General features: G+C 63.3%; 54 protein-coding genes (1 of these 54 only partly in view). 15 read left to right on the top strand and 39 right to left on the bottom strand.

What is annotated here, in order from left to right; genetic code table 11:
• Together PMO31116_RS11750 and PMO31116_RS11745 are read right to left on the bottom strand one after the other, a co-directional pair.
• Positions 1-127 carry the beginning of a flavin reductase family protein gene (locus tag PMO31116_RS11750; RefSeq protein WP_150566883.1) on the bottom strand. The gene continues 494 nt to the left of window position 1, outside the view, so the window shows 127 of its 621 coding nt (coding positions 1-127); the start codon lies at positions 125-127; its stop codon lies beyond the left edge, outside the window.
• Positions 128-199: 72 nt separating this feature from the next.
• The gene (locus PMO31116_RS11745) at positions 200-730 is read right to left on the bottom strand and encodes a cupin domain-containing protein (protein ID WP_150567068.1); all 531 of its coding nucleotides are present in this window, start codon (positions 728-730) and stop codon (positions 200-202) included.
• A gap of 298 nt (positions 731-1,028) precedes the next feature.
• Here PMO31116_RS11745 and PMO31116_RS11740 point away from each other — a divergent pair, with 298 nt between their 5' ends.
• The 4 genes from PMO31116_RS11740 to PMO31116_RS11725 all read left to right on the top strand — a co-directional run bounded on the left by PMO31116_RS11740 (position 1,029) and on the right by PMO31116_RS11725 (position 4,090).
• On the top strand, positions 1,029-1,682 hold the full coding sequence (locus PMO31116_RS11740) for a DsbA family oxidoreductase (RefSeq protein ID WP_150566882.1): 654 nt from the start codon (positions 1,029-1,031) through the stop codon (positions 1,680-1,682).
• Positions 1,683-1,688: 6 nt separating this feature from the next.
• Complete coding sequence (locus tag PMO31116_RS11735) at positions 1,689-3,095, top strand: MFS transporter (protein ID WP_150566881.1); 1,407 nt, start codon at positions 1,689-1,691, stop codon at positions 3,093-3,095.
• Between the two features lie 199 nt (positions 3,096-3,294).
• Positions 3,295-3,699: a DUF3224 domain-containing protein gene (locus PMO31116_RS11730; protein WP_150566880.1), complete on the top strand. Its 405-nt coding sequence runs from the start codon at positions 3,295-3,297 to the stop codon at positions 3,697-3,699.
• A 34-nt stretch (positions 3,700-3,733) separates the two neighbouring features.
• On the top strand, positions 3,734-4,090 hold the full coding sequence (locus PMO31116_RS11725) for a VOC family protein (RefSeq protein ID WP_150566879.1): 357 nt from the start codon (positions 3,734-3,736) through the stop codon (positions 4,088-4,090).
• A 109-nt stretch (positions 4,091-4,199) separates the two neighbouring features.
• Here the strand turns inward: PMO31116_RS11725 and PMO31116_RS11720 are convergent, their stop codons facing one another.
• Genes PMO31116_RS11720 through dsdA form a run of 3 tightly spaced genes read right to left on the bottom strand, consistent with a single transcriptional unit; the run spans position 4,200 to position 8,448 of the window.
• A complete protein-coding gene (locus PMO31116_RS11720; protein ID WP_150566878.1) occupies positions 4,200-5,708 on the bottom strand; it encodes a M81 family metallopeptidase in 1,509 nt (502 codons plus the stop codon).
• 32 nt (positions 5,709-5,740) lie between these two features.
• Positions 5,741-7,060, bottom strand: a complete 1,320-nt coding sequence (locus tag PMO31116_RS11715) for an MFS transporter (protein WP_174971216.1) — start codon at positions 7,058-7,060, stop codon at positions 5,741-5,743.
• Positions 7,061-7,098: 38 nt separating this feature from the next.
• Complete coding sequence (gene dsdA, locus PMO31116_RS11710) at positions 7,099-8,448, bottom strand: D-serine ammonia-lyase (RefSeq protein ID WP_150566877.1); 1,350 nt, start codon at positions 8,446-8,448, stop codon at positions 7,099-7,101.
• 98 nt (positions 8,449-8,546) lie between these two features.
• On the opposite strand from dsdA, the gene PMO31116_RS11705 reads away from it, so the two are divergent.
• A complete protein-coding gene (locus tag PMO31116_RS11705; protein WP_150566876.1) occupies positions 8,547-9,479 on the top strand; it encodes a LysR substrate-binding domain-containing protein in 933 nt (310 codons plus the stop codon).
• An 11-nt stretch (positions 9,480-9,490) separates the two neighbouring features.
• Here PMO31116_RS11705 and glmS read toward each other — a convergent pair whose 3' ends face one another.
• Positions 9,491-11,320: a glutamine--fructose-6-phosphate transaminase (isomerizing) gene (gene glmS / locus PMO31116_RS11700; protein WP_150566875.1), complete on the bottom strand. Its 1,830-nt coding sequence runs from the start codon at positions 11,318-11,320 to the stop codon at positions 9,491-9,493.
• A gap of 157 nt (positions 11,321-11,477) precedes the next feature.
• Between glmS and PMO31116_RS11695 the strand changes: the two genes are divergently transcribed.
• The 5 genes from PMO31116_RS11695 to PMO31116_RS11675 all read left to right on the top strand — a co-directional run bounded on the left by PMO31116_RS11695 (position 11,478) and on the right by PMO31116_RS11675 (position 15,848).
• Positions 11,478-11,963 (top strand): Lrp/AsnC family transcriptional regulator, encoded by a 486-nt coding sequence (locus PMO31116_RS11695; RefSeq protein WP_150566874.1) that lies wholly within the window; start codon positions 11,478-11,480, stop codon positions 11,961-11,963.
• Positions 11,964-12,065: 102 nt separating this feature from the next.
• Positions 12,066-12,416: an IPT/TIG domain-containing protein gene (locus tag PMO31116_RS11690; protein WP_150566873.1), complete on the top strand. Its 351-nt coding sequence runs from the start codon at positions 12,066-12,068 to the stop codon at positions 12,414-12,416.
• 177 nt (positions 12,417-12,593) lie between these two features.
• Entirely contained in the window at positions 12,594-13,364 is a 771-nt protein-coding gene (locus PMO31116_RS11685) for a DeoR/GlpR family DNA-binding transcription regulator (RefSeq protein ID WP_150566872.1), read from the top strand.
• A 61-nt stretch (positions 13,365-13,425) separates the two neighbouring features.
• The gene (locus PMO31116_RS11680; protein WP_150566871.1) at positions 13,426-14,421 is read left to right on the top strand and encodes a glycerophosphodiester phosphodiesterase family protein; all 996 of its coding nucleotides are present in this window, start codon (positions 13,426-13,428) and stop codon (positions 14,419-14,421) included.
• A 191-nt stretch (positions 14,422-14,612) separates the two neighbouring features.
• A complete protein-coding gene (locus PMO31116_RS11675) occupies positions 14,613-15,848 on the top strand; it encodes a porin (RefSeq protein WP_150566870.1) in 1,236 nt (411 codons plus the stop codon).
• Between the two features lie 57 nt (positions 15,849-15,905).
• Here PMO31116_RS11675 and PMO31116_RS11670 read toward each other — a convergent pair whose 3' ends face one another.
• From PMO31116_RS11670 to PMO31116_RS11615, 12 genes are all read right to left on the bottom strand, one after another.
• Positions 15,906-16,796: an AraC family transcriptional regulator gene (locus tag PMO31116_RS11670; protein WP_150566869.1), complete on the bottom strand. Its 891-nt coding sequence runs from the start codon at positions 16,794-16,796 to the stop codon at positions 15,906-15,908.
• A gap of 97 nt (positions 16,797-16,893) precedes the next feature.
• The gene (locus PMO31116_RS23665; RefSeq protein WP_174971212.1) at positions 16,894-17,190 is read right to left on the bottom strand and encodes a DUF4148 domain-containing protein; all 297 of its coding nucleotides are present in this window, start codon (positions 17,188-17,190) and stop codon (positions 16,894-16,896) included.
• Positions 17,191-17,460: 270 nt separating this feature from the next.
• The gene (locus tag PMO31116_RS11660; RefSeq protein ID WP_150566867.1) at positions 17,461-17,952 is read right to left on the bottom strand and encodes an Rrf2 family transcriptional regulator; all 492 of its coding nucleotides are present in this window, start codon (positions 17,950-17,952) and stop codon (positions 17,461-17,463) included.
• A gap of 249 nt (positions 17,953-18,201) precedes the next feature.
• Positions 18,202-19,224 (bottom strand): branched-chain amino acid ABC transporter permease, encoded by a 1,023-nt coding sequence (locus PMO31116_RS11655; RefSeq protein ID WP_150566866.1) that lies wholly within the window; start codon positions 19,222-19,224, stop codon positions 18,202-18,204.
• A 7-nt stretch (positions 19,225-19,231) separates the two neighbouring features.
• Entirely contained in the window at positions 19,232-20,122 is an 891-nt protein-coding gene (locus PMO31116_RS11650; RefSeq protein ID WP_150566865.1) for a branched-chain amino acid ABC transporter permease, read from the bottom strand.
• Between the two features lie 21 nt (positions 20,123-20,143).
• On the bottom strand, positions 20,144-20,899 hold the full coding sequence (locus tag PMO31116_RS11645; RefSeq protein WP_023596857.1) for an ABC transporter ATP-binding protein: 756 nt from the start codon (positions 20,897-20,899) through the stop codon (positions 20,144-20,146).
• Positions 20,896-21,675, bottom strand: coding sequence for an ABC transporter ATP-binding protein (locus PMO31116_RS11640; RefSeq protein WP_063599115.1), 780 nt, complete (start codon positions 21,673-21,675; stop codon positions 20,896-20,898). The genes PMO31116_RS11645 and PMO31116_RS11640 overlap by 4 nt, the downstream gene beginning before the upstream one ends.
• Before the next feature lie 4 nt (positions 21,676-21,679).
• Positions 21,680-22,369 carry a DUF2848 domain-containing protein gene (locus PMO31116_RS11635; protein WP_023873616.1) on the bottom strand — a complete coding sequence of 230 codons (690 nt, stop codon included), beginning with the start codon at positions 22,367-22,369 and terminating at the stop codon, positions 21,680-21,682.
• 47 nt (positions 22,370-22,416) lie between these two features.
• Positions 22,417-23,661: an ABC transporter substrate-binding protein gene (locus PMO31116_RS11630; protein WP_023596860.1), complete on the bottom strand. Its 1,245-nt coding sequence runs from the start codon at positions 23,659-23,661 to the stop codon at positions 22,417-22,419.
• 112 nt (positions 23,662-23,773) lie between these two features.
• Positions 23,774-24,154 (bottom strand): cupin domain-containing protein, encoded by a 381-nt coding sequence (locus tag PMO31116_RS11625; RefSeq protein ID WP_023596861.1) that lies wholly within the window; start codon positions 24,152-24,154, stop codon positions 23,774-23,776.
• A gap of 64 nt (positions 24,155-24,218) precedes the next feature.
• The gene (locus tag PMO31116_RS11620) at positions 24,219-25,700 is read right to left on the bottom strand and encodes a 4-hydroxyphenylacetate 3-hydroxylase family protein (RefSeq protein WP_150566864.1); all 1,482 of its coding nucleotides are present in this window, start codon (positions 25,698-25,700) and stop codon (positions 24,219-24,221) included.
• 27 nt (positions 25,701-25,727) lie between these two features.
• A complete protein-coding gene (locus PMO31116_RS11615) occupies positions 25,728-26,246 on the bottom strand; it encodes a flavin reductase family protein (protein ID WP_023596863.1) in 519 nt (172 codons plus the stop codon).
• A 436-nt stretch (positions 26,247-26,682) separates the two neighbouring features.
• Here PMO31116_RS11615 and PMO31116_RS11610 point away from each other — a divergent pair, with 436 nt between their 5' ends.
• Positions 26,683-27,915, top strand: a complete 1,233-nt coding sequence (locus PMO31116_RS11610; protein WP_023873612.1) for an IscS subfamily cysteine desulfurase — start codon at positions 26,683-26,685, stop codon at positions 27,913-27,915.
• Positions 27,916-27,990: 75 nt separating this feature from the next.
• Here the strand turns inward: PMO31116_RS11610 and PMO31116_RS11605 are convergent, their stop codons facing one another.
• From PMO31116_RS11605 to PMO31116_RS11580, 6 genes are all read right to left on the bottom strand, one after another.
• Complete coding sequence (locus PMO31116_RS11605) at positions 27,991-28,533, bottom strand: MarR family winged helix-turn-helix transcriptional regulator (RefSeq protein ID WP_023596866.1); 543 nt, start codon at positions 28,531-28,533, stop codon at positions 27,991-27,993.
• Positions 28,534-28,716: 183 nt separating this feature from the next.
• Complete coding sequence (locus tag PMO31116_RS11600; protein WP_150566863.1) at positions 28,717-29,451, bottom strand: transporter family protein; 735 nt, start codon at positions 29,449-29,451, stop codon at positions 28,717-28,719.
• A 112-nt stretch (positions 29,452-29,563) separates the two neighbouring features.
• Positions 29,564-32,341 carry a magnesium-translocating P-type ATPase gene (mgtA, locus tag PMO31116_RS11595; RefSeq protein WP_150566862.1) on the bottom strand — a complete coding sequence of 926 codons (2,778 nt, stop codon included), beginning with the start codon at positions 32,339-32,341 and terminating at the stop codon, positions 29,564-29,566.
• A 312-nt stretch (positions 32,342-32,653) separates the two neighbouring features.
• Positions 32,654-33,001 carry a hypothetical protein gene (locus PMO31116_RS11590; protein WP_145863309.1) on the bottom strand — a complete coding sequence of 116 codons (348 nt, stop codon included), beginning with the start codon at positions 32,999-33,001 and terminating at the stop codon, positions 32,654-32,656.
• A gap of 435 nt (positions 33,002-33,436) precedes the next feature.
• Positions 33,437-34,084, bottom strand: coding sequence for a GTP cyclohydrolase II (gene ribA / locus PMO31116_RS11585; protein ID WP_150566861.1), 648 nt, complete (start codon positions 34,082-34,084; stop codon positions 33,437-33,439).
• A 195-nt stretch (positions 34,085-34,279) separates the two neighbouring features.
• Positions 34,280-36,442 (bottom strand): TonB-dependent siderophore receptor, encoded by a 2,163-nt coding sequence (locus PMO31116_RS11580; RefSeq protein ID WP_174971209.1) that lies wholly within the window; start codon positions 36,440-36,442, stop codon positions 34,280-34,282.
• Between the two features lie 339 nt (positions 36,443-36,781).
• Here PMO31116_RS11580 and PMO31116_RS11575 point away from each other — a divergent pair, with 339 nt between their 5' ends.
• Complete coding sequence (locus tag PMO31116_RS11575) at positions 36,782-37,567, top strand: AraC family transcriptional regulator (RefSeq protein ID WP_150566859.1); 786 nt, start codon at positions 36,782-36,784, stop codon at positions 37,565-37,567.
• A 29-nt stretch (positions 37,568-37,596) separates the two neighbouring features.
• On the opposite strand, the gene PMO31116_RS11570 is transcribed toward PMO31116_RS11575, so the two are convergent.
• From PMO31116_RS11570 to PMO31116_RS11555, 4 genes are read right to left on the bottom strand one after another with little or no spacing between them, the layout of a single operon-like run.
• Complete coding sequence (locus PMO31116_RS11570; protein WP_246185259.1) at positions 37,597-38,379, bottom strand: ABC transporter ATP-binding protein; 783 nt, start codon at positions 38,377-38,379, stop codon at positions 37,597-37,599.
• Positions 38,372-40,030 carry a cyclic peptide export ABC transporter gene (locus PMO31116_RS11565; protein ID WP_150566858.1) on the bottom strand — a complete coding sequence of 553 codons (1,659 nt, stop codon included), beginning with the start codon at positions 40,028-40,030 and terminating at the stop codon, positions 38,372-38,374. The genes PMO31116_RS11570 and PMO31116_RS11565 overlap by 8 nt, the downstream gene beginning before the upstream one ends.
• Before the next feature lie 41 nt (positions 40,031-40,071).
• Entirely contained in the window at positions 40,072-42,126 is a 2,055-nt protein-coding gene (gene fhuB, locus PMO31116_RS11560; RefSeq protein WP_217424745.1) for a Fe(3+)-hydroxamate ABC transporter permease FhuB, read from the bottom strand.
• Positions 42,127-42,149: 23 nt separating this feature from the next.
• On the bottom strand, positions 42,150-43,055 hold the full coding sequence (locus tag PMO31116_RS11555; protein WP_174971203.1) for an ABC transporter substrate-binding protein: 906 nt from the start codon (positions 43,053-43,055) through the stop codon (positions 42,150-42,152).
• 369 nt (positions 43,056-43,424) lie between these two features.
• On the opposite strand from PMO31116_RS11555, the gene PMO31116_RS11550 reads away from it, so the two are divergent.
• On the top strand, positions 43,425-44,216 hold the full coding sequence (locus tag PMO31116_RS11550; protein WP_150566855.1) for an AraC family transcriptional regulator: 792 nt from the start codon (positions 43,425-43,427) through the stop codon (positions 44,214-44,216).
• 58 nt (positions 44,217-44,274) lie between these two features.
• Here PMO31116_RS11550 and PMO31116_RS11545 read toward each other — a convergent pair whose 3' ends face one another.
• Positions 44,275-45,225: a phosphatase PAP2 family protein gene (locus PMO31116_RS11545; protein WP_150566854.1), complete on the bottom strand. Its 951-nt coding sequence runs from the start codon at positions 45,223-45,225 to the stop codon at positions 44,275-44,277.
• Between the two features lie 712 nt (positions 45,226-45,937).
• Here PMO31116_RS11545 and PMO31116_RS11540 point away from each other — a divergent pair.
• Both PMO31116_RS11540 and PMO31116_RS11535 read left to right on the top strand, forming a co-directional pair.
• Positions 45,938-46,150 (top strand): cold-shock protein, encoded by a 213-nt coding sequence (locus PMO31116_RS11540; protein WP_150566853.1) that lies wholly within the window; start codon positions 45,938-45,940, stop codon positions 46,148-46,150.
• 1,012 nt (positions 46,151-47,162) lie between these two features.
• Positions 47,163-47,495, top strand: a complete 333-nt coding sequence (locus PMO31116_RS11535) for a hypothetical protein (protein ID WP_150566852.1) — start codon at positions 47,163-47,165, stop codon at positions 47,493-47,495.
• An 89-nt stretch (positions 47,496-47,584) separates the two neighbouring features.
• Here the strand turns inward: PMO31116_RS11535 and PMO31116_RS11530 are convergent, their stop codons facing one another.
• The 10 genes from PMO31116_RS11530 to PMO31116_RS11485 form a co-directional block, all read right to left on the bottom strand.
• Entirely contained in the window at positions 47,585-48,127 is a 543-nt protein-coding gene (locus PMO31116_RS11530) for a DUF2514 family protein (protein WP_150566851.1), read from the bottom strand.
• Positions 48,124-48,600 (bottom strand): glycoside hydrolase family 24 protein, encoded by a 477-nt coding sequence (locus PMO31116_RS11525; protein WP_150566850.1) that lies wholly within the window; start codon positions 48,598-48,600, stop codon positions 48,124-48,126. The genes PMO31116_RS11530 and PMO31116_RS11525 overlap by 4 nt, the downstream gene beginning before the upstream one ends.
• Positions 48,587-48,868 (bottom strand): holin, encoded by a 282-nt coding sequence (locus tag PMO31116_RS11520; RefSeq protein ID WP_246185258.1) that lies wholly within the window; start codon positions 48,866-48,868, stop codon positions 48,587-48,589. The genes PMO31116_RS11525 and PMO31116_RS11520 overlap by 14 nt, the downstream gene beginning before the upstream one ends.
• Entirely contained in the window at positions 48,865-49,206 is a 342-nt protein-coding gene (locus PMO31116_RS11515; RefSeq protein ID WP_063598141.1) for a hypothetical protein, read from the bottom strand. The genes PMO31116_RS11520 and PMO31116_RS11515 overlap by 4 nt, the downstream gene beginning before the upstream one ends.
• Before the next feature lie 69 nt (positions 49,207-49,275).
• On the bottom strand, positions 49,276-50,031 hold the full coding sequence (locus PMO31116_RS11510) for a hypothetical protein (protein WP_150566849.1): 756 nt from the start codon (positions 50,029-50,031) through the stop codon (positions 49,276-49,278).
• Complete coding sequence (locus PMO31116_RS11505; protein ID WP_063598180.1) at positions 50,031-50,333, bottom strand: hypothetical protein; 303 nt, start codon at positions 50,331-50,333, stop codon at positions 50,031-50,033. Before PMO31116_RS11505 ends, PMO31116_RS11510 begins: the two co-directional genes overlap by 1 nt.
• The gene (locus tag PMO31116_RS11500) at positions 50,333-53,497 is read right to left on the bottom strand and encodes a TipJ family phage tail tip protein (protein ID WP_150566848.1); all 3,165 of its coding nucleotides are present in this window, start codon (positions 53,495-53,497) and stop codon (positions 50,333-50,335) included. Before PMO31116_RS11500 ends, PMO31116_RS11505 begins: the two co-directional genes overlap by 1 nt.
• A 58-nt stretch (positions 53,498-53,555) precedes the next feature.
• Complete coding sequence (locus PMO31116_RS11495) at positions 53,556-54,158, bottom strand: tail assembly protein (RefSeq protein WP_150566847.1); 603 nt, start codon at positions 54,156-54,158, stop codon at positions 53,556-53,558.
• A gap of 380 nt (positions 54,159-54,538) precedes the next feature.
• On the bottom strand, positions 54,539-55,252 hold the full coding sequence (locus PMO31116_RS11490; RefSeq protein WP_150566846.1) for a C40 family peptidase: 714 nt from the start codon (positions 55,250-55,252) through the stop codon (positions 54,539-54,541).
• A complete protein-coding gene (locus PMO31116_RS11485) occupies positions 55,252-55,956 on the bottom strand; it encodes a phage minor tail protein L (RefSeq protein ID WP_150566845.1) in 705 nt (234 codons plus the stop codon). Before PMO31116_RS11485 ends, PMO31116_RS11490 begins: the two co-directional genes overlap by 1 nt.
• Positions 55,957-56,613 lie beyond the last annotated feature (657 nt).

Here is a 56,613-nt window from a genome sequence, read left to right as displayed (position 1 = left end):
TGACGCGGCCTTGCGCGTCGTGGCTGGAAATCCAGCCGATCACGCGCGGCGCGACAATCGCCTTGAACGGATCGTGAGACAGGCCGTGGCCCTTGGCGGGGTCGTAGAAATGAACGTCGTTGGACATGAGGCGACAAAACCGGGAAGGAAGCGTTACCGGAGATGCTAGCGCACTCCGTCGACTCGCGTGACACGGCGATCAGTCCGCTCCATACCGGACGCCGGGCGCCGTACGCCCGAGCCGCCTGAGCAGTTCGCGATGCATGGGCCATCGCGCGGCGAGCGCCGCCGCGTCGGCCATCTCGAAGTCCTCGAAGGCAAAGCCCGGCGCCACGGTGCAACCAACGAGCGCAAATCCGGTCGACGGCGCAGGCTCCGCGGCGAACCAATGGCCGGCGGGCACCACATGCTGGACCCGCTCCCCGCCCGCGACGTCATGCCCGAGCCGGGTTGTAGCGAGCATGCCGCTTGCGTCGATCTCGTGAATCAACAACGTGCCGCCGAGATGAAAATGCCAGACCTCGTCGCTGCGGATGCGATGAAACGCGGAGAAATCCCCGGCTTCGAGCAGATAGAGAATCGCCGTGGAAATGTTGCGTGCCCCGGCAAAACCTGGCGCAAGGACTGTTTGCGGCAGGATGTCCGCGGCGCGATATGTCTCGCGATAATGGCCACCTTCGGGGTGGGGCTGCAGCCCTAGCGACGTGACGAGTTCGGCGGCTGACGGCATATCGGGTTCCTGATCGACGGGGCGGACGAATGCCTCACACGATACCGCATCGGCGCGCGCCCCCCCCGCCGTGCAGATACCAAAAGAATTACCAAGCAAAACAATCATTCCGACAGGCAAAACGACCTTGCTTCCCCATGGGGAATCGCTCCCGTCCGCAAAGCGCCGTGGATCCTCGCGTGTGGCGTGACGACATGGGCCGCCGACGAGGATTCGTGATTTGTGCGACGATTGCCGTGTTGCGTCGCGCAAGGCGGCGCGTTTTTCATTGCAGGCGCCGCGACGGCGCCGTCATCACATGCCAGCTACGCTCAAGATCGATTTTGTCTCCGATGTCGCCTGCCCCTGGTGCGCGATCGGCCTTGCCTCGCTGAAGACCGCGCTCGGCCGCGTGGGAAGCGAGGTCGAAGCCGACCTGCACTTCAGCCCGTTCGAACTCAACCCGGACATGCCCGCCGAGGGCGTGCCGCTCGCCGACTACATGTCGCGCAAATATGGCCTGTCGCCGGAGCAACTCGCCCAGAATCAGGCGAACATCAGTGCACGCGCCGCAGCGGAGGGTTTCCCGATGCACATGGAGTTGCGCACGCATGCGTACAACACGTTCGACGCACACCGCCTGCTGCATTGGGCGCAAACGCTGGGCAACGACAAGCAGCTCGCGCTGAAGGAAGCGCTGTTTCGTGCGTACTTCGTTGACGGCAAGCGCACGAGCGACCCCGATGTGCTCGCCGACGCAGCGGCGCAAGCGGGGCTCGATACAACGCGGGCGCGGGAAATTCTCTCCTCGGACGAATACGCCGAACAGGTCCGCGCGCTGGAGCGTCATTACCAGAACCTGGGCATTCGCTCGGTGCCGGCAATCATCTTCAACAACCGCCACCTCGTGAGCGGCGGCCAACCGCCGGAAGTGTTCGAACAGGCCATCCGCCAGATTCTGGCCGAGGGCTGATCGACGATGTCGTCGCTCCCCCCGACCACTGACGTCGCGGCGGTCAATCCGCCTTCGCAGACGCAATTGCACGAGCCTCCCGCGACCGGACGCGGCCTTGCCATGACGGCGATTCTGCTCGCCGTCTCGCTCGCCAGTCTCGACACCGCCATCGCGAACACCGCCCTGCCCCAGATGGCCATCGACCTGCACACCACGCCGTCGGCATCCGTGTGGATCGTGAACGCCTACCAGCTCGCGATGGTGGCCACACTCCTGCCGTTTGCGTCGCTGGGCGAGCGCGTGGGTCACAAGCGCGTGTTCATGACCGGCGTGGCGGTCTTCCTCGTCGCCTCGCTGCTGTGCGCGCTGTCGCCGACGCTCGGCTTTCTCGCGGGCGCGCGGGTGCTGCAGGGCGTTGGGGCCGCCGCAGTCATGAGTGTCAATATCGCTCTTATCCGCTTTCTGTATCCGGCGCATCAACTGGGGCGCGGCGTGGGACTCAATGCCCTCATCGTCGGCATCTCGTTCGCCATCGGGCCGACGATTGCCTCGCTGGTGCTGGCGTTCGCGAGCTGGCCCTGGCTATTCCTGATCAACGTGCCGACAGCGTTGCTGGCGCTCGCGTTCTCGCGGCGCAACCTGCCCGACACACCGCGCAGCGAGCACAAGCCGGATATGGTGGCCGCGCTGCTCAATGTTGCGACATTCGCGCTGCTGATCTTCGCGCTGAGCCAAAGCGCCCAACAGGCCGACTGGCATCTCACACTGGCATGCTTCGTGGGCGCGCTCGTCTTCGGATGGGCGCTCATTCGCCGCGAACGCGGCCATCGGGCGCCGATGCTCCCGGTCGATCTGCTGCGCCTGCCCGCGTTTGCGCTGTCGACGGTGACGGCCATTTGTGCGTTCGCCACCCAAGGACTGGGGCTCGTCTCACTGCCGTTCTATTTCGAGAACGTCTTGCATCGCAGTCCTATCGAGACCGGCTTCCTCATGACGCCCTGGCCGTTCTTCGTGGCCGCCGTTGCCCCGATTGCGGGCCGGCTCTCTGACCGGTATCCGCCGGGCGCGCTGGGCGCGATCGGCCTGGCCATGCTCAGTGCGGGCATGGGTTTGCTCGCGATCATGCCCGAGCATGCGGCGCTTTGGGACATCGGCTGGCGCATGGCGTTGTGCGGGCTGGGTTTCGGCTTCTTCCAGTCACCGAACCTGAAAGCATTCATGCACAGCGCGCCGCCCGAACGCAGCGGCGGCGCGAGTGGCATGGTCGGCACGTCGCGCCTGCTGGGACAGGCGACGGGCGCCGCGCTTGTCGCGCTGGCGCTCGGTCTGGCGGGTACCCACGGCTCGACATGGGCGTTGGCGTGGGGTGCGGCCTTCTCCGCGGCCGGTTGCCTGGCAAGCGGACTACGGCTGGTGGGCGGCAAGGACTGAAAGCCGGCACAGTGCCCACGCGTGACGTGCGTGTTCGAAGCCCCGCCTTGCGGGGCTTCGTCATTTCGTCATTTCGGCGCTCCGGCAACCGGGGCGCTCGACGACGCGTCGGTTCGCCCTTGCATCGCGGCCAAAGTCGAGTACACTGAATACTGTACAAAAACACAGTACGTACATCATTCCCGGGAGGACTACCAAATTGGAACGAACCGCAAAAGGCCTGTTCGACGTTCAGCTTGCCCCTCACCCCCTGAGTGGCGTGGCCGAAGCGACCGGCCTCGGCCGCATGTCGCTGGACAAGCGGTATCACGGCGATCTCGAAGCGACGAGCCAAGGCGAGATGCTCGCCTTTCGCAGCACTACGCCAGGGTCGGCCGGCTATGTCGCAATGGAAAGGGTTCTGGGCGCCTTGCACGGCCGCGGCGGGACCTTCGTGCTGCAACATAGCTCGACGATGACCCGAGGGACGCCCGAACAATCGATCACCGTGGTCCCCGACTCCGGCACGGACGGGTTGTCCGGCCTGGCCGGGCGTCTGGTCATCGTCATCGCCGACGGCCAGCACTCGTACGAATTTCGCTACTCGCTGCCCGACGGTCAATGACCTGTCGGGCATCGTCCATCACCGGAGCACGCCAATGAGCCACCACGGCACGGATCGTCAGATCGACAACATCGAGTTCAGCGTCAGCGACATCGCCCGAAGCAAGGCGTTCTATGGAAGCGTGTTTGGTTGGACCTTTACGGACTACGGTCCAACGTACACGGAATTCAGCGACGGGCGGCTCACGGGCGGCTTTACGACCGGTGGCACCATCCGGCCGGGCGGCCCGCTGGTGATTCTGTATGCCGACGACCTCGCGCAAACGCAGCGCCGTGTCGAAGCCGCCGGTGCCGCCGTTTGCGTGCCCGCCTTCGACTTCCCCGGCGGCCGTCGCTTTCACTTCATCGACCCGGACGGGTACGAACTCGCGGTTTGGTCGGCAGCGAAATGATCGCAGGCGACGTTGCCACGCGTCGCCGTCCAAAGCTTGCGCGGTGCGGATGAGCGGCGAGCACGGGGTGCGCCGCCGGCCCTCCTCGCGTTCACGGCACTTACTGCACTTACGGCACTTGGGGAAAGGGCACGTCCTCGGAGAGTGGCCAGTACTGCCCCTGAAGGCGCTCACGCGCGAACGACGTGATGTCGGCGGTGCTCAGCCCCACGCTGTCGACGGAAATGATCTGCCTGGCCAGCTGGCGGTAGTAGGCGCGAAAGTGATTCGCGCCCTTCAAGGCGATGAGGCGGTGGCGGCTCACGTCGAGGCCATGCATCGCGAAGGGTTCGACATCGTAAATCTGCTCCGCGCGCGACGCGACGATAACGTCCACCCCATCGATCACGAGCCGGCACATCGCGCCCAGGTCGAAATGCACACCGGCGAACATCGCCCCCGGCCGGTTCACGAATTTGCCGTCCGTGATCGACTTGACATAGGCCTGAGCCTCGATGGGCCGCCCCTGATAGCGTCCCAGCTTCCCGCCGAGCGACACGGCAATCGTGGCCCCGACACCGGCGGCCTGCGCCTGTGCGACCACCTGTGCGTCGTTGATGGAGGCAAAACATGCCGTTCCCGGCTCGGGACGCGCCGACAACAGGGCGCGCAGCAGGTGCGTGCCGTCGCCCGGCGTACCGCCGCCGGGGTTATCCGCGTATTCGTTCACGACGATGGGCCCTGCTTCGGCGGCAAGCGCTGCCGCCACGCCTTCGGCGGGCGACGGGAAGGATGGCCGGAACGAGGCTCGATGACGCCAGATCCAGTCGGCCACCTCGTCGGCAAGGCGTTGCGCCAGCGCGGGATCGTCGTTCGTCGTGCAGATTACCGAGGGACATGGCGCGGCAATGTCGGCGTACGGAAAGCCGTGAAACCACGAACAGTCGACCACACCGTGCTGCGCCGCGAGCCTGGCACACAACGCGTTGACGAGGGCCGGGGTAAAACCCTCCTGCGTCGTGACGATGTACGGCAGCATCGGCAGGTAACGCACGGCCGTGATGGGCTTGAGGCGACCGTCGAGCATCTGCACCAGCAACGCCACGGCTTCCGCGCCGCGATCGAAGAAATCGGTATGCGGGTACAGCTTGCACGGCAGGGTGATGTCGCATGACAGACGCATGGCTTCCGTGAAGTTGCCGTGCAGGTCGTAGACGGCAGCAATCGGCACACTCGCGCCGACGAGGTCGCGCACGGCGCTCGCCAGATCGCCCTCGATGTCCTCCACCCCGTCTGCCACGCCGGCGCCGTGCAGCGCGAGCAGGACGCCGTCGACCGGAAGCCGGGCCCGAATCCCTTCGACGATCTCGCGCTTCATCGACGCGTAGGCGGCCGCGTCGATGGTGCCGGACGGCGTGGCCTGTCCCACGAAGGCGTAATCGAGCGTCGCGCCCACGCGGCGCGCGCCCTCGATGAATCCGCCCACCTGGTGATTGGCGTTGTCGAACACTTCGGCAACGCGCTGTCCCCAGTACTGTTCGAAAGCCGCCAGCGGCGTCAGGCCGGAGAATTCCGCGGCATACGTATTGGTTTCGTGGATGATGCCGGCCACCGCGAATCGCATGGGTTTGCGCTCCATTGTCGTAATCTCCTCAGTGCATCCGTCGGAATTCAGCGATTGACGGTCTTCGGATCGAAGCTCAGCGCGATGACGGCGCTGATGACCAGCGAGCCGGCAATCATGAAAATGGCGGGTGCCGTGCTGTGATAGGTGTCTCGAATCCAGCCGATCAGGTAAGGGCTGACGAACCCGCCCAGGTTCGCGAGGCTGTTGATCGCTCCGATCGACGCGGCGGCCGTGGCGCCACCGAGAAACGCCGTGGGCAACGTCCACATGATGGGCGAGAAGCTGATGATCCCCGCAGCGGCGATCGACAGCGAGATCACCGCCAGCGCCAGATGCTGTCCGGCGAACACGCTGGCCGCCAGACCGAACGCGCCGACGAGCATGATGCCAGCCAGATGCCAGCGGCGCTCGCGGCGGCGGTCCGAGCTTCGACCGACCAGTACCATCGCCACCGCGGCGACACAATACGGAATCGCGCTCAACAGTCCCACCTGCAGTCCGCCGACCGCGCCGGCGTCCTTGATGAGCGTGGGCAGATAGAAGCCGAGCGTGTAGAGCGCCATCATCGCGGGAAAAGTCATCAGAATGATTTTCCCGATGCGCACGTCGCGCAGAATGTGCGACAGCGGCATGTGCGGGCGGCCCTTCTCGTCCTGCGCGATATCCCGGGCGATGAGCTCGCGTTGTTCGCTCGACAGCCACTTGGCATCCTTCACGCGGTCGGTGAGGATGAGCAGAACACCCACGGCCAGCGGCAGGGTCGGGAGCGCTTCGAGCACGAACACCCATTGCCAGCCGGCGTGGCCGCCGACCTGGTGGAAGGTGTCCAGAATCCAGCCCGACAGCGGACTGCCCAACAGGCCGGCGACGGGAATGCCGGCCTGGAAGATGGCCGTCATCCTGGCCCGGCGATGATTGGGAAACCAGTACGTCAGGAAGAGAATGACACCGGGATAGAACCCCGCTTCGGCAACACCGAGCAGGAACCGCACCACGTAGAACTGCCATGGCGACGTGACGAATGCCATGATGCCGGAGAGGATGCCCCACGAAATCATGATCCGGGCGATCCAGAGGCGTGCGCCGACCCGATGCATGATGAGATTGCTCGGCACCTCGAACAGCATGTAGCCGATGAAGAAAAGCCCTGCCCCAAGACCATAGGCCGCCTCGCTGAATTGCAGATCGGCGAGCATGTTGAGCTTTGCGATGCCGATGTTGACGCGGTCGAGATACGCCACCACGTAACAAAGCATCAGGAACGGAATGAATCGCAGCGCGACCTTCCGGTAAGTGGCGTCTTCAAATGCCAAACGGTCGGTGCGTGTGCCGACGGCGGATGACAACGTGACCTGAGGTTCCATGTGTCTGACTCCTGCTGCGGGTGAGTGGCTTCGATGCGTCAGGCAGCTTGCCCGGCGCGTTCGGTGGCGCGCGCCAGTGCGTCGGCGTGCTCGAGAAATCCCTTGACGGCTTCCGGGGGTACCAGCGAGCCGCCCGTCGACCAGATCACGTGGGTGGCCTCGCGCATGTCGAGGTGGTGCGTGCGCACGTAGGCCTGCCCTTCGGGAGACGTGACCAACCAGTCGGGGCCCCGCACGCCTGCGGCCGCGGAAGGCTCGACCAGCACGTCGAGGGTGTCCTTCAACATGCGCAGGTTCAGGAAGAGTTCGTCGTCGGTCACGGTAAACACACCGGACAGTTGCGAGACCATGAGGGGTGCGACGAGGTGCGACGCCTCCCCGACGGCCAGGCCGTCGGCATCGGTCTTGTTGTCCAGTCCGATGTCGTAGACCGACACGGGCGAATCGCTTCGCGACGCCAGCTGAACCAGCATGCACGGCGAAGCCACGGGTTCGGCGAAGAAGCAGTGAACGTGTGGCCCGAAGATCGCCTTCAGACCGTGCGTGATGCCGCCGGGCGCGCCGCCCACGCCACAGGGCAGATAGACGAAGAGCGGATGCCCGGCATCGACTGTGCGCCCCGCCGCCGCGAGTTGCTCCGCGAGATGGCGAGCACTGGCCGCATAGCCGTGGAACAGCAGGGGGGATTGCTCGTCGTCCACGAAATGACTGCGCGGCGATGCCAAGGCCTGCGTGCGGCCGGCGGCAACTGCCTTCGCGTAGTCGCCCGCGTGTTCGACGACACGCACACCGCGCTGGCGAAGTCGCGTCTTCTTCCATGCCTTGGCGTCATCCGACATGTGGACAACCGTGTCGAATCCGAGCGCGGCGGCCATCACGCCGATGCTCAGACCAAGATTGCCTGTGCTGCCGACGGCAACCGTGTACTGCGCGAACAGCGCACGGGCGTCGGGCGAACCGAGCACGCGGCGGTCATCGTGCGCCGTAATCAGGCCTCGCTCCAGCGCGATTCGCTCGGCAACGGCCAGCACCTCGTGAAACCCTCCCCGGGCCTTGATCGAGCCCGCGACGGGCAGCGCATCGTCGCGCTTGACGAACCATGCGCTCGCATCATCGGCGCCACCGGGGGCAACCGCGCGCTTCAGGGCATCCGCCGGCATCAAGGCCGACTCGATGTGTCCGCCGGTCTCGGCCAGCTCGGGAAACAGGTCGGCGAGCAGCGGCGCGAAGCGGTGCATCCGCGCCTGCGCGTCCAGAATCGCATCCGTCGAGTCGCCGCTAGGCGCGAACGACTGCTCGAGCCGGTCGTTGATCCAGAGCGTCGGTGTCTTGCCTTGAAGTCTGGCTAATAGGAGCTTTGGCAGGTGCGGGAGAGACATGATTGGCATTTTCCGAGAATTTCCTGATACTTCACGGAATGCTAGCGCTCTGGCTCGCGTAAAAATAGCGCTGGATTCTAATGAACGCATTAGTTGAGCTAATACTTATGCAACTAGATGCATCGATGCTGGGCGCCCTGCGGTGCTTCGAGACTGCGGCTCGGCTGCTGAGCTTCACGCAAGCGGCACGCGCGCTGAACCTGACGCAAAGCGCGGTGAGTCAGAAGATTCGCTATCTGGAGGATCGTCTGGGTTACGTGCTGTTCGTTCGACAGGCACGCAGTCTGAAGCTCACGGAGAACGGAGAGGCGCTGTTCGAGACGACGGCCCGTGCATTGGGCGACATCGAGGCCACGCTGCAACGGCTCGGCATCTCCAACGCGCCGCTGCAGGTCAGTTGTCTGCCCTCGTTCGCCTTGCAATGGCTGATGCCGCGGCTGACGGACTTTCATCGGCAGGAGCCCGACGTCTCGGTACGGCTGAAGGCGGAGTTTCAAAGCGTCGACCGACAGTCCATGCGCGCGGACGACATCGACGTTGCGGTGCGCTATGACCCCACGCACTATGCAGAGGTCAAGGCCGACATCCTTTTCGACGAGTATCTGGTCGCAGTGGCCACGCCGGCCTATTTGGCGACACACCCGGGCCTGGCAGACGGTTCGTCGTTCGACGGCGTGGTGTTCCTTCACGACGCGTCACCGTGGGACGGCGCGACCGAATTCATCGAATGGCGCACATGGATGGACGCGAACCGGCCCGGCAGTGTGCAGAACATCGACGGACCGCAGTTCAACCTGTCGAGCCTCGCGCTGGCTGCCGCGCTCAATCATCAGGGTATAGCCATCGGCCGTAGCGCGCTGGTGCACGACGACCTGCAGGGCGGCCGTCTCGTGCCGATCGGCAAGCCGGTCAGGTCGCCCGCGCGATACGTGCTGCTGTCGCGCGATCCCTTCGACCGGCGCACGACAATCTTCTGCGAGTGGATACAGCAGGAATGCCGGCGCTTCGATGGCGCACGGTTGGGTGTGCTGGGGTTGTAGCGTGCCCCCCGTCACTCCACCGTCACCGACTTCGCCAGGTTCCTCGGTTTGTCGACGTCCGTGCCGCGGGCGACGGCGGCGTGATACGCGAGCAGTTGCATCGGAATGGTGTGCAGAATGGGGGATAACAGGCCGTAGTGTTCGTTCAGGCGAATGACATCGATTTCCGGGCCCGGCGACAGGCCGCAATCGCTGTCGGCGAAGACATAGAGCCGGCCATTGCGCGCGCTGACTTCGTGCATGTTCGACTTGAGCTTTTCGAGCAGACGGTCGTTTGGCGCGACCGCGACCACCGGCATTTCGTCGCTCACCAACGCCAGCGGCCCATGCTTGAGCTCGCCGGCCGGATAGGCTTCGGCGTGAATGTACGAAATCTCCTTCATCTTCAGCGCCCCCTCCATCGCCACGGGATAATGCAGGCCGCGCCCGAGAAACAAAATGTCCTGCCGCCGGGTCAGCTGCTCGGCCCACGCCATGATCTGCGGCTCCAGCGCCAACACCTTGGCGATGGCATCGGGCAAATGCCGCAGCGCCTTCAGGTGTTGCTGCTCGTCTTCGTCCGACAGTCGCCCACGCGTCTGGGCGAGTGCGAGCGCCAGCAGAAACAGCGCAACCAACTGCGTGGTGAACGCTTTGGTCGACGCCACACCGATCTCCACGCCCGCCCGCGTGAAAAACGTCAGCGCACACTCCCTCGCAAGCGCACTCGTCGAGACGTTGCAGATCGCCAGCGTGTGCCGCATGCCACGCTGCCTGGCCACGTGCATGGCGCCCAGCACGTCCGCCGTCTCGCCGCTCTGCGACACGGCCACCACGAGCGTGTTCGGATTCGGCACGCTATCGCGGTAGCGATACTCGCTGGCGATTTCCACATTCACCGGCAGTTGCGCGAGACTCTCGATCCAGTACTTGGCCGTGAGCGCCGCGTGATAGCTCCCGCCACACGCGAGCAAAAGCACGGAATCGACCACGTTGAATACCCGCCAGGCGTTGTCGCCGAACAACTCCGGCATGATCGCCGTCACGTCCTGCAACGTGTCGGCGACCGCACGCGGCTGCTCGAAAATCTCCTTCTGCATGTAATAACGGTAAGGCCCGAGATCCGCCGCACCACTGTGTGCCGCCACGCGATGCACCGGGCGTTGCACCCGCTGGCCCTCATCGTCGACCACCCAGAAGCGATGCAGCTGAACGTCGGCGACGTCGCCGTTCTCGAGATACACGATCTGGTCGGTCACATTGGCCAGCGCGATCGCATCGGACGCAATGAAGTTCTCGCCTTCGCCGACGCCAAGCACCAGCGGCATGCCGTCACGTGCGCCAACGAGCCGATGCGGCTCGTCGCGGCAAATCACCGCAATCGCATAGCTGCCCTGCAATTGCGCCGTGGCCGCCCTCACCGCTTCGAACAGGTCGCCGTCGTACAAATGGTCGATCAAATGCGCAATGACCTCGCTGTCGGTCTGGCTGGCAAATCGATAACCATGGGCTTCGAGCTTGCCGCGCAACGCTTCATGGTTCTCGATGATGCCGTTGTGCGAGAGCGCAATGCGCGGCGTCCCGGCATTCGGCGACACGTGCGGATGCGCGTTGTCCGTCACCGGCTTGCCATGCGTGGCCCAGCGCGTGTGAGCAATGCCCGTATACCCGGCCAGCCCCATGCGCGTGACTTCCTCCTGGAGATTCGCCACGCGCTCGACGCTTCGCGCGCGTACCAACGCGCGATCCGAATACAACGCTACGCCGCACGAGTCATACCCGCGATACTCCAACCGCTTCAGCCCATCGACCAGCGTGGGGACCACGTCCCGTTGCGCAACTGCACCGATAATTCCGCACATTTCGCCTCTCCAGAAGATTCGTTTTCCGTCAGTGAAGCGATGGTAGAGTGCGACGCTCGAAATTATTCATCAAAATGCTTCAACTAATGAAATTAAATTACACTTAAAATCACTAATGAAATTTAATTTCTTAGAATAACGCCCCGGCGGAGATGGCATGACCCCTATCAATCTGGACGATCTCGACCTGCGCATCCTCGGCGTACTGCAGATGGACGCGTCGATTTCGAATCTCGAACTGTCCCGACGTGTACACGCATCCGCGCCGACCTGCCTGCGGCGCGTGCGCGCGCTTCGCGATGCAGGCGTCATTGCCCGCCAGATCGCGATCATCGATGCCGCGAAGCTCGGGCCGAACCTGAACGCCGTGGTGGAAGTGAGCCTCGACCGACAGACCGCAGAAGACTACGACGCCTTCGAGGCCTACATCTGCGAAGAGCCCGCCATCACGCAGTGTTATCGGGTGTCCCCCGGACCGGACTTCGTCCTGATCGCGCAAGTGCGGGACATGGCCGAATACGACGATCTCGCAAGGCGGCTCTTCAAGAGTGCAGCGAACGTTCGCAACGTGCGCACCTTCTTCTCGACACGGCGTGCGAAGTTTGAAGCGAATGCCCGAATTCCGCCCGTCCGCACCGGGTGACGTGGAGGGCGCACGCATGCCTGTCAGCCTTGACAGGTGCGCAACGGCGACGGCTCGCCTAGATTGAAAGCGCTCAAATTCACGGCAAGGCCGAGGCGCATCATGGCGAACATCACGCAGGTCAGCCCAAGCCAGATCGATCGCGACGGAGGAACCTCCATCACCATCAAAGGCACAGGGTTCTCGGAAGCGGTCCAGGTGTATTTCGTCGACAAGAACAACCGCAAGACCCCTGCCCGGAGCTTTACCATCGTCGACGACAGTACGATCACCGCGGTCAGCCCGTCCTTGGCCGAGACGGGACGTGCCACGGCCAACGTGACACTGGGAGATCGCCTGGCATCGGCGAACAGGATTGACGACGCCGTTCGGACACCCGAGCAGTTGCTGTACAACCTGCAATACGTCAACGATCTATACGCGCTTGGCTCCGGGAGCGGGTCGATGCGGTAACGCGTCGCCCCGTCGCTTCGACGCCCCGTCGCATCGACGCACTGGCGTGTCGTCGGATGCCGAGCCCCGAACTACGCCGATGTTCATTTGAACATTAGCCATCGTCATTTGAATGTCACCATCGGCTGTCAAAGTGACGCTCATTGCACACTCAATGCGCGACACAGGACTCACCCGATGGACCTCTCCGAGCGTCAGACCCGCATCGTTGCGCTATTTCGCCAGCATGGCGAAATGAGCGTCGATGCGCTCGCCGAGCATTTCGGCGTGGCCACGCAGACCATTCGCCGCGACGTGAACCTGTTGTGCGACGCCAACGTGTTGCGTCGCTATCATGGCGGTGCACGCCTGCTCACGCCCGGGCCGAACCAGCCGTATGAAGTCCGCCGCGTTCGCAATCTCGAAGGCAAGCTCCGCATTGGCCAGGCAGCCGCCGAACGCGTCCCCGACGGGGCGACCGTACTGCTCGGTATCGGCACCACGCCGGAGCAAGTCGCCGTCGCGCTCGTGCATCGCAAGCGGCTTTGCGTCATCACGAACAACCTGCGCGCGGCACTTGTGCTGGCCGGCAACCCCAATCATCGCGTCATTGTTCCCGGTGGCGAACTGCGCTCGCCCAACCCGGAGATCCTCGGCGACGAGGCCGACCGGCTGTTCCGCGCTTACCGCGCCGACGTCGGCGTGTACAGTGTGGGCGGCATCGACGACGACGGCACGCTGCTGGACTACGATCGGCTCGAGGCCGCCTCGCGCGAAGCGCTGCGCGACGCCAGCCGCTATCGCATTCTGGTCGCCGACGCCTACAAGTTCACGCGCAAGCCGAGCGTGCGCGGCGGACAACTCCGCGAACAGGATCTTGTCGTCACCGACGGGCCGTTGCCCGACGCGCTCCGTGCGCATTTGCATTCCGTCGAGCCCCCAACGGCACCTGAATACCTCGTCGTCTGAACCGACCTCGCGTCCCCTGCGCACACCGCTTATGGCCACCTTTCGTCCCGAGACATCCGCCATGCCCGTCGCCCCCGCCACTGCCACGCCCCCATTCGTCCGTCGGTTCACCCGTCCGGGAGGCTGGCGTCGCCTCGGCGCCGCCGGCCTTGCCGCAGTTGCCTGCATCTTCGGCACGGTGGCGTCGCCGGCCGCCAACGCCGGCCCGCTCATCGTCGCGCATCGCGGCGGCACGGGCGATACGCCGGAAAACACGCTACAGGCGTTCGCCAATGCCCTGCACAACGGCGCGCAGGCGCTGTGGATGACGGTACAGGTCACGCGCGACGGTGTACCGGTGATGTACCGCCCCGCCGATCTCTCCGCATTGACCGACGGGCACGGCAAGCTCGCCGACCTCGACTACGCGCAGGTGCGCAAACTCAATGCAGGCTACGCGTTCGCTCGCAAGGCGGATGACGGACACACGGTGTATCCCTACCGAGATCACCCGCTTCCGATCCCGACGCTGCGCGAGGCGCTTGCCGCCGTCCCCGAGAATGTGCCGATCCTGCTCGACATGAAGCAGGTACCCGCCGCCCCGCTCGTCGAAGCCGTCATCCAAGTGCTCGACGACACCCACGCCTGGTCGCGCGTGCGGCTGTACTCGACCGAAGCCGACGCAACCGACCGCCTGCGCGCGCGTCGCCCGCAGGCGCAACTGTTCGAATCGCGCGACGCCACGCGCAACCGACTCGTCGCCTCGGCACTCGCCGGCCAGTGTGCGACGCCGCCCGCGCCGGGCACATGGGTCGGCATCGAGCTGCACCGCCAGGTGGAAGTCGTGGAACGCTTCACGCTCGGTCAGGGGGTATCGAAGGTCGTGGCCAACTGGTGGACACCGGCGGCCGTGCAGTGCTTCAAGTCGCGGGGCGACGTACACCTCGTCGCGTTCGGCGTGGAAACGCCGCAGGACTTCGAGAGCGCATCTCAACTCGGCTTCGACGCCGTCATGACGGACTCCCCGTCGCGCCTGCGCGCCGCACTCACCGTGCAAGGACACGACGCCTCGAAATAATCGCCTACACCGGCTGCCGCCACTCGCGCAGCCGCCTCCCCACGGAAGGTCGGACATCAATTCCCGGGAAAGCGCTTTCATTATTCTTAGGACTTCTAATTTCAAGGAAGCGACGCAGAACACCGGAACGCCAACGTGCGGCACCGGAGGATCGCATCGCCCGCTTCGTCTCACGCTCAGGAAAATTCACCATGACGTTTCGCTCCCGCACCGCCCTCGCCCACGCCGCCACCTTCGCCCTCGGGTGCAGCGCCGCTGCACTTGCCCATGCGCAGTCGAACATCGCGCTTTACGGGATCGTCGACGGCGGCATCGGGTATGCCAGCAACGTGGCTTCGGTCACCCGAGCCGGTGCCACCGGCCGTCCAGCCGTGCTCGTCGGCAGCTCGAACACCACGTTCCAGAACGGTACGTGGCAAGGCAGCCGCTGGGGAATTCGAGGTTCGGAGGATCTGGGCGCCGGACTAAAGGCGCTGTTCCGTCTCGAGAGCGGCTTTAGCATCGCCAATGGCACGGCCAGCCAGGGCGGCGCGCTGTTCGGGCGTCATGCCTACGTCGGCCTCCAGGACAAGACTTACGGCACGATCACGCTGGGCCGACAGTACGACCCGTTGATCGACCTCGTCGGTTCGGTCGGCGGCACTGCACTGCTCTCCGGCGTGGCCGCCCATCCGGGCGACGTCGACAATCTCGACCACAGCTCGCGGGTCAACAGCGGCGTGAAATACCGCTCGCCGTCGTGGAGTGGTTTCACTTTCAGTGCCATGTATGGGTTCGGCAACCAGCCCGGTTCGATGAGCCGTCAGAACACTTGGGGGCTCGGCGCACAATACGCCAACGGGCCGCTGGTGTGGGGTGCGGGCTTCTCGCACGCCAACAACGAAAAATCGGGCTCCACCGATACAACGATCGGCAACTGGGCAGGGTCGTCCGACTCGGCATTCGCATCGTCCATCAATGCCGGTTATGCAAGCGCCAGGGCGCGCGACGTCGTCGCCACCGCCATGACATACGAGATCGGCAACACCACACTGGGCGCGAACTACAGCCATACGGAATATTCGCCGGGTACCTACTCACGCTTCTCGCGCACGGCGAAGTTCGATACGGTCGGCGTTCTGGCGATGTACCGCGTCTCCCCGGAAATGCGCATCGGCGGCGGCTACAGCTTCACCAACGTCAACGCCCCGGCGGCGACCGTCTCCGGCGCAAAATACCACCAGTTCAATCTGGCGGCGTTCTACAACTTGTCCAGGCGCACCGAACTGTACGCGCTGGCCGGTTACCAAAAGGCGTCCGGCAGCACGCTCGATGCCTACGGAAACGTGATCGACGCCACGGCGTCGGTGGGCGACGCGGCCAACGGCATGTCCTCCGCCACCAACACCCAGACGATCGTCCGCCTCGGGGTCAGCCACGTGTTCTGAGCGCCCTGCCTTCGGCCGTCCGACGCGCGCGCCGTCGGCACCCCGGCCGATGCGCGGCTACGCCGCCTGTGCGGGCAGCGGCGGCACGAGCGTCACTCTTGGCGGGGGCAGCATCGTCACGGCGTGCATCTGCGCGCGCAACCAGTCACGTGGGCTGCTGCCCGTCTTTCGACGAAATGCACGGGCCAGCGCCGACGCACTGTCATAGCCGACTTCCTCGGCCACCCGAGCAATCGGTTGGCCGTCTCGCAAGCGTTTTTGCGCCAGTCCGATGCGCCAGTCGAGCAAATAGTCCGCCGGCGACTGGCCGACGACTTCGCGAAACTGCGCGGCAAAATTGGCACGCGACATATTGGCGGCGCCGGCCAGCGACTCCACCGTCCACGGCTCGCCGGGCTGATGATGAATCACGTGCAACGCCTTGGCCAGACGCGGGTCGGCGAGCCCGGCCAGCATGCCATGGCTCACCATGCGCTGCTCCAGCACGTGACGCAGCAGCTGGATCACCAGCAGTTCGAACAGACGGTCCATCACAGCCAGGCGTCCGCACTGCGTACCGAAGGCTTCGGCAAACAGCCAATTGAGCGTGAGCTCCAGTGTCGAGACCGACTGCGTCGGCAGCACCAGATACTCCGGCAGCGCCGACACAAGCGGATTGCGTGTGCCGCCGTCAAACGACAACGACCCGCACACCAACTCCGTGCGGTCGCCCTCACCCGAAAGCAGTTGATGATGGTTGCGACGCGGAAAAAAGATCAGCGACGGCTTTACGATCTCATGCCGCGAACCGTCTTCGAGCACCAATGAAACCTCGCCCGAGCGAAGCAGGTGCAGATGGCCGCCGTCGTGGGCGTCGACGCCGTAGCTGGCGATGCCGCACAGGCCGCCGCTGTGAAACACGCCGGCGCGAACGCCGAAATTCGAAATCAGGGTGGAGAGCCGATCCATGACGCACTCAAGACGAATAACCCGGTGCGCCGATTATGGATGAATTACCCAAGCCTTGCTGGGAAGGCCTCTCACCCCTTCGATGAATGGCAGGGCATCAGGCGCGGCTGTCCGTCACCCGTGCGCCCGCACCGATTTCCGCGCGGACTTCGGCGCGCGAGCGTCCGACCGACGCCCCCTGTTGGAGCAGCGACGGATAGGTTTGTAACGATTGATCCAGTTCGCCGGATGCGCGTGCGACGCGCAGGGCCTCGCGCACCTGCGCGCGTGTCACGGTCATGTGCTGGGAGACGGCGGTCTGCGCGGCGTCCGCGGTCTGGGTGTCTGCGAAGGCAGGCGCGCCGGCCAGCGAAGCGGTGGCGATCAGGGCGGCGGCGAAGATGCGAGCGTTCATGATGTAACTCCTTTCAGTCGGCACAGGTGGCCGTGGGTCGGTTTCCGCTTGGCACCGGGGAAGGAAGTTTTCCGGTGCGTTCGGGTACGACTCAAGATTACGAAAGGACGGCCGGAATTTCGCCGCAGCGCGTCTGCAAGATGCGACCAATCGTCCAGAAATCACGATAGTCATTACCTGCCGCTATGAGCAAGATAGGGAGGATTGATGAGGGGTGAGAAACGCTGGCGTGCCACGCGCACCCAGGGCGCCAAACGAACGCGACGCCGTTCAGGCGTCGCCGGCGCGTCGCTTGATCTTGATCTGCGCGACGGGAATCGCCGCCGCGACCGCGTCGCCGAGCAGGCGGCGCAGCACAGCCGGCTTGCCGAGCAGGTCGGCCAGCGTGTAGCGATCGAGAACCTCGAAATAGGCGCGCAAGGCTTCGCCCAGCACGCCGCGCAGGTTGCACGCCGAGGTGATCACGCAGGCGTTCTCGCCCTGATGAAAGCATTCGACCAGGGCAAAGTCGGGCTCCATTGCGCGCACGACTTCCCCGAGGCCGATCCGCTCGGGCGGGCGTCCCAGTCGAATGCCGCCTGAGCGGCCGCGCACCGTATGCAGAAAGCCCAATTGCCCGAGTTTCTGCACGATCTTGACGAGGTGATTCTTGGGAATGTCGAACGCATCGGCCACCGACTGCACGTGCACGAGCTCGTCGGGATACACCGCGACGTACAGCAATGTGCGCAGACTGTAATCGGTATGGTCGGTTAGTCGCATTCGATCGAAAACGGCAAGAGAGAAGCGGACAGGATGTCCGGCCGCCCGCACTACCCGGCACACAGGCGGCACACAGGCGGCACACAGGCGGCACATAGGCGGCACAGCGGCGGCACAGCGGCGAAGCAGTTTAACATGGCCCTCAAATGCATCTTATGCCGACCAAAGGCGCAGCGCCACCCGAACTTTGCCGCACCGGGCGAGCCGCTTTCCAGCAGCTTCCCGGCCGTAGGGTGCCGCGCCTGCGGCTTACCCCTTGGCGGCGCCGGCCAGCGCCGCACGGCGGGCACCGACCGTGCCGCGCGATGTCCACCGGCCGTGCACGACGAGCCACTCTCCCACGATGCCCCGGCGGAACAACAACACACACAGCACGAAGATGCAGCCGGTCACGACGCTCACCATCGTCCCCAATCCGGCGAACGCCTGCCAGCCGGTCGCCTGCGCAAGCCAGTTGCCGATATCGCCCAGCTTCGTCTCCAGCGACACGATCAGCAGCGCGCCCACGACGGGGCCGAAGCGCGTGCCCATGCCGCCGACGAGCGTCATCAGAATGACCGACCCCGAGAGCGACCAATGCACGTCGGAGAGCGTGGCGAAACCGAGCACGAGCGTCTTGAGCGATCCCGCCAGCCCCGCGATGGCAGCGGAGAGCACGAACGCGAGCAGTTTGAAGCGCGCGGCCTCATACCCCAGCGAGATCGCCCTGGGTTCGTTCTCGCGAATCGCCGCGAGCACCCGCCCGAAGGGCGAGGCGATCACACGCGAGATCAGCGCAAAAGTTGCCGCCACCACGGCAAGCACCACGTAATAGAGCGTGAGATCGTGGTCCAGCGAGAGCCCGAAGAGCGTCTGCCGGGGCACGCCCTGCAAGCCGTCTTCCCCACCGGTGAAAGGCGCCTGCAGACAGAAGAAGTAGAACATCTGCGCAAACGCGAGTGTGATCATGGCGAAGTAAATGCCCTGGCGCCGGATCGCGAACAGCCCGAAGACGAGCCCGAACACGGCACCCGTGACCACACCGGTCAGCATGCCCGCGAGCGGCGACCAGGCAAGATCGCGCATGACGTAGCCCGCGAAGTACGCCGCGCCGCCGAAGAAGGCCGCGTGGCCGAACGAGAGCAGCCCCGTATAGCCGAGCACCAGATTGAGCGAGCAGGCAAACAGGGCGAAACACAGCACCTTCATCGCAAAGACGGGATAGACGCCGAGGGCCGGCAACGCTAGCAACAATGCGAGCAGGGCGAAATCGAAACGGTATTGGCGCATCATCGACGACTCAATTGTTGGCATAACCACCGAACAGACCATGCGGACGTACGAGGAGTACGAGCGCCATGATCACGAACACGACCGTGGCCGAAGCCTCCGGGTACCAGAGCTTGGTCAGCCCCTCGAGCACGCCGAGCGCCAGGCCCGTGACGACCGAACCGGCGATCGACCCCATGCCGCCGATCACGACGATGGCGAATACCGTCACGATCATCGGCTGGCCCATGATCGGAGAGACCTGCATGATCGGAGCGGCCAGCACGCCCGCGAACGCCGCCAGTGCCGCGCCGAAGGCGTACGTGAGCGTGACCATGAGCGGCACGTTCACACCGAATGTCTCGACCAGACGGGCATTCTCGGTGCCGGCGCGCAACAATGCGCCGACGCGAGTGCGCTCGATCACGAACCACGTCAGCGCGCAAGCGCAGAGCGACGCGACCACCACCCACGCCCGATAATTGGGCAGCACCATGAACGGCAGGCGGGTGGCCCCGGCCAGCAGCGCGGGGCCGTCGAACGACATGCCCGAAACGCCGTACGCCGAGCGGCCGAGCCCTTCGATGATCAGCGTGAGGCCCAGCGTGAGCAGCAGCCCGTACAAATGATCGAGCTTGTAGATGCGGCAGAGCAGCCCCCGCTCGATGGCCGCGCCCAGCACGCCGGCGGCCAGCGGCGCGAGCACCAGCATCGTCCAATAGTCGAGCCCGAGGTACTGGCCTCCCATCCACGCGATGAGCGCCCCGATCATGAACAGCGCACCGTGCGCGAAATTGATGACGTTGAGCAGGCCGAAGATGACCGAAAGGCCCAGGCTCAGCACGGCATAGAAGCAACCGTTGACCAGCCCAAGCATCAACTGGCCGAGCAGCGACGGCAAAGGAATATCGAAAGGATTCACGGCATTGACCTTGTGAGCGGATTACACGTTGAGCAGCGTTTGCAATGCCTCGGTGTGGACGGGCAACTGCGCGGCGTCGAATTGCAGCGCGATGCGGCCGTGCTCCATCACGTAGAAGCGCTCGGCGAGGGGCGCGGCAAAGTGAAAGTTCTGCTCGACCAGCACGATCGTGTAGCCCCGCGATTTGAGTGTCTCGATCATGCGCGCCAACGTGCGCACGATGGCCGGGGCCAGTCCCTCCGAGATCTCGTCGAGCAGCAGCAGACGCACGCCGGTGCGCAGGATCCGCGCGATCGCCAGCATCTGCTGCTCGCCACCCGAGAGCCGCGTGCCGGGACTGTGCCGGCGCTCGGCCAGGTTCGGGAACATGGCGTAGATCTCGTCGAGCGACATTCCCGCCCGCGCCGACACCCCATCGCCGGCCGCGAGCACGGGGGGAAGCAGCAGGTTTTCCTCGCACGACAGGCTCGCAAAGATGCCGCGCTCCTCCGGACAGAAACCCACCCCGCAGCGCGCGATCCTGCGCGTCGGCAGGCCGATGGTTTCGCGACCGAAGACACGTACCGAGCCGTCGCGTGCGTCGGTCAGGCCGAGAATGGCGCGCAGCGTGGTGCTGCGGCCCGCGCCGTTGCGCCCGAGCAGGCTCACGACCTCGCCCTGCGCGGCCACCAGATCCACGCCGTGAAGAATGTGCGATTCGCCATACCACGCCTGCAGGCCCGATACGGCCAGCGCCGGTACGCTCGCCGCCGCAAGGGAAGCGTCATGCGCGTTCATGCGTGCGCTCCTTCCAGATCGGCGTCTGCCGTACCCATATAGGCTTCGCGCACACGCGGATCGGCCGTGACCGTGGCGTAGTCGCCCTCGGCCAGGATCTCGCCGCGTTGCAGCACCGTGATCGTGTCGGCGATGCCCGAAACCACTTTCATGTTGTGTTCGACCATCAGCACGGTTCGACCGGCAGCCACCTGCCGGATCAAGGCCGCGACCCGCTCGACGTCTTCGTGCCCCATGCCCTGCGTGGGCTCGTCGAGCAGCATGACATCCGGCTCCATCGCCAGCGTGGTCGCAATCTCGAGCGCCCGCTTGCGACCGTAAGGCAGCGAGACGGTCGGCTCATGCGCATACGCCGCGATGCCCACCTCGTCGAGCAGCGCCATGGCGCGCGTATCCAGATCGCCCACCGCGCGTGTGCTGCGCCAGAAGTGGTACGAGCAGCCAGTGGCACGTTGGAGCGCCACGCGCACGTTTTCGATGACGGACAAATGTCCGAATACCGCCGAGATCTGAAACGAGCGGATCATGCCGCGCCGTGCAACCGTCGCCGGGGCGAGCCGCGTGATGTCCTCGCCCCGATAGAGAATCTGGCCCGACGTGGGCGTGAGGAACTTCGTCAGCAGGTTGAAGCACGTCGTCTTGCCCGCGCCGTTCGGTCCGATCAGGGCGTGGATCGCACCGCGCCTGACCTTCAGATCGACGCCGCCGACCGCCGTGAAGCCGCGAAACGCCTTGGTGAGTTGCCGCGTCTCGAGAATGATGTCGTCGTGCGCCATGGACTTATCCCAGGACCGGCAACGGCGTAATGCCGTAGCCGTGCTGCAGCCGGCGCCCGAGTACCGGGTCTTCGAGTTCGAAGTCGAAACGCTCGGCCGAACGAATACCGCCGATGGCCGCCAGCGTGCCGCAAAGCATGGCGGTGCCGTCTTCGAAGCGACCGCCCGCGTCGGCAAACCGTGCCAGCAAATCCGACGGCGCACGCATCGTCGTGACCGGTCCCTGCTGGTACAGCACCTTCTCACCGCCAATGTTGGCGTAGCTTCGCAGCACGAGACGGTCCCAATGCGGCTCGATGTCCTCCAGGCGCCAGAGCACCGTCGCGCAAGGCTTTTCGCACATCTGCTTGGACACCGTCACGCCGTACGTCTCCACTTCGCGGTCAGTGTGATCCGACGCCACGCCGACATACGTCTGCCCACCGCTGCGCACGAGCAGGAACTCGACCTCGCCGCTGCTCGCGCGCCCGCTTGCCTCGATGTGCGCCTGCGTCGTGAGCCGGTCGCTGGATACGCGATAGAACATCGGCGTGGCCGCGGGACGCTTCACGCCCAACGCCTCCAGCTCGCGGATGTGATGCTCCATCGCCTCGGTATCGCGCCCGGTCCAGCCCGCGATCACCAACTGCCTGATGGGAATGTCGAGATCGACGGCACCCTGCGCCGTCTGCACTACGAAATGCATGAGATTCATCTTGCCGACTCCGGTCATGGACTACCTTCCTGATGGGACTGCCCCGATCACTTCTTCACGAGCGCGCATTGGCTCTGCGCGAGGGGGCGAAACGCTTCGGCGGCGGGAATGGTCTGCACCACGTTGTAGTAGTCCCATGGCTTCTTCGATGCCTTGGGCGACTTCACCTGGACGAGGTACATGTCGTGCACCATCAGGCCGTCGGGGCGAATTTGTCCGCCCTTGGCAAAGAAGTCGTTCACCGGCGTCGCCTTCATCGAAGCCATGACCGTGTCGGCGTCGTCCGTACCGGTGCGCTGCACCGCCTGCAGGTAATGCATGACCGACGAATACGTGCCGGCATGCACGAGCGTGGGCATCTTGCCGGTCTTGGCGTAGAACCGTTGCGCCCAGGTGCGCGAGGCGTCGTCGCGGTCCCAGTAGAAGGCGGTGGTAAGCGTCATGCCCTGCGCCGCTTCGAGCCCCAGGCTGTGGATATCGCTGATGAACATGTGCAATCCGGCGATCTTCTGCTTGCCCGGCCCGGTAATACCGAACTCACGCGCCGTCTTGATCGCGTTGACGGTGTCGGCGCCAGCATTGGCAAGCGCGATCACCTTGGCGCGCGACGCCTGCGCCTGAAGCAGGTACGACGACAGGTCGGAGGAATTGAGCGGATGTTTGGCACGGCCCACGACCTTGCCGTTCACGTGTTGCAGCGCGTCCGTGGCATCTTTCTCGAGCGAAGCGCCGAGCGCGTAATCGACGGTGAGGAAATACCAGCTGTTGTCGCCGCTCCTCGTCATGGCCTTGACGGTGTTCGACGCGAACGAATAGGTATCGTAGGAATACTGTACGGTGTACGGCGAGCACTCCTCGTTGACCAGCCGCGTGGTGCCCGCGCCCGTCACGATCGCAATGCGCTTCTTGGCCCTGGCCACGTTCGACACCGCCAGCGCCACCGACGACGGCAGCAGGTCCTCGACCACGTCGACCTGCTGGTTGTCGAACCAGTCGCGCGCAATGGTCGCCGCCACATCGGTCTTGTTCTGATGGTCGGCCGAGATGACCTTGACCGGCACGCCGTTGACCTTGCCGCCGAAATCGTCGACGGCCATCTGCGCGGCGATCACCGATCCCTTGCCGCCGATGTCGGAGAAGATCGACGACATGTCGGTGAGCACCCCGATCTTGACCACGCCGTCGCTCATCTTGCCGGGCTGGGCCTGGGCTGAAAGCGAGGCGGCGAAGGTCGCGGCGGCGATCGCCAATGCGGCCAATGACGTGATACGACTTGCGCGAAACGTAGACATGATGTTTTCCCGATAGCCTGTGGAGATGTCGTGTGTGCTTGCGTGTGCGAATGCCTGCGGCGGTGCGGCAACGTCCTGGCGTACGCCGCACCTGTGCCTTTCCCTGAACGTGTCAGGCCGGATCGTAGTAATGAATCTCGAGCAGCAGACAGCCGCCGTTCGACTTGAACGGCCCGTGGAACGCGCCGGGCGGGCGGCAGGCGTAAGTATTCGGCGCGAACGCCTCGCCCCCTTCGCCCTGCGCGTCGTTCCCGACCGTCAGATCGCCCGAGACGAGATACACCTCCTCCCAGTAGGTGTGCACGAACGGCGCCGTGGTATGGATACCCGGCGCGAAGCGCAGCAAGCGCGTGCGACTGCCGGCACGGTTCGCTTCGTCGAGCGAGCCCGCGAGAATCTTCTGTTCGATGCCGGGGGGATAGCCGGGCGGCACCTCCCAGCCCTGCGTCATGTCGATGGTGCGAAACTCATCGTGCAGCTTGTTGATTGCCATGCGGACTCCTTGTCTTTGGCTGAAATTTGCGGTGTCGTGAATGTGCAGGAAGCGACGGCGCGGATCAGGCCGCGACCGGCTGCCGGACGATTTCGTCCGAGAGCGCATAGGTGCCGAGCAGGTTGTCGACGAGTCGTGTGGCCTTTTGCCAGTCGTACGTGCGATAGGCGTGGCCCTTCGTGACGAAAGTCGCCCCGGCGTAGAACATCTCGTACTGGTTGTGGCGCGACGCAAACTCCGAACCTACGGCGTCCCAGGCGAGCTTGAAGAACTTGACCCGCTCCTCGGCGTCGGCCACCGGCGACTTCTGCGTCTTCTCGATGATGCTGGCGAGCATCGGGTTCTCGAAGTCGTGGATGCTCGAGGGCAGCATGATCATGCCGCCGCCGGCCAGCTCGCGAAGCGTACCGAGCACCTTCGTGTAGAGCTGCTGGGTGAGCACCTGCGAGCCGTAGAGCAGGCTGCGGTCAGGCACGTAGAAGCCGTTCTCCACGTGCCCCTTGGCTTCCATACCGTGCACCCACGCCTCGACCATGGCCGCCTCGGCCGCCAGTTGCCCCAGCGCTTCGCGCACCTGCGGGAAGGCGTTGGTGCCATTGACCTCGGTAATTCGCAGGGCGATGCCGACCAGAAAGCGCAGCTTGACCATGAGCCGCACCTGACACTGATAGTTCTGGTAACTGTGCGCGGGCGTGGCGTGAAACTGCTTTGCGCACATGGCCGTGTCGCCCGCGACGAAGATTCGCTCCCACGGCACCTTCACATCGTCGAAGTACAGCACGGCGTCGTTCTCGTCGAAGCGCGAGGCGAGCGGATTGTCGAACACGGACGTGGCACTGCCCTCGTAGGACTTGCGCGACAATATGCGCAGCCCTTTCGTGTTCATGGGAATGGCGAACGACAGTGCATACATCTCGTCGCCCGCCTTGAGCGGCTGGATGCAACTGCAGAACACCTCATTGGCCATGATGCCGCTCGTGGCAAGCATCTTCGCGCCGCGCACCGTAATGCCCTCGTTGTCCTGGTCGACGATGCCCACCGCGAGGTACTTGTCTTCCTGTTCGTGGGCCGCTTTCGACTGGTTGGCCTGCGGGTTGACGATCACGTACGTCAGGAACAGATCGTTGTCACGCGCGTATCTGTAGTAGTCGCGCAAGGCGCCGGCGCGCTTCGTGTCGTACTGTTCGAACACGTCGATGCCCATCACCATGCCCGAAATGCACGAGGCGACGTGGTCGGGCGAGCGTCCCATGAAGCCGTAATGCAGCTCGCTCCAGGCCTCGAGCATCTCGCGGCGCTGCACCAGTTCGTCGTAGCTCGCAGGCAATTGCCAGATGCGCGAGACACGATCGCCCGTGTCCGGCGACGCAAACGTCATCGCCTCGAGGTTTTCCGGACGCGCCTGAAAGTCGTACAGGCTGGCGTAGCTGCGAATCGAGTTGCGGAACGCCGGGTGCGTCGTCACGTCGCCCACCGCCTTGCCGTCGATGTACACTTCGCGCCCGTCGCGCAGCTGACCGATATGTTGACTACCGTTCTTTACCATGACTCTCTCCTGAAACCCCTGGTGAACTCACGCCGCCACCGGCGTGGTATCTAGCGAGCAGTACCGCCCGCCGAAGAAAATGAGCGGTCGGCCGTCGTGCCGCGCCGCGTGACGAACGACCCGTCCGACAAAGATCACGTGGTCGCCGCCGTCGTGCTGGGCATGCGACTCGCACTCGAAGGCGGCCAGCGCCCCCGGCAGGCGGCCGACGCCTTCGCCCGCGAAGCTCACGCCCTCCCACTTGTTGCCCCTCGCCGTAGCGAAGCGGTTCGACGTCTCGCGCTGGCTCTCGTCAAGCACGTTGACGGTGTAGCGCCGGGCGGCGCGCAGGTCATCCAGACTCAAACAGCGCCGGTCGACCGAAAACAGCACCAGCGGCGGGTCTAGCGACACCGAATTGAACGACGCCACGGTGATGCCGATGGGCGATCCGTCCGCACGCTCGGACGTGATCACGGCCACACCGGTGGCGAACATGGCAAGCGTGCGACGAAACTGTCGCGCTTCGTCTTCCTGAGCCGGCATTGCGCTCGATACATCGGTCATGGCTACCTCCATTACAAGCCGATCCGACGTGCGAATTCGCCCTGACCGGCCGTTCCGCACACCACACCGCCTTGTTCATTTAGCTTTGTTTGTTAGTCATTATTCAACGTTAACAAAAATAGCTAAACAAGCAAGGTAAACCCTGAGAGTCGTGACGGTGCACCTGCATTTCACTGGTGCATTGCCGCACGAATTCCGGGCAAGAGCCTCGTGGTTATTGGGCTTTCATGACTATCGCGATGCACCAGACACAACTGGATTGCGCACAATTCATTGCATCGCATTTCGAATAATTTCTCGTTTACCCGATGCAAATGCCGTCCGATTCGACGGCAATGAAACCCTTTTTCCAATGTGGGAGAGTGCGATGCGCGCAATGTGCGGTGCTACACTCGGCCGCAATTCAAGATGTCCACCGGACGATTCGGAGTCCCCTATGCCGTCAGCCACGCCGTCGCTTTTCGAAGCCCCCATCTACATGGACTACAGCGCCACGACACCCGTCGATCCGCGCGTGGTCGAGAAAATGGTGCCGTATCTCGCCGTCAATTTCGGCAATCCGGCCTCGCGCAGTCATAGCTATGGCTGGGCCGCCGAAGCGGCCGTCGAGACGGCGCGCGAGGATGTCGCCGCATTGCTGGGCGCCGATCCGCGCGAAATCGTCTGGACTTCGGGCGCCACCGAAGGCAACAACCTCGCGATCAAGGGGGCGGCGAATTTCTACAGCGGCAAGGGCAAGCACCTGATTACGGTGAAGACCGAGCACAAGGCCGTGCTCGACACCATGCGCGAGCTGGAGCGCCAGGGCTTCGAAGTCACTTATCTCGACGTGCAGGCCGACGGCCTGATCACCGTGGATATGCTGCGCGACGCGCTGCGGCCGGACACCATCCTGGTATCGGTCATGATGGTCAATAACGAGATCGGCGTGATTCAGCCGATTGCCGAGATCGGCGAGCTTTGCCGCGAACGCGGCATCGTGTTTCACTGCGACGCCGTGCAGGCAGCGGGCAAGATCCCCATCGATCTGCAATCGCTCAAGGTCGACCTGATGACGGTCACCGCCCACAAGGTGTACGGGCCGAAGGGCATTGGTGCGCTCTACGTGCGCCGCAAGCCGCGCATCCGCATCGAGGCGCAGATTCACGGCGGCGGACACGAACGCGGCATGCGCTCGGGCACGCTGCCGACGCATCAGATCGTGGGAATGGGGGAAGCGTTCCGACTGGCCCGGCTGGAACTGGCCTCCGAGGCGGCACGTGTCGGTGCGCTGCGCGACCGGTTGCTCGCCGGCCTGAAGGCCATGGACGAGGTCTACGTCAACGGCGACTTGACGCACCGCGTGCCGCACAACCTGAACGTGAGCTTCAACTTCGTCGAAGGCGAATCGCTCATCATGGGCATCAAGGGCGTGGCGGTGTCGTCAGGCTCGGCCTGTACGTCGGCTTCACTCGAGCCGTCGTTCGTGCTGCGTGCGCTCGGGCGCAGCGACGAACTCGCACACAGCTCCATCCGCTTCACGCTCGGCCGTTTCTCGACCGAGGCCGAGGTCGACAGCGTTATCGAGCAGGTGCGCGGCACCGTCGGCAAGCTGCGCGCGATGAGCCCCCTGTGGGATATGTATCAGGACGGCGTCGATCTGAACACGATCCAATGGGCCGCGCACTGAACGCGCGCTCCGCGGGCGCCGCGGGCGCCGCCTAACGCACGCGGCACGCGGCACGCGGCACGCGGCGCGTGGCGCCTACCGCTTGTCGCGAATCGCCAGCAGATGGCCGAGATCGAGCGTGGCGCGGTCGCCATTGGCGACGAGCCGATCGACCACGGCGCACAGCACCTTGAATTCGGTGCGTGTCACGCCGTCGAACAGTACGTCGTTGATGCGCTGCTGTGAGGGGGTGAGTTCGTGGAGCAGTCTGGCGCCTGCCGTGGTCACGGTGAGGCTCATCTTGCGCCGATCCTCGGGGTTCTGACGCTTGTCGATCAGCTTGAGCGCTTTGAGCTTGTTCGTCTCGATGGTCACGAACGCACCGGACAGGTGCAGGTGCTCGGCCAATTGGTTGACGGTCACGTCGCCCACCGACGACAGGTGCACGACCGACTGCAACAGCGAATACTGAATGCCGGTCAGGCCGATCAGGCTGCCAAAACCGTCGCGCACCGAGAGCAAACGCGCGGCGAATGGGAGCAGGCCGTTGATCAGATGACGGAATTCGGCGTCGGAACCGTCGATGAGACAGGCCGGATTGGTAACGGTCAAGGCCTTCGGGGCCGACGATTTGGACATGATGGGGAAGCGGAATGCGGCGCAACGCGCCGGAACAATGACTTTGGAAAAAAATTATACTGCAAAGTTATCATTGCGCCGGCGGGCGGTTTGCCCGCCTCCCCCCGTCGTCTCGTCGGGCGCTGTCCGGCCATGCGCGCCGACGACCGGCAGCGGCTCGCCGGCCTCGGCGCCCGACGCCGGTTACCAACGCACGGTCAGGCCGGCCATCCACGAATCGTCATAGGTCTGCGGGTTCAGGCCTCGTCGATAACCCATGTCCAGGTCGAGCCATGGCCGAGGGCTATAGATTGCGCCGAGAATCACGAACGCCGGATTGGTTCGCTGCGAAAAGTCGGGGTTTTGCGACATGCCAACGTCCACAATCAACTGTGTCGTCGGCAGCACGCGGTAAAGGACCGCCCCCGACACCTTCCATAGCGATTGACGCTGCCCCTGCGTGTTGGCCTGATAGGCCGCACCGGCGTTGACGAGGAAGGTCCAGTCTCGGATCGCGTATTGCGTGAGCAACGTGGCGCCGGCATTCACCCGTCCGTTGCCCAGCCCGCGCCGATCGTTGCCCGACGGAAACGTCAGATACGGTTTGACGCCGATGCTCAGTGCGCCGTCGTCGAACAGGCGCCATTTGGCTCCCGTTTCCACATCGCCGACGCCGCTGCCGGCCGAATCCGACCGATGCTGGAGATTCGTGTACGGCACGTTGACGTACAGATCCAGCGCCTCGCCGACGCCGCGCGTCAACGTGCTGTTCCAGAGGGTTTGACGGCCGGTGTCCGGCTGCTTTGCCGTCACTTCCCCATTTGTCTCGAACTGCCAGTTGCCGTCACCCTGGGTGCCGGTGTCGTCGCTGACCAGCGGGTGAGCCGCGAAAGCGCTGAGCGGGAAAACGAGCGCGAGCGTCATGCATGACTTCTTCATGTTGCGTTCTCTTTCGATGTGTTGTGCGCCGGGCATGTTCCGCCCGGGCGCGTGTGTCGGGGCACGCCCCGCTCGCCGGAGCGGCGGTGGGGCGCATTTGTGGCACCGGCGCTCAGAACCAGCGGCCGAAGCGACGGATGTAGATCGTCTTGACCGTCTGTGCCAGTGCGATGTAGCCGAGCATGGTGGCTACGAGCCAGTAGAAGTACGAACCCGGCAGGCTGACGAAACCCAGCGCACCGGCGAACGGCGAGTACGGCAGCCAGCACGCCAGTGCAATCGCGACGGACGTCGAGAGCATGATCGGCAGGGCCGGCGTGCTTTGCAGGAAGGGGATCTTCTGCGTGCGCAGCAGGTGCACCACCAGCGTTTGCGACACGAGTCCCTCGATGAACCAGCCGGAATTCATGATCACCTGGCCGGCATCGCCGCCGTGGGCGTGATAGAGCGCGCCCGCACCGAACACGGTCCACATCAGCGCGTATGTCGTGATGTCGAACACCGAGGACGTCGGTCCGATCCACAGCATGAAGCGACGGATGTTGCCCGCATCCCACTTGCGCGGCTTCTTGAGGAACTCCGGATCCATGCGATCCCACGGCAGGAACATCTGCGAGATGTCGTACACGAGGTTCTGCACGAGCAACTGCATCGCAAGCATCGGCTCCCACGGCAGGAATGCGCTGGCGACCAGCACCGAGAACACGTTGCCGAAATTCGAACTCGCCGTCATGTTCAGGTACTTGAGGATGTTGCCGAACGTCTCGCGGCCCTTGATCACCCCCTCCTCCAGCACCATCAGGCTCTTTTCCAGCAGGATGATGTCGGCGGTCTCCTTGGCGATGTCCGCCCCGGTGTCCACCGAAATGCCCACGTCGGCGTCGCGCAGCGCCGGCGCATCGTTGATGCCATCGCCGAGAAAGCCCACGGTGTGGCCGTTGGCCTGGAGGGCCTTGACCACGCGCGCCTTGTGCAGCGGCGCGAGCTTGGCGAACACCGTCGTGGACTTGACCACGTTGCGCAGGGTGTCGTCGTCCATCGGCTCGATGTCCGCACCGAGCAGCGGCGTACCCGGTTCGATACCGACCTCGCGGCATACCTTCATCGTCACGATCGGGTTGTCGCCGGTGAGCACCTTCACCGTCACGCCATGCTCGCGCAGCGCGGCGATGGCCGGGGCGGCCGAATCCTTGGGCGGGTCGAGGAACGTCAGGAAGCCGCAGACGGTCAGTCCGGCCTCGTCAGCCGTCTTGTACTGCGTCTTCGCCTCCCCGGCCGGGATGTCGCGGGTTGCCACCACCAGCACACGAAAGCCGTCTTCGTTGTAAGCCTCGGCACGGGCGAGCAGCATGGCGCGAGAGGCATCGTCGAGCGCGCGCACCCCTTGCGGCGTCTTTACGTGCGTGGAGACCGCCAGCATTTCCTCGACCGCGCCCTTGGTGATCATCAGGTGTTCGCCGCGCTCATTGGCGACCACCACCGACAAACGGCGACGCACGAAATCGAACGGCAGTTCGTCGATCTTGGCGAAGGCGCGCGGCTGCACCGGGTCACCGATCTCGTTGGCGCGACGCAGAATCGCCACGTCGATCAGATTGCGCTGGCCGCTCTGGTGAAAGCTGTTGAGCCACCCCAGGCGCAACACGTCTTCCTGCACGTCACCGCTCACGTCCAGATGCTGTTCGAGGATGATACGGTCCTGCGTGAGCGTGCCCGTCTTGTCGGTACACAGCACGTCCATGGCACCAAAGTTCTGCACCGAATTGAGGCGCTTGACCACCACCTTGCGGCGCGACATCGCCATCGCACCGCGTGCGAGGTTAGCGCTCACGATCATCGGCAGCATTTCGGGCGTGAGGCCCACCGCCACGGCCAGCGCGAAGGTCAGCGCGCTCAGCCAGTCGCCCTTCGTCAGGCCGTTGATCATGAAGACGACCGGCACCATCACCAGCATGAAGCGAATGAGCAGCCAGCTCACGCTGTTCACGCCGCGATCGAAGCTCGTCTCGACACGCTTGTGACGCACCACATTCTTCGCCAACGCGCCAAAATAGGTGTCACCCGCGGTGGCCACGACCACGCCGGTTGCCGTGCCGCTCACCACATTCGTGCCCATGAAGCAGATGTTGGACAGGTCGAGCAGCGCAGCGCCCGCTTGCCCGGCCGGCGCTTCGGTGGCGCGCACTCCGGACGCCGCGGCGGACTTCTGGGCCACGGCGCCAAGCGTGTCGTACTTCTCCACAGGCAACGCTTCGCCGGTGAGGACCGCCTGGCTGATGAACAGATCCCGCGACTCGATCAGACGCAGGTCGGCGGGAATCATGTCGCCCGCCTGCAGCGTCACGATGTCGCCTACGACCAACTCGCGCATGGCGACTTCGTGACGCTCCGGCTCGCCGGAAGCACTCACGCGACGACGCACGCTTGCCGTGGTGCGCACCATTGCCTTGAGCTTCTCGGCCGCGCGCAGCGATCGGAATTCGGAGAAGAAGCGCAGCAGGCCGCTGATCGTCACCATCGTGAGCAGGATGATGATGCTCTTGTAGTCCTGGTCGCCCGGCTCGGCGAAGTAGACATCGGTGAGGAAACTGATCGCCGCGAGCACGAGCAGCACCATCACGAAGGGGTTGTTGAAGGCGCCGAGCAGTTGCACCGTCCAGTGAGGTGGCTTGTCGTGCGCGATCTCGTTCGGACCGTGGCGCGTCTGACGCAGACCGACTTCCGCGAGCGTGAGGCCGCGCGGGTCGGTACCGAGGGTATGAAGGACATCGTGCAGCGGTTCGACGGCCAGACGTGCGATGACGTCGGGGCCGCGGTGCTGCAGATCGGAAGGCGTCGAATGCTCGACGAAGCCGCGCTGCTTCTGGCGCGATCGGAGTTGCTTGGTCATGACGAGTTTCCCTGGCGCGACTTGCACGGACATGCCGGGCATGCCCGGCACCGCGGCCAGCCGGACTCGTCAGGCGCTACCGGATAGGTGTCTCCGGAAGTCGGCGCGAACGCTCCCAGCCGCGCCGCGCGGCGCGCGGTCGGTGATAACGAAAATGCGTGGGTCTGGCTCTGCGTCGCCCGTCGGGGTATCGCACGCCATCGGTGCGGTCCCGACGGGCCACATTCGTGGACTTCCGTCTTCCATTTCGGACTCCTTATTTGTTATTGATCGATACGCTTTCCGGGTCATGCGCCCGTCGGCGCATTGTGCCTAAGCGCGCGCAGATGCCCCAGTGCCCGGCATGCGGCGCACGACGTCGTCTGACCAGAACACCCGGCGCACGCAGCGCTCGTCGGACAGGCGCATGACGAGCGACGTGAGTGAGGCCCTGGAGGCTTTCGGACAATCGAGCGTGACGGTGGCGGAGGCCTCGTCGCGGTCGTTCCAGTGCGTGATGCTCACGTGCGTGGCACGCAAGCCGAGGGCGGTCAGATCGACGAACATCTGCTTGCGCAATGCGCCGAGGGCATCGGCCAGGCAGACGACAGTGAGGTGCGACACCGGTGTGGCGCGCGTGGGTTGGCCCTGGAAGGCCTGAAACGTTTGAATGGCTCGCATGACTTCCTCGCATGGCTGCGAAGCGTCTGTGCCGCGGGCGGCACGGACGGTCGGCACGTGCGTGGGCGACGTCGCAACCCGAAGTACGGACGCGAAACGGCGACACCCTTCACGGGCACGACGATGGAAATTTTTGCGGGAATGGCGCCGGGGACATCGCGCTCAGGCAGCGCGTCGATTGGCGCAAGACACCGCATCCTGCATGAGGATGCGGCACAGGGAATGGCTGTGGATCCTCAGGCAATCAATCGATCAAAGATCGAGGACTACTGGCATCGGAATTCACGGACATACCCCTTGAATGGAAGACAGGGCGGATGGTAACTGAGCCTAATTTGCGACGTCAAGCACAAATTGATGCGTTGCAATATGGATCGGATTTCCCCTACGAGAGATGCGACGCATTTTCGCAAAGGGCCGCGTGACGGCCGGCCCTCACTCGTTCTCTTCGAAGTAATGCCCGAACTTCACCTGCTTGGTGCGGATGTAGCGTTCGTTCTCTTCGCGCACGGGAATGTCGAGTGCAACACGCTCGCACACCGGGATACCGTGTTTGGCGAGCGTGTCGAACTTCTTCGGATTGTTGCTCATGAGACGAACGGAGCGAACGCCGAGAATGCGCAGGATGGCGGCGGCCGAGTCATACTCGCGGGCGTCGTCGGGCAGGCCGAGATCGAGATTCGCTTCGACCGTATCGCGCCCCTGCTCTTGCAAAAGGTATGCACGGATCTTGTTGCTCAGGCCAATACCGCGGCCTTCGTGGCCGCGCAGGTACAGCATCACGCCGCGCCCTTCCTCGGCGATCTTGCGCATGCCGGCGTCGAGCTGCTCGCCGCAGTCGCAGCGATAGGAACCGAAGACATCCCCCGTGAGACATTCCGAATGCAGGCGCACGAGCGTCGGCGCGTCGCCGGACACGTCGCCCATGACCAGCGCGAGGTGCTCATTGTCGCTGTCCTTGACGCGAAAGGCATGTGAGGTGAAGGTGCCGTAGCGGGTCGGCAGCGTTGCCGACGCGACAAGCTCGACGCATTCGCCGGCGTCGCACGCGGGCTTGGCAGGGGCAGTACCGGGGGACTTCATCTTGAGGTTCAAACAGGCCGAATTTGGGGTATCTCGAGCCACCCGACAAGGGCGGCGTGCGCTAGGAGTGTACCGCCATTTGGGTTTTTCGGCCGAAGGCAGCATGCAACACACTGTTTCATGGACGGGTACGACACACCCGAACGTCACCTGGATGATGCTTCCAGGCGACGTTCCGGCGTCGGGGCGCGACGCTCAGTAATCGGCGCGCAGCGTGAGCATCACGTTACGGCGCTCGCCGTAGATGCCGTAAAACGTGGACGGCACCCGGGCATAGTAGTCGCGATCGAACACATTGTTCACGTTCAACTGCGCTTCCAGATGACGGTTCACGCGATACGCGAGCATTGCGTCCCATACCGCGTAACCCCCTTGCGCCGCCCCCACGGTTCGGTAAGTCGAGCTCTGGATACGGACGCCGCCACCCACGCGAAGTCCATTGAGCAGACCGTCGAAAGCACGATCCGAGAAGCGATACGTGGTGTACAGCTTGAACAGATGCTGCGGCTCCTCGCCATCGAGCGCCTGACCGACCAGGCTCGGATCGCTGTTGTACCGGGAATTCAGCAAGGTATATCCCGCGTAGGCGTTCCAGTTGCGCGAGACCTGCCCGGTGACTTCGGCTTCCCAGCCCTGACTCTGGGCCGCACCGGCAGCCACCGAGCCGGTCGGGTGCAACGGATCCGCAACGGCGCGATTCGTGTCGGTCATACGGAATGCCGCCACCGTCGCGTTGAGGCGCCCGCCGAGGAACGCGCCTTTCAGGCCGACCTCATACTGCTTGCCCTCGCGCGGCGGCAAGCCCTGGGCGTCGAATGTCGTTGCCGTCTGAGGCGCGAAGATCGCCGAGTAATTGAAGTACGCGTTGATCTGCGGCGTGAGCGCAAGCACGATACCGCCGTAGGGAATGAATTTCTGGTTCGCCCGCGCCGTCGTCTTCCACGGGCCCTCCGTCGGCAGCAGACTCTGGCTCTGCTGCTGAAACCACGCCTCACGTCCGCCAAGCACGACCGTCAGCGGATCGAGGACCCGGACCCGAACCTGACCGTACAGCCCGAACTGCTGCGACTGAAGCTTGTTGCCCGACGTGAACGGAATCGTCGGTTCGTCCGACGGTGGCGAGAAGATACTGAAATTGCCGAGATTGCGACCGCCCGACAGACTGCGCTGCTGTGTCAGCTGGTAGCTCATGCCGAACAGCCACTCGTGCTTGCGTCCGAACGCCTTCACTGGCCCCGACAGATGCGAGTCGATGCCCAGCAGATTGTTTTCGCCTCGCTGGGACTGGGCGAAATATCGTGCCGTCAGGGTCGAGGCATCGATGCCCGGCCCCAGATACGCATACTTGCTGTTGGACAGCACATGCCGATAGTTGACCGTCGTCGTCGAGACGATGTCGTTCTCCAGACGATGCTCCAACTTGGCGTTGACCTCCTGCATCGACGTCCAGGCGTAGTTCCAGTCCGGAGAGAAGTTCGAATTGTCAGGGGCATTCAGGAACGTGCGATTCGTGAGCAACGACTGCCCATAATCGAACCCATGCAACGGGTTGACCTGATACGCGCCGGACAGCGACAGCAACGTTCCGGGGGTGAGATCGAACTCGAGCGCGCCGTAGGCGAGAACGTTGCGTTCGTCGGTGCGGGTCACGGACTTGTTGCCCATGTCGCCGGTCAGGACCGCCCGACCGCGAACGGTTCCCGACGCGTTGAGCGGACCGGTCACGTCGATCATCTGGCGGTAGTTTGCCCAGGACCCGACGCTCGTCTCGCTGCGCACGGCAAACGTATCGCCCGGCCGCTTGCGCACGAGATTGACCGTCCCGCCGGGCTCCCCGGTGCCGTCGAGCACCCCCGCCGGGCCCCGCAGGACCTCGACCCGGTCATACATCGACAGGTCGAACTGCGGTTGATACTGAATGCCGCTCAGAATCGAGACCCCGTCGAACTCGACACCGACGTTGTACCCGCGCGAATTGAAGTAGCTGGTGCCGTCTCCATAGTTCACGGCGGTCACGCCGGTCGTGAACTGCAACGCGTCGGCCACCGACGTCATGGCCTGGTCGTCCATGCGAGCTCGCGGGACCACGGAAATCGAATTGGGGATGTCCTTGATCGCCTGCGACATCTTGCCGATCGTCGTGACGGGGGTGCCGTACGAGAGCGATCCCTCCGTCTGCGGGTCACGCTGTGCCGTCACGTTCGCGACGGGCAGGCTCGCGGTGGCGTCAGGCACCGCGACAGGCTTCGCGCCGGGCGGCGGCGTCTGAGCTTGGACGGTTGCGGCACCGAACAGCGTGAGCGCGAACGCAACTGGCGTCAGCGCGTGGCGTGCCGGCGGCAAGCCCCCCGCCCTCATGCGGTCATTCGCGCGGCCCCGTGCGGCGTGACAAGGTTTCTCGTTTTGGATCGTTTGCATCAATGACAACACTTCCCCTTGTTGCCGGACGCTGCCGGCGATCGTGAATCGGCATCTCGTGCCTTGTGCGGCGACACGCCTCGCGCGCGCCTTTGGTCAAATCCCGCTACACTGGCGGAAATATCGCAAATGAGACTCATTACCAAATTTGTGCGTGTTTGGTCACAACACATTGATAGCTATGGAGAATATCGGGTTCGAAAAAAGCAAGGACGACAATAAATGTCGATTTTTTGACACCTGTCGTCGGCTTATCGACATTCGAACAAAAACCTTGGCATGAACGATTTCCTGCGCAAACGATTCCCCAATGCCGTTCGCCCGTTGCCGCGCGACGTGTTCGCACAAGTCACGCCGTATCGTCACGGCGAGCGCCTGGTGTGGCATCGCCATCGTCACGGTCAGCTCGTGTTTCCGGTGAGAGGCGTCGTGCGCGTGCTGACGTCCGCGGCGATCTGGACCTTGCCTCCTTCGCGCGCCTTGTGGCTGCCCTCGGATGTCGAGCACGAACTGCATGCCGTGGGCGACGGGCAAATGTGCAATGTTTATATCGAGCCGCGAGTGTTCCCGTGGCATACGACCGAGCCGACGGTCATTCTCGTCACGCCGCTCATCCGCGAGCTGGCTGTCACGGTCGGTCGCGACGGCGACAACTACGGCCCGACGAGCCGCGCGGCGTTGTCGGTGCCGCCGCTGCTGGGTGTGCTGCGCGAGGCTGACATCTTGCCCGAGCGCGGCGTGCCGGTGCCGCGCGACATGAGGCTGCAGGCGATCTGCGAGCATTTGATGAATGAGCCGTCCAGCAAGCTGACGCTCGACTTCTGGGGGAAGCAGTTCGGCGTGAGCGCACGCACGCTGGCGCGTCATTTTCAGGCGGAGACGGGCATGACCTTTGTCACGTGGCGCCAGCATCTGCGCGTGTCGGAAGCGATATCGACATTGGCGCTGGGGACGTCGGTCTCCGCGACGGCCGATGCCTTCGGGTACGCCAGCCCGAGCGCCTTCATCGCCATGTTCAAGCAGGTGACCGGGCGCTCCCCGCAGCGCTACCTCGACGACGCCTGAGTCGTTCGCGTCGCGCCTGGCACGCGGAGTCAGCGCGCATAGCTCAGGGGCGTTCCGCCGTCGGGGTTCGGTAACACGCCCATCGGCACACCGTAGATCTGCATCAGCGTTTCGGGCGACATCAGCGTCGCCGGCTTGCCGCTGGCGACCGGCCTGCCGTGTTTGAGCGCGAGCAGCGTGTCACAAAACCGCGCGGCCATGTTCACGTCGTGCAGCACGATGACGACCCCGAGCCCCCTTGAATCGGCGAGTTCCCGAACCAGTCCGAGCACGTCCAGTTGATGGGCGATATCGAGCGCCGACGTGGGCTCGTCGAGCAACAGGCACCGCGCCTGCTGCGCGATGAGCATGGCCAGCCACACCCGCTGTCGCTCGCCGCCCGAGAGCGACTCCACGAGACGATCCGCGAAGCGCAGCACGTCCGTGCTCGCCATCGCGCTTTGCACCACCTCATGATCGCGAGCGTCCATGCGACCGAGCGCGCCATGCCACGGATATCGGCCAAGAGCGACCAGTTCCGAGACCGTCATGCCGGCCGCCGCCGGGGGCTGTTGCGGCAGATAGGCCACGCGGCGCGCAAACTCGCGAGCGCCCCACGACTTCAGCGGCCGGCCCTCGAACCGGAGGCTGCCGCTGTCGGGCGTCAGTTGGCGCGCGAGCAACTTGAGCAGCGTGGACTTGCCCGATCCGTTGTGGCCGATCAGGCCATGCACCTGGCCGCCGGCGAGCGTCAGCGTCAACGGCGAAATCAGCAAGCGGCCTTCCGTGACGAGGGAAACGTCATGCAGCTCGAACATCGGGGCGTCAGTCATTGGCATTCGTGGAATCGGAAGCGCGACGCGTCGCAACCTCGGCCTGCGGCTCGCGCAGTTGGCCGTCGTCGAGACGAATCAGACGGTCTGCCTGATCGAAATAGCGGTCGTCGTGAGTAATGACAAGGACACACTTGCCGCGCGCCTTGAGCGCGGGCAGCATCTGACGATAAAAGACATCCTTGAACAGCGGGTCCTGATCCGCCGCCCATTCGTCGAACACATAGAACGGCCGCTCCTCGAGATACGCGACGAGCAGCGCGAGACGCTTGCGCTGCCCCTGCGAGAGATCGAGCGTCGAGAAGCGCCCCGCTTCGATCGTGACCTTGTGATCGAGTTGAAGCGACCTGAGCAGCTCGCTTGCCTGCGCGTCCAGACCGTCCGGGGGAAGGCCCAACAGATGCTCGAACAGGAAGAAATCGCTGAACACCACCGAAAACAACTGGCGATAGCGATCGCGCTGCGCGTCGCCCACGGGCATGCCGTCGACCAGGATGCGTCCTCGCTCGGGCACGTATAGACCGACGATGAGCTTGGCGAGCGTGGTCTTTCCGCTACCGTTGCCGCCTACCAGATAGACGAGCTCGCCGGGACGAAACGTGAGATGGATCGGTCCCAGCGTGAAGTTCTCGTTTTCCTGCTCGCGGAAATAGCGATGCGTTACGCCGTCGAGAACGATGGTGTGAAATGCCGGAACATCGGACTCCACTGGCTCCGCCAGCCATTCGCTCGGCAGTGCTGTCTCGACTTGCGCGACACGCTCCAGCGCAACGCGGGCGCTACCGAGCGACGGCATCGCCGAGAGCACCCCTTCGATCGGCATGATGATGTACAGAAACACCAGCGCGTACCCCGATACCACCGGCGCCGGCAGATCGACGTGCCGCAGCACGACGAACAGCGTCAGGCCGATGAACGCGAAAAGTATGAAGCTGCCCCAACTTGCCGCGGCGGCGTACAGCACATAGCCGCGCGTGCGCTGCACTCTCACGGCTTCGACGCCGCTCGCGAGACGCTTTTCGATGAAGGCGGCGCGACGCGCCCGGTGCAGCTTTAGTTCCTTCGCGCCGTCGAACAAGGCGCGAAAGTCCTTTACCAAGGCTTCTTCGCGCTTTCGCGAACCGCGCAGATGCAGCAAGGCGCGCTGGTTCGCGAAGCGAAAGCCCGCCGCGCCGATGAAAATCGTGACCATGGCGAGCAACAGGATCTGCCACGACAGGTAGCCGAGGTAGATCAGGCAGCCGGCGATCACGGCCCCCTGCATGGCGAGGGCCGGCAGGTTCACGAACAGCATGACGATCGTATCGAGATCCTGGGTGAGCACTGTGATCGCGCGCGCGACACCATGCCGCTCCAGACTCGCGTATGGCGCGGCACCGATACGGCGCACGACCTGCATGCGTAACGTCGCTTTCGCGCGTTGGCCGAGCGACATGAAGAGCGTTTGCGACACGGCACGCGTGACCAGCACCAGCGCGCCGAGCCCGAGAAACTGCATGCCGAGCGTGCCCAGATGCTCACGCGGCGCCGTCAGCGCCCGGTTGATGAGCGCGACGAGGCCCGCGTTGCCGAAGCCACTCACGAGACTACCCGCGAATGCGATGGCCAATGGCCATCGAGACGCACGCACCAGTTGCCAGAACACGTTCATTGGAGGACAACCCTTCCTGGTTTTTCGGGGACGTTGGAAAGTCAGGCGACCTGCCGGCGCAGGTGCCAGAGCAAATATGGCGCCGCAATCAACATGGCGAGCACGCCCGCCGGAAGCTGCTGTGGAAAGATCAGGGTGCGGCCGAGCCAGTCCGCGGCGATCATCAGCAACGCACCGCACACGCTGGCGGCGACCGCTTGCGAGCGGGCCTTGCCGAACCCGGCCATTCGGGCCAGATGTGGCGCAAGCAGGCCGACGAACGACAGCGGACCGACCACGAGCGTGGCCACGGCACTGAGCGCCGCGGCGAGACACCACAGCCACAAGCGCGCGCGTTTGACGTTCACACCGAGCGCCGCCGCGACGGCATCGCCCATCGGCAGCAAGTCGAGCCAGCGCGATGCCAGACAGGTGAGTCCCAGTCCGAGGAGCGCCGCGATTGCGGCGCCGGTTGCGATGCCGGTGCCGACAAGATAGGTCAGCCCCAACATCAACGAGCGCAGCAGGAAAGCATTTGCGGTGCCACCGGCGCTCGCGATCGCCACGAGCGACTGTGCCGTGCCGGAGATCGCGACGCCGGCGAGCAGCATGCGCGTTGGCGAGAAGCCGCCACGGCGCGACAACATCAGCATCACCGCAAGGCTGGCCACCGCCCCGGCGAGGGAGGCACCGAACAATGTCGACGCTTGCACGCCGGCGGCGACGAACGTGACGACCAGCACGCCCAGCATGGCCCCGCCGCTCACGCCGAGCAATTCGGGACTCGCCATCGGGTTGCCGCTGATACGCTGCAGCAGCGTGCCCGCCAGTGCAAGCGCGACACCGGCGGCCGCCGACGCGAGCATGCGCGGCGCGCGCCACGGCCATATCACGGCCCACGACGCGTCGTCCGCCCATTGCCAGCCGGCGAAGGTGCGCCCGAGATGCTGCGTCACCCACACGAGCGCAACACCGAGCACCAGCGCCAATGCCAGCCAGCGCAACGGATGGCGTGCACGTGCGGGCCATGCGGCTTCGGCGGCTGCCACCTCGCCGGCGCGCGTGTGCGCCAACAGCCACAGCAACAGGGGACCACCGAGAAGCGCCGCTGCCGCACCGGTCGGCAGCGTGGCGCCATCGAGCAGCGGCAGCGACTGCACGATCTGATCGGTCAGCATCAGCATGAGCGCGCCGATGACCGGCGCCCACACGAGTTGATCGCGCAACCGTCTCGCACCGGCCAGTCTGACCAGTTGCGGCCCCGCGAGCCCGATGAAGCCGATGATGCCCACGATACTGACGATGCTCGCAGAGAGCGCCGCGGCCACGGCGAGCCCCGCCGTGCGGATCCACGCGATGCGCGCACCGAGTTGCGTGATGCTGCGATCGTCCAATGCGAAAAGCGAGAGCGGTCTGAGCAGTAGCGCGGCCGCCAGGCCGGCGACCAGCACGCGCGGCACCAACGCTCCGACGTCGTGCCAGCCGTTCTGTACGAGCGAGCCGGCCCCCCACGCGAATACGCCCAAGAGCGCACGCTCATGGGTCATGGAAACCATGATCGACAGGCCGCTGCAATACAGGTTGACAATCATGCCCGCGAGAATCACCGGCACGGGCGCGAAGCGGCTGCGCCACGTCAGTGCCATCACCGCCGCTATCGCAACCGCGGCGCCCGCAAGCGCAACGCCGGACTTGAACGCGATCGCGATCGGCGGCAACCAGATCGCAGCCGCCGAAAGCGCCAACGACGCCCCCGAGGCCACGCCCAGCGTCAGCGGCTCGGCCAATGGATTGCGCAGCACCTGCTGAAACATCACGCCGGCGAGCGACAGTCCCGCGCCGGCCAGCAATGACATTGCAAGACGTGGCATCCACGCATAGTGCACGAGCAGACCGGCCAGGCCCGCTGCGCCGACCGGCGCAGCGGATTCCGCCGGATGCGCGATTACATGGCAAATCGCCAAAAGAAAGGCACCGATGTCGACGCCCGCCGGGCGCAACGCAAACAGACTATTCACGGCGAGGACCACCGCCGGCAGACCGAAGAGAAGTGTCAGGCGCCAAAGGCCAAGATGCCTGGCAGCCATCGACGCGCCTCGACCGGCACTGGAAGTCATGGGTCGAAGCGGATTGGGTGCACTCATGCGGCCGCCCCCGTGAGCGCGGCATGCAGCGCGAGCGCCAGCCTTACCGCAGTCGGGGTGCCGCCGGTGGGCAGCATGACGGGCAGTTGTACGACGCGCGAGCTCCGAACGAAAGGCATGGCTTGCCACAGCGGGCTTTGTCCAAGCATGCGCAGCAATCCGGGCTGTGTACCGATCAGCATCGCGCTCGCCGACGTGTCAGCACCGAGTTGCGTGTAGTCGACCTGTGCCATGCCCTCGGTGTCGCTCGGACGCTTCCATGCATTCGTCAGCCCAATGGCCGCCAGCGTCCCGCCAAAGACGCTCTCGCGACCAAAGACATGGGTCAGCCGCGTATCGACCGGAGTGATGAGGTAAATCGGCCGGTTCGTCATTCGATACCGCGCGAGCCGATCGCGCACAGCGTGCAGTTGCGCGTCCGTTTGTGCGAGCAATTGCGAGGTTTGCGCAGTTCGGCCCAGCGCATCGCCGAGTGCGCGAGCCCGCCGCATCGCGAGGAGGTAGCCGTCTTCATGCCGATGCGCAGGGGGCGCCACAAACAGCGGCGCGATCCTAGCGAGCGAATCCGCGAGCGCACCATGTGCCGGCGTGACGACGATCAGATCAGGGCGCAATGCCTGCACCACCTCGAAGTTGGGCTGAAACAGCAAGCCGACATCGACGACATCGTCCGGCATCGCAGGCGTGCCGGCCATCAGTCGATACCAGAACGGGCGAGCCACCCCCACCGGCGTGACCCCGAGTGCCAGCACCTGCGCGGCCAATCCCCAGTCGAGCACGACGACGCGTGGCGCTCGACTTGCGACAGGTGGCGACGCGGCCGAAGTGCGTGCGGCAAGCCAGCGAGGCCCGACTGCCCCCAGGCCGAGCGCCGCCACGAGTCCGCGCCGGGAAACTGACACGGGTCGATGCATCACCATCGAGGGCCAGTCGCCCGCGCAAAGGAGTGGTGCGCCACCGCGACAGAGCCCTCGGACACCGCCGGACAGCCTGCGATCCCGTCGGCGCCTGCCGTTTGGATGAGGTTCTGCTGGCACTCATTGAAATTAATGAGACGTATTACCATTATTAATCGTATCTTGTACCAAAGCCTTGATGGCGATAGGTAGAATACCCGGGATGCTTTTACTGGAAATCACAAAAAATGTTGAGAAATGGACAATATGTGTCCATTTCGATGCACTTCGGCTCGCAGGGTGCGCCTTCTCCGTGGCCGCCGGGAATCCCGGATATCCGATCGTGTTAAAGGAGTCCTCGGTGGGGAAGTCGTCATGAAGGAATTGCTGCTGCGTCGCTACCCCGAGATTCGCCGCCATTTGCCGCGCGACGTCACGCTTGCCGGTCGGGAATGCGAGGACGCCGAGCGCCAGCCGTGGCATCAGCACCAACACGGCCATGTGGTGATGGCGCTGCGTGGCGTTGTGCGCGTGCTTACGCCGTCGCACACGTGGACGCTGCCCTCGTCGCGCGCGCTCTGGCTGCCGCCGAATACGCCGCATGAGCTTCATGCCGTTGGCCGCATGCATTTCTGCACGATCAGTATCGAGCCAGGCACGGCGCCATGGCTGTGGCCCAATGCGCTTGTCCTCACCGTCAGCCCGTTATTGCGGGAGTTGACCGTCGACATGCTGCCCGACGGCACGCATTACGCACCTGACAGTCGCACCGCCCTCTCGGTGCCGCTTCTGATGCGTCTGGTTCGCGAGGCGGCCGCGCCCGGCGAGCATGGCCTGCCGCTGCCGAGTTCGGCCAAGCTGCTCGCGATTTGCGAGCATATGATGACCGCGCCCGCCACCGACTATTCGCTGGAGCGCTGGGGGGAAGAGTTGGGGGCAAGCGGCAAAACCCTCGCGCGCCGCTTCAAGGACGAGACGGGGATGACGTTCGGCCGCTGGTGCCAGCACATGCGCGCGTCGGAGGCGATCACGCGGCTGGCGGTTGGCGCTTCGGTAGGCGACGTCGCACTGGCGCTCGGCTATCGGAGTCCGAGCGCGTTCATCGTGATGTTCAAGCGATTGTTTGGCCGCGCGCCTCAGCAGTATCTCGCGATGCCTGATCGTTGAGCCGCGAACGAGCCCGGCACCGGTAGCGACACTGGCCCCGGTGCCACGCTCCGCGTTATCAGGTCTGTCCGACGGCCAACGTCGAGACCTCGGCGGGCGAAGCCGTCCGCGCGAATACCTTGCGCGAGATCCAGACGGCAAGCACCCCGACCGCGACTCCGGCGACGACATCGACCACATAGTGCCCGCCGTGCGATGGCGTCGAGATCACCATGAGCGTGTTGAGCACGATGAAAATCGGAAACAGGCGACGAACGTGGCGCATCGCGTAGGCGAAGAGCATCGCCATGACGGTATGAAACGAGGGAAACGACACCAGCCCCTGCGCCGCTGCGAACGACAGCGTTCGCACATGATCGATCCGGAAGGCAAGGTAATCCGACACGGTGGACGCCGTGCCAGGGTCCTGCACGTTGAAGTGTACGAAGGCGCTTTCGGCAGGAAACGGCGTGGCGATCATCAACACCAGTACGGTACCGATCATGAACTGGACGACGAACTCGGCATAGTCGCGAACGTTGCGGGTGACGACCAGCAAGAATGGCACGCATGCCATCTGAATCCAGGTGGACTGGTAAGCCGCGCCCAACACGGCATCCAGCCACGCATACGCTCGCACGGTCTGATATATCGTGGGCCAATGGATGCCGAGCCAGGCATCCGCGGCCACGAGCGAACTCGCGATGTCCGGGGCGGCAAGGGTGAGCGAAAGGTATTGGAAAACGAGTGCGCCGCAGGTGAACGCGGCGAGCGTGACGATCCAGAGAATGCACGCACCGGCGTCGCGATAGAACACTTCGCGCGCCGTTCCGCGCAACCGGGGCAACCGCGAGATCGCGAGCAGCAACGCGCCGACGGCCAGACTGGCCAGGCCGCGAACGACAATGCGCACGATCTCGTCGTGCCTTGCCACCAGCCCGGCGTGCGCGCCCCACGCCAGATCCACGGCGATCAGCGCAAGATTGAAAAGCCACGTCGCCCAGTAGATCCGCCAGACGGTCGCCGGCATTTCGCCCCCTTGTTCACGTCGAAACCGGCGCCCGGGCGCCGAAGCGAGAGACTGCACGGCATCGGGGGAAGTGGCGGAAAGCAGCAGGAGTCGAACCTACCTGGGAGCGGCTGACGCCCCCAACCGGGTTTGAAGTCCGACAACTTCCCATTAAAAATCATAATGTTACGAAAATCCCCTTTCCGCAAACGGCCACCAAACGCGCAAATTCTAGCCATTAGTTTACGAGGCCAGAAAGGAATTGCGGAACGAATTTTCGTGCGGCGCACGAGCAAGGTTCGGGACCATCACCCTGCTTCGAGAACTCCTCAATGCCTCAAGTTCGAAACTGGCCGCCCCCCCCTGCAACGTGACAATATTTCTACTCATTGCAAATACCACTAGTGATGGCCGCCCCACCGCTTGGCGTCAATCACAATGCCATCAAGAGCGTCTCGCGCGCCGACTAGAGCGCCGCTCCTCAGTTGCATCATGAACACATTAGCGAAGCACGGAAGGACTAAGAAAATCACTTACATAAGAATGTTTGCTCAATCGATGAAACGCGCGTATAAGTTGTACATCGAACATCAAGTATGACTTTTATCGATCAAGCGTCGATCTTACCGATCTTTGCGAGACACTTCCGATCTCTGAATTTCTTGTTTGTCCGCCACTAGCGTCCAGTCAAGCATTTTGCGATGACAGCACGCCGGGAAAACCAGGAGTTCACATGAGCACCGGAATCGTGAAATGGTTCAACGACAGCAAAGGCTTCGGCTTCATCACGCCGGATGATGGTGGTCAAGACTTGTTCGCGCATTTCTCCGAAATTCAGCCCCAAGTGAGCGGCGAATTTCGCACTCTCAAAGAAAACCAGCACGTCTCCTTCGACGTGACGCGTGGGCAAAAAGGAATGCAGGCGTCAAATATCAAGCCCGCGTAGCCCTTACCGTTTCCCTTATAAGGTATCACCGCGCCTTTGCTCGCGGTGATATGCAGCTGTTCGCCGTCTCGGAGGACATATGTCCCACATTGTCCCGTCTTATAGAGGCTTCCGACTGGAAACGCTGGTGTTTCACAATCCGGACGCTGCTCCCGAGGGTAGGCAGCACGAGAGACTGCTCGCGGTTTCGGTACGAATCAGTCCTGCCTCACCTGACGAACCCGCATCATCGGACTCAAAGGTATTTCGGCTTGAAAGGGTCCTATTCGATTCAATCGGCGACGCTCGCCGCGCCGGCGACGAGTTTGCGCGCTCGTTGGTAGATGGCATTCTTGATAGACGCGCACCTGAGGTGTGAAGAGATGATCATTTCGCCGAACTGGTTCCTGTATTCCGCGTATGAGCCTGCGGACACAGTGAAGTTTCTTTCCGTTATGTCCATTGCCTACGCGCTCGGACTGAGCCACAAGACCATGGCTACAAAACTAGCCCAGCATGGCCGAATTGGCAGGTGGATATTCCATCGCGCCGCTGGTAACCGAAGACCGCCCAACTGAGCCTCCTAACAGAAGCGCAGCGCTAAGGGCCCCAAAAAATTCTTACAGGAGCAAAACATGCTCGCCCTTTCAGCACATGCAATCACGGCTGCCCTACAACGCATCGCAGAAAAAAGTTCCAAACAGCCATCAGAAGCGGTTATCAACGCGCTACTCGCACGCGAGTTGATACACCTCGTCGGCAAACACTTCGAGCCGACGCAGTTTGGCCGCGCATATTTCAGACACGCGTACACGATCCGGCCGGCGTGGTAGTTGGAAAGAAGTCATTCTGATAGTGCCGGGTCGACAAAATACTTCTTTGGCGCTCACGCCATCATTTGCCGGGTATGGGCCGATCCCCTACTTGTACGGCCCCGCTTAGTGTGGCTTCGCCGCCCACATCTGCCGCTATACCTGCCCGCTGCGACGATGCATCAGTGCATATGCTCGGCATGTGCCACAAGGAGTCGATCATGAAAATGGAGCGGATACTACTTCACGTCTACGGCGAGCGCCAAGACGCGACCTGGACACTCACTTGCCTCGATTTGTCGTTTTCCTCAAGCGCCACAGACCTTATTAAGGCCAAGGAATATGTCAGAGCGAATGCGTATGAATATCTGCAGGGAAAGTTGATCGGGGAGAACATTCAGTTCCCGGCGGTTGCCGTGAGTGCGAATGTCATATCCCAACGCAAAATGAAGTATTGGTTGGCGCGCCTCTGGCAAAACGTCGATGGACGCACGCGCAACCACATCTACGATGAGGTCGTGGGGCTAGACGGGAGGCATCCCGCATTCTCTTAATTGATGTGAGTCCTCTTGGGAAAAAATCGCCAGGCCGATATCTGAGGAGGGAAACCCGATGAGAAGCTTACCCTTGTTCTTCGCGGCCCTTACCGTTGCAGTAATCTTGCTGGTTTATTGGGGTACAAGATAGACTGATTATTGGCATTATCTCTCGCCATCAACGCATCATAGCTTCGTTCGCAGGCGAGGCCGGCGATGTGCGCAGCGTCAGCGAACTTAGCGAGGTCTCCCGCAGCTTGGTCAGCCCGGCTGAACAGCCCTGCGAGCAGATCGAGGGGATCTGTTCCGCCGTCGGTTGGCGCGCTTCCGCCGGTAGCGGAGGAATGTCGCGCGGCAGCTGTATATTCGGCAAGCTGCTTGCGCATCCGGTCATAAGCAGCGTCAGAGGCGCGAGCCGCAGCATTCGCGGCATCGAGAGATTTTTTTGCATCGATGGATATTCCGGCCAGCGTTTGCGTCGTCTGGCGATAAAGGTTATTCGCGTCCGTCAGGTCTTTGATTTGCTTCGCTTGACTGGTGATCGTTGCCGACTGGTCAGCATCGTGGTGTCCCTTCCAATATCCGCCGCCGGCTGCCATCACCACAGCAAGCAGCAGTCCGCCCCACACGCGAGGATCGAGCCAGGTCACGTTACACCTCCGGCTTTCACGTATTGCCGCAGCAGCGGCTCGAGCTGGTGCTCCACCTGACCATAGCCGGCACCAGGCAGGCTCGCCCAGATGTTGCGACACTTCGAGATCGCGATCTCGATGCGCCCAGCCTTGATATCCGGCAGCGCGCCGCGTTCGCGGATCTGCTGGATCGCGATCTTGTCCTGGCTTACCGGCGAGAAGTCCGGGAGCCCCAACTGCTTTTTGTACGCATCGTAGTAACGCGAAAGCAGTTGGTACCGCCCCGCTGCGGTCGACCAAACGTTGAACCGCTTGATCCACACCGATTTCCTCGGATGATCCGCGTAGCTGGCGAACAGATCGCCGCCGACGATCACGTTGTAGCCGTCGTCAGAACCAGCGATGCGCGATGTGAATTCAGACCAGGCCAACATGTCGAGAAACGCGCAAACGTTTTGCCCGCCGGCCGCGGCTGCGTCAATGCGAGCCATGCCCCCTCCCCTTGTTTGTCCAGTACACCTTCTTCGCCATCAGCCAGATCGATACGATCGCAAGGCCAACAAGCATCAGGACTTCCGGTCCATCGATTGCATGGCGCATCCAGACAGGTTTGAAGAGGTTTCCGACAGACGCCAGGCCGATAGCGGAAAAGCCCGTCGTCCCCCAGAAACCCGTTTTGATGGCGTCGCTCAGTGCCACCCAGATGCAGGCGGCAAGCACGACGACGTTCGCGATGAAGAACACCAACACCCAGATCATTTTTCGAGCCCTCCGAAGAGTCGCCGCTTGAGAGCCCCGATCAGGTCGGCATCGTTGATTTCCTTGAACACTTCCTTTGCCAGCGCCAGGCCAAACAACCCCATCAAGAAGCCAAACGCCTGCTGTGCGCCGGCATCCGTGATCGCGAAATACATCACGACCAGCGGGCTGAGGTAATAGGACATCGCCGCGCCGGCCGCGAACGACATCGCCTTCTGCTTTCGTGTCAGCCCTTCACCGATGAATCGGAGCGCAATCAGTGATCCGACAGCCCCCGGAAGCACCTTCACCGCTACGGCCACTGCGGCCGCCACGGCGCCCGACGTTGGTTCCGCCATTGGATTGTTCCTTTGAGCGCCCCCGCGCCCTGCTCTGGAAATGAAAAAGCCGCGCGAAGGCGGCCATGGTCAAAGGTTGCTCACGTCTATCAGAATGCCCCCGTAGTCGAGTGCCGACTGATAGTCGTATTGGAAATTTGGAGGATTGGGTGAGCTGGGACCGAACCGCCAATTGAACGTCGAGAATGTGGCCACGCCCACCCCGGACATCCAGCCACCGAGGCCGATGTTTCCGCGCCATTCGCCCGACAACAGACTTCCGTTGAACTGCGTCGATGGCGTGCGTATCGCACCCACCCCGATGCGTCCGCCGCCAGGCGAGAACGAAGCGGAAAAGCTCGTCGCTGCGCCGTAGTTGTACTGCCCATAATCGGGGCCCGCGCCGATCACGTTCCCCGCGATCACCTGTTTGATCAGCGGGTATCGCATTCTCGACGTCGCAACCGGCTGCCCTGCCGAGTTGTAGACGACGAGTAGTTCGGACCCGTCAATCAAGACATCCGACGAAAACACAAAATAATTGATCGACACCGGCGAAAGCGCCATGACGCGCGTCACCCACGAGTTGCCTCCCGTATTCGTCGTCGAAATGACCACGATCGGGATGCCATTCGTGTTCTCCATGACGAAAAGCGGATTGGTCGCGGAATAGGCAATGTCCGCCACGTAGCATGTGGCATACACGTCACCCGCCCCCGAGGCACCGAGGTAGAGGCTCTGCTGAACCAAGGTCGCCACGCCCTTTTTGGACAGGCAGTAGTTCGTCGACTCGCCGTCAATTTGGAATACGCCGGCGTCGCTGATCGACTGAAACCCGTATGTCATCAGCGAACTCCAAAGACGATATATCCCGCCATGGTCACCTGCGTGCCTTGAGGGGCCGGGTAGTACCAGGAAAGCGTATTGCCTGAGACAGAGATTCGGGGAAATCTGCGATACGCCCGCACGTCATAGAAGAGCTGCTGAAGGTGAAACGACGCGAACGGCTCCCCGGTGAGCAATCCGTCGTTTTGAAGACTGCCGCTCGTGCCATTGACGTACACCGATCCAAGCACGCGCCCGACTCTGCTGAAAGGATTGAGGATCTCATTGCCGGCCGGATCGAATAGCTGAAGCCCGGCGACCATTAGAGCAGCCCCAGGCGCACGCGCAGCACGTTGTTCGCGTCATAGACGCTGATTCCGTTGGGCGAGAGAACAACGCGCCCCTGCCCGCTGGCCCCGCCGTTCATATACAGCGTTCCCGACTTGTCCAGACGCCACCCGCTCACCCCGGCCTGATAGTTGTTAGACTGGATGTAGTCGCCGATCATGGCATTGGTGATCCAGCCGTTGCCGATGAATGCCTGGCTGATGAACGTCTGGCCGTTCTGGATCACGAAAGGCGTGCTCACCTGATCGTTTGCCGTGTTGAGAAAGGCGAATCGATCTGCGAGAAACAGGATTTGCGACTGCACCGGCCCTGTCTCATTGCTCACTCCGATGCCGATCCCCGCGCCGTAGTACTTCCCGCCGGACGTCACGCCCACCTTCATCTGGTACGAAGCAGACACCTTGCCGTCCAGGCTGGCCAGCGCCTGGGCGTTCGTCTGCACGAGCGCAGTGTTCTCGCCGACGGTCGCCTGCAGCGTCGTCACTTGTTGCGCGACTGCTCGATCGCCATCCTGGATCAGCGATTGCACCGACAGGATGCCGGCGTAGATGTTGACCGAGCCGGCGTAGTCTTCCTCGCTACCGGCGAACGGCGGCTGGATCGTGGCGATCGCCTCAAGCAGATCCTGGGAAAGCTGCGTCTCGCCAATTTTCCCGTTCAGATAATCGAGAATGTCATCGGCGTTTGCGCTTGCCTGCCCCATCACACCGTTGGTCGCCGGATACCACGAACCAACGTTGCCCGACTTGTCGATCAGGCGGGCCCAGAAAAAGAAGGTCGCGCCCGCGGCAAGGCCCATCATCGTGTGGGTATTCTGAGGGAACGCAAAATCGGCAAGCTTGATCGCGCTGGCGCGGTCGTCAGTCTGGCTGTACCAGACCTCAGTTCGCTCCACGTCGAGCGGGCCAGTAGGAAATCCCCAGTTGATCTGAATGCCGAAGACGATCCCGGTGGCCAGCAAGCTCGTCACCGTCGGTGGCGGCGACGTCTTCCCGCTCAGGACGGTCTCCGGCGAATATGCCGGAATGGATGGCACGTCAAGCGCGTTCAACGCCGTCACCCGAGCAACATACGTGCCGGCGTACAGGTTCGGTACTTCAAGGCTCTGCGACCCGGTACGGCCGGCCTTCACCCATTCACCGTTGTCGCGGCGCCACTCGACGTCGTAAGCGATCGCCTTGTCGGCCGGCGTCCATTTGATGACGCCAGTTGTGGAGGCGATGCCTTGCGCGATCACCGAGTATGAATCCCACACTACATCCTTCGCAGGCGGCTGCACCGACGGCGGAATGACGCTGATGGGACGCTGCTGGAGGCGCGTGCCGCTATCGATGGCCGCATACTTGTCCGGGTTATGTTGGATCGCCGATACGTCCCACTGCAGCCCGTCGCCCTGTGAAATGCTGAGCACCCGAAACAGCTGCGTCTTCAGTTGAGCGCTTTCCGCAACCCAAACGGCCTGAGGCTGCACGGCCTCGGTCCAGTTCGCAGTCACCGTTACGGCGTTTCCCTCCACGGATTGAACCGTTCGAGTCTGCCTGGCGCCACTCGGGAGGATTACCGTCAGCGTGTCGCCGACGGCGATCTGCTCGACCTTGTCGAGAACGACCGTCGACCCAGCAGCAGACCTGACGCGGCCACCGATCCGGCGGCCAGCGCGCGATGCGTCCGCGATGCTCACCACGCTGCCTGGCGACACCATCGCTTCCTCGAGGCCCACGGAGAACGAAACCGACTCCGTTTCAAGGCGGCTGCTCAGCAGCGTCCAATGCCCGACGCGTTGGGCCTGCCCTTGGCTGGTGCAGCCAAACGCCGTCGTTTCCGTCTGCTGAACCCCATAGCGCGAGATGCCGTCCTGGTCTTCGACGTACTCGACCTTCGCCTTGTAGAAGTCGCTTGGATCATTCCACGTCACGAGAGCGACAGTCTTCCGCGCCTTCCAGCTCGTGCCGGTGTAAGCGAACTTCCCGTTGATGACGTTCGCGTTGGTGAAGCTGTAGACCGGATCTCCGGGCATATCGGCCACAGCCACGACGTTGCCGTTTGCCCAGTAGGCCATGCCGCGGAATATGGTCGCCAGATCCTGCAGGACTTTGTAGGCGTCGGCTCGCGATTGCAGGTAGCAATTGCAGGCAAATCGAGGCTCTCGCCCGCCATTGCCGTCGTCGACCAGTTCGTCGCAATACTGGCCGATCTGATAGAGCGACCACTTGTCGACCTGAGCAGCATTCACGCGGTGGCCGAGGCCGTATCGCGGATGAAGCACCAGGTCATAAAATACCCACGCGGGATTGTCCGACCATGCCGACTTGAACGTACCGTCCCACGCGCCACTATAGGAGCGCGAGGCGGGGTCGTAGTTTGACGGGACACGAATGATGCGCCCCTTCATGTCAAAAGACCGAGTCGGAATGCTCTTGAACTGCTGGGCGTCGACCTGAATCCCGACGAGCGCCGTATTCGGATATCGGAGCTTCGCGTCGATAATTTCCGCAATGCTCTCGATGTTCGTCGTATCGGCTATCATGCTGCTGTTTGCGTTCGGAGTGATGCGGCGCACTCGAATCGTCCAGCCCGACGAAGATGCCGGAAGATTGATCCGGTGGCTCCGCTCATAGGTCGACGTCGTTTTGCCATCGAATGCAGACGAAAGCACCTCCTGAAACGCCCCGCTACTGGTCGCGAGATCAATCGCATACTCGACGCGGTAGCCAGTGATGTCGCCGTTGCTCGTATTGGCTTGAGACAACGCAGGCACGGCCATAGTGATCCGGACTGCGGACAACTGCGTATTGCTGATCGCGCGGACCCAGGGCACCGCCGATGTCAGGGTAACGCCGACCGTCGCTTCGCTCTCTACCGCTGGGAATCCGGGGATGTATGCCTGGTCTTGTGTGCCGGTACGAACGTCGACGCTTACATTCTGGAAATTCGCTGTGCCGTCGGGGTTCAGGATTGGCGTGCTATCGAGATAGACACTTTGCAGGCCGTTGACCAGCCCCACCACATCGCCCTCGGAGACGGCGTCCAATACCTTCGCGTACGCGATCGAGTGCAGGCTATCTGGGCTCTCAGTAGGCGTACGGCTATCGCCGCCCCCTTTGCCGCCTCCGCCGCCATAACCGACGATGTATTTCATGAGCTCCAGAAATGCAAAAACCCCGCTCGGAGCGGGGTTCAATATGAGTTGAGACGCCTTACGCCTGGTCTTCGGCGTAGATGCCAGCAGAAACGACAGCGCCGCCGACGATCATTCGGCCGTACAGCACAGGGACTGGGTTGCCCTGCGCTTGGGTATTCACGGGACCGTTGAAGTTGTAATTCGCACCGTTGTCAGGGCTGTCTTTCACGGAGAGGCCGACCTGCTGGGGAGACAAGAGCTGCACGATACCGCCGAGCGCCATCGATGCCCCCATAAGCCCGACGGCGCCAGCACTAAGCGCTTTGACTCCAAAGAGGCCTGCCTGCGGAACAAAAAAGGCGGCCGTTATAAGCGCCGCCCCCAGAAGTACGTTGAATAATCCGCCACGTTTCGCGCCCAAGATGAAAGGCGCGATTCGTATCGATTGGCTCCCCGGCGGAAGATCTAGCTCATCAGCTCCTAGATTTCGCTTGCCGGTGAAAACGGAGTATCCGACACCCTTACTCTTGCTCGCGAGAAGCTCCGCCTTGAAACCAGGGATGATGACGCATAGAGCTCGTATCGCCTCGGCAGGGCTATCAACAGCGAGCCGAAACGATCTCCCGAATTTCGCGCCGAGCGCACCGTAAAGTCGAATATCGCGAAGCTTCTCACTCATTCATCACCTCTTTAGGCAATCTGTGACTCCTGCAATAATGGCCGAGTTTCCATAAGGCAGGCGCACATGAAGTGCAACAGCCGAGCCAGCTCCGGAGCGCCGTGCTTCCAGGAGCGCGTGGTAATACCCGGGCTCACCAACGACCATCTCCGCCCCAGCCTCAGTCGGAGCGTAGGAAAAATCGACGTCGGACGCCTTCCACCGACTTGAAACGCACGCAGCGAACTGCTCAGGCTTCATACTCGTGCTGCCCCTAACTTCCGGAGTATTCGAGCGAAGGTCAGACACTGTCGTGCATCCCGCCAAGACGACGAGCGCGAGCCCGGTATATTGATTGAATTTCATAAGCACCCCGATTGACCGTTAGTCCGAGGAGGATGTTACTCCATCAGGGTTTTGTGCCTCAGAACGCAGCGGGTGATCTCCCGCCAATACCCGCCGTACACTTCCCGCGTTGAAAGCCGGCCGTGCATGTGGTGAAGCATCAAGCCGTCACCCAGATAGACGCCGGCGTGATTCGGCACATCCGCGCGGCGCTGCATCAAGATCACATCTCCGATCTTCTCGGGAGTGTCCTGATTCAGGTGCACGAAACCAGCTTTCGGGTACCCCTCCATGTACAGGTTCTCGCCCTTCGCCCACCAATCGTCTCGCCGCGGGAAGTCCGGCAAATCGATCTTGAGCTCGCGCGCGTAGAAGTCCCGCACAAGCGACCAGCAGTCCAGCACCCCATGGGCGAACGTGCGCCCGACGAGCGGTGCCAGGTACCCTATCGGCTCGATCGAGCGAAAGTCGTCCGCCGGCCACGACAAGATATGCCAGGGCATTCCCGTCGCTTCACAGCTCACCAGATCGGCCTCGCTTGGCGTTGCCGGAGCATTCGGATGCGAGTGAACCACCGCTACGACGTCGCCGATTTCCTCGGCCGCCGCGTAATCCTCCGGGGACATCACGAAATGTTCGGTGCCTTGCGCGAGATTCCTGCATCGCACGTATCGCTCACGCCCTCTGGCAATGACCAGCAGACCGCAGGCCTCTCTTGGGTACTCTTCCTCCGCGTGGGCCCGAATGGCGTCCAACGTGCGCGAGCCCATCAGGATGTCCTCACCAAGTCAGCGGCGGGGAATCCGCCGTACGGCAGTTCATTGCTCTCGCCGAATCGGCACTTGCACGACGACACTCGGCCGCCGCACTTATCCAGTGACGGATCGGCTACCGGGTTGTCGTTCTTATCAAAGTAAGCGGCGCCGGTATAGCCGCAATACGGGCCGCGATACCCACCGATGGTCAGCCAGATGCAAACGTTCGCGACGATCTGGCGCCGAGGCAACTGCTCGCCATTGAAGTCGAGCGCGCTGGCGAGCTCAAAGGTCACCGACTCGTTCGTCTCTTCCGTCTTCTGGTTGATGTACCAGAGTTCGGGCGGTAACTGCTCGTCGGGGTCTGCCATCGGGTTCCCTTCCGGGAAGTTGCGCGCGTCAAGGTACTGGCCTAGCGTGCGCATGCGCGTTAGCTTCGCCCCTACCATATCGTCGAGGTACAGGCACAGCGCCGTGATTGATCCGTCGATGTTGCCCACCGACAATGACGGCGTCGGTTGCTGGCCCTCCCCGCTGCGCGCGAAACCTTCCACCTCGATCGGCCACGGTGAGTACTCGTTGCCTTGCCACCAGATTGGACCGACCTGCGTATGGCCGTGGAATCGAAGGATATCGCCGTGCTGCTCCGTGGCATCAAGAACAAACAGTTCGATCAACTCGCCGGGCTCGAGAAGCTGAATATCGGCATGGATCGCCATTAGACAACCCCTACGGACGACTGCGGCTGCGGCGCGTAAAACTCATTGCCATCGAACCCCCATCCAATTCCAACTTCCGCGCGGTCATCGATAGGGATCAGTTGGAGAAGGTCAAATGCTTCACACTCGGACGCGCCGTCCCACATGACAACGTTCGCGACAACCCCATTCAACACCACAGCGTATCTCTGCATCACGAATACTCCCAAACAAGCACGGCCCCAGGCGCACCGTAACCACCGATCAATGAACCGATGGCTTGATTGGTCAACGCGCCAGACCCACCACCGCCATATCCGGTGCCACTAGTACCGTTCGTGCCATTCCCGCACGCCCCACCCCCACCCATCTTCGAGGAGCCTCCATGGCCGAATATTGCTGCGAGGTTTCCACTGGTAATCACGGCAGTGGAACCTCCAGGATCACCACCTGAGTTATCGATGTTCCCGCCGGAAGCGCCACCGCCAGCGCCTGGTATCGACTGCACGGTGGGCGCAGCTCCGCTACTCACGCCGCCGCCAAGGCCACCATTCGCTGTAATGCCCGCGAAGCTGCTATTGCCGCCAGCGCCCCCAGCGGCCGTCGCGACGGGCACGCCGCCAGCACCAACAACAACAGCGGCGCCCGAGAACCCTGACGTCATACGGTGTTTGACGT

This window comes from Pandoraea morbifera (assembly GCF_902459575.1).
Taxonomy (GTDB): Bacteria; Pseudomonadota; Gammaproteobacteria; order Burkholderiales; family Burkholderiaceae; genus Pandoraea; species Pandoraea morbifera.
This window is presented reverse-complemented; position numbering and strand designations above follow the sequence as displayed.

Excerpts from the sequence above, each read along its gene's own strand:
- PMO31116_RS11745 (WP_150567068.1), bottom strand. The coding sequence starts at position 730 with ATGCCGTCAGCCGCCGAACTCGTCACGTCGCTAGGGCTGCAGCCCCAC.
- PMO31116_RS11740 (WP_150566882.1), top strand. The coding sequence starts at position 1,029 with ATGCCAGCTACGCTCAAGATCGATTTTGTCTCCGATGTCGCCTGCCCC.
- PMO31116_RS11735 (WP_150566881.1), top strand. The coding sequence starts at position 1,689 with ATGTCGTCGCTCCCCCCGACCACTGACGTCGCGGCGGTCAATCCGCCT.
- PMO31116_RS11725 (WP_150566879.1), top strand. The coding sequence starts at position 3,734 with ATGAGCCACCACGGCACGGATCGTCAGATCGACAACATCGAGTTCAGC.
- PMO31116_RS11720 (WP_150566878.1), bottom strand. The coding sequence starts at position 5,708 with ATGGAGCGCAAACCCATGCGATTCGCGGTGGCCGGCATCATCCACGAA.
- PMO31116_RS11715 (WP_174971216.1), bottom strand. The coding sequence starts at position 7,060 with ATGGAACCTCAGGTCACGTTGTCATCCGCCGTCGGCACACGCACCGAC.
- dsdA (WP_150566877.1), bottom strand. The coding sequence starts at position 8,448 with ATGCCAATCATGTCTCTCCCGCACCTGCCAAAGCTCCTATTAGCCAGA.
- PMO31116_RS11705 (WP_150566876.1), top strand. The coding sequence starts at position 8,547 with ATGCAACTAGATGCATCGATGCTGGGCGCCCTGCGGTGCTTCGAGACT.
- glmS (WP_150566875.1), bottom strand. The coding sequence starts at position 11,320 with ATGTGCGGAATTATCGGTGCAGTTGCGCAACGGGACGTGGTCCCCACG.
- PMO31116_RS11695 (WP_150566874.1), top strand. The coding sequence starts at position 11,478 with ATGACCCCTATCAATCTGGACGATCTCGACCTGCGCATCCTCGGCGTA.
- PMO31116_RS11690 (WP_150566873.1), top strand. The coding sequence starts at position 12,066 with ATGGCGAACATCACGCAGGTCAGCCCAAGCCAGATCGATCGCGACGGA.
- PMO31116_RS11685 (WP_150566872.1), top strand. The coding sequence starts at position 12,594 with ATGGACCTCTCCGAGCGTCAGACCCGCATCGTTGCGCTATTTCGCCAG.
- PMO31116_RS11680 (WP_150566871.1), top strand. The coding sequence starts at position 13,426 with ATGCCCGTCGCCCCCGCCACTGCCACGCCCCCATTCGTCCGTCGGTTC.
- PMO31116_RS11675 (WP_150566870.1), top strand. The coding sequence starts at position 14,613 with ATGACGTTTCGCTCCCGCACCGCCCTCGCCCACGCCGCCACCTTCGCC.
- PMO31116_RS11670 (WP_150566869.1), bottom strand. The coding sequence starts at position 16,796 with ATGGATCGGCTCTCCACCCTGATTTCGAATTTCGGCGTTCGCGCCGGC.
- PMO31116_RS23665 (WP_174971212.1), bottom strand. The coding sequence starts at position 17,190 with ATGAACGCTCGCATCTTCGCCGCCGCCCTGATCGCCACCGCTTCGCTG.
- PMO31116_RS11660 (WP_150566867.1), bottom strand. The coding sequence starts at position 17,952 with ATGCGACTAACCGACCATACCGATTACAGTCTGCGCACATTGCTGTAC.
- PMO31116_RS11655 (WP_150566866.1), bottom strand. The coding sequence starts at position 19,224 with ATGATGCGCCAATACCGTTTCGATTTCGCCCTGCTCGCATTGTTGCTA.
- PMO31116_RS11645 (WP_023596857.1), bottom strand. The coding sequence starts at position 20,899 with ATGAACGCGCATGACGCTTCCCTTGCGGCGGCGAGCGTACCGGCGCTG.
- PMO31116_RS11640 (WP_063599115.1), bottom strand. The coding sequence starts at position 21,675 with ATGGCGCACGACGACATCATTCTCGAGACGCGGCAACTCACCAAGGCG.
- PMO31116_RS11635 (WP_023873616.1), bottom strand. The coding sequence starts at position 22,369 with ATGAATCTCATGCATTTCGTAGTGCAGACGGCGCAGGGTGCCGTCGAT.
- PMO31116_RS11630 (WP_023596860.1), bottom strand. The coding sequence starts at position 23,661 with ATGTCTACGTTTCGCGCAAGTCGTATCACGTCATTGGCCGCATTGGCG.
- PMO31116_RS11625 (WP_023596861.1), bottom strand. The coding sequence starts at position 24,154 with ATGGCAATCAACAAGCTGCACGATGAGTTTCGCACCATCGACATGACG.
- PMO31116_RS11620 (WP_150566864.1), bottom strand. The coding sequence starts at position 25,700 with ATGGTAAAGAACGGTAGTCAACATATCGGTCAGCTGCGCGACGGGCGC.
- PMO31116_RS11615 (WP_023596863.1), bottom strand. The coding sequence starts at position 26,246 with ATGACCGATGTATCGAGCGCAATGCCGGCTCAGGAAGACGAAGCGCGA.
- PMO31116_RS11610 (WP_023873612.1), top strand. The coding sequence starts at position 26,683 with ATGCCGTCAGCCACGCCGTCGCTTTTCGAAGCCCCCATCTACATGGAC.
- PMO31116_RS11605 (WP_023596866.1), bottom strand. The coding sequence starts at position 28,533 with ATGTCCAAATCGTCGGCCCCGAAGGCCTTGACCGTTACCAATCCGGCC.
- PMO31116_RS11600 (WP_150566863.1), bottom strand. The coding sequence starts at position 29,451 with ATGAAGAAGTCATGCATGACGCTCGCGCTCGTTTTCCCGCTCAGCGCT.
- mgtA (WP_150566862.1), bottom strand. The coding sequence starts at position 32,341 with ATGACCAAGCAACTCCGATCGCGCCAGAAGCAGCGCGGCTTCGTCGAG.
- PMO31116_RS11590 (WP_145863309.1), bottom strand. The coding sequence starts at position 33,001 with ATGCGAGCCATTCAAACGTTTCAGGCCTTCCAGGGCCAACCCACGCGC.
- ribA (WP_150566861.1), bottom strand. The coding sequence starts at position 34,084 with ATGAAGTCCCCCGGTACTGCCCCTGCCAAGCCCGCGTGCGACGCCGGC.
- PMO31116_RS11580 (WP_174971209.1), bottom strand. The coding sequence starts at position 36,442 with ATGAGGGCGGGGGGCTTGCCGCCGGCACGCCACGCGCTGACGCCAGTT.
- PMO31116_RS11575 (WP_150566859.1), top strand. The coding sequence starts at position 36,782 with ATGAACGATTTCCTGCGCAAACGATTCCCCAATGCCGTTCGCCCGTTG.
- PMO31116_RS11570 (WP_246185259.1), bottom strand. The coding sequence starts at position 38,379 with ATGACTGACGCCCCGATGTTCGAGCTGCATGACGTTTCCCTCGTCACG.
- PMO31116_RS11565 (WP_150566858.1), bottom strand. The coding sequence starts at position 40,030 with ATGAACGTGTTCTGGCAACTGGTGCGTGCGTCTCGATGGCCATTGGCC.
- fhuB (WP_217424745.1), bottom strand. The coding sequence starts at position 42,126 with ATGACTTCCAGTGCCGGTCGAGGCGCGTCGATGGCTGCCAGGCATCTT.
- PMO31116_RS11550 (WP_150566855.1), top strand. The coding sequence starts at position 43,425 with ATGAAGGAATTGCTGCTGCGTCGCTACCCCGAGATTCGCCGCCATTTG.
- PMO31116_RS11545 (WP_150566854.1), bottom strand. The coding sequence starts at position 45,225 with ATGCCGGCGACCGTCTGGCGGATCTACTGGGCGACGTGGCTTTTCAAT.
- PMO31116_RS11540 (WP_150566853.1), top strand. The coding sequence starts at position 45,938 with ATGAGCACCGGAATCGTGAAATGGTTCAACGACAGCAAAGGCTTCGGC.
- PMO31116_RS11535 (WP_150566852.1), top strand. The coding sequence starts at position 47,163 with ATGAAAATGGAGCGGATACTACTTCACGTCTACGGCGAGCGCCAAGAC.
- PMO31116_RS11525 (WP_150566850.1), bottom strand. The coding sequence starts at position 48,600 with ATGGCTCGCATTGACGCAGCCGCGGCCGGCGGGCAAAACGTTTGCGCG.
- PMO31116_RS11520 (WP_246185258.1), bottom strand. The coding sequence starts at position 48,868 with ATGATCTGGGTGTTGGTGTTCTTCATCGCGAACGTCGTCGTGCTTGCC.
- PMO31116_RS11515 (WP_063598141.1), bottom strand. The coding sequence starts at position 49,206 with ATGGCGGAACCAACGTCGGGCGCCGTGGCGGCCGCAGTGGCCGTAGCG.
- PMO31116_RS11510 (WP_150566849.1), bottom strand. The coding sequence starts at position 50,031 with ATGACATACGGGTTTCAGTCGATCAGCGACGCCGGCGTATTCCAAATT.
- PMO31116_RS11505 (WP_063598180.1), bottom strand. The coding sequence starts at position 50,333 with ATGGTCGCCGGGCTTCAGCTATTCGATCCGGCCGGCAATGAGATCCTC.
- PMO31116_RS11500 (WP_150566848.1), bottom strand. The coding sequence starts at position 53,497 with ATGAAATACATCGTCGGTTATGGCGGCGGAGGCGGCAAAGGGGGCGGC.
- PMO31116_RS11495 (WP_150566847.1), bottom strand. The coding sequence starts at position 54,158 with ATGAGTGAGAAGCTTCGCGATATTCGACTTTACGGTGCGCTCGGCGCG.
- PMO31116_RS11490 (WP_150566846.1), bottom strand. The coding sequence starts at position 55,252 with ATGGGCTCGCGCACGTTGGACGCCATTCGGGCCCACGCGGAGGAAGAG.
- PMO31116_RS11485 (WP_150566845.1), bottom strand. The coding sequence starts at position 55,956 with ATGGCGATCCATGCCGATATTCAGCTTCTCGAGCCCGGCGAGTTGATC.